Genomic DNA, 56,328 nt, shown 5'->3' with positions numbered 1-56,328 from the left:
TTTACGTCCAATACTGGTGGCCGGAAATCCCGACCTGGGTGTCCGCCGGGGTGTTCTTTGTTGTGATCAATGCCATCAATATGACCAACGTGAAAATTTATGGCGAGGTCGAATTCTGGTTTTCAATCATCAAAGTCGCGGCGATTGTCGGCATGATCGGTTTTGGTGCCTGGCTGCTCGCCAGCGGGCACGGAGGTCCCGAGGCGAGCGTCGCAAATCTGTGGCAGCATGGAGGGTTCTTCCCTAACGGAATCAAGGGACTGGTGATGGCAATGGCCGTAATCATGTTCTCATTCGGTGGTCTGGAACTGATCGGCATTACTGCCGCCGAGGCCGACAATCCGCAGAAAAGCATTCCGAAAGCCACAAACCAGGTTATCTATCGCATCCTGCTGTTCTATGTTGGCGCGCTGGCGGTGTTGCTGTCGCTCTACCCGTGGCAGAAAGTGGTGGAAGGGGGTAGCCCGTTCGTCCTGATTTTCCACGCACTTGACAGTAATCTGGTCGCGACGTTGCTCAACGCCGTCGTGCTTTCTGCTGCGCTTTCTGTTTATAACAGCTGTGTGTTCAGCAACAGCCGCATGTTGTTTGGTCTGGCGAAACAGGGTAATGCTCCCGCCTCATTGTTAAAAGTTAATCGGCGCGGTATTCCTCTTAACGCCCTCAGCGTCTCGGCGCTGGTTACTGCGTTGTGTGTGCTGCTTAACTACCTCATGCCGGGCAAAGCCTTCGAGCTGCTGATGTCGCTGGTGGTCTCTGCGCTCGTCATTAACTGGGCGATGATCAGTATCACTCATCTAAAATTCCGCCGCGCCATGCGTATCACCAAACAGAAAACCCATTTCCCCAGCCTGGGCTACCCACTGACCAATATCCTGTGTCTGCTGTTCCTGGCCGGAATTCTGGTGATTATGTTTATGACGCCTGGCATCGAGATTTCAGTCTGGCTGATCCCCGTTTGGCTGCTGGTGCTGGCCGTCAGCTATCGGTTAAGAAAAAAGAGCAACACAGAAGCACAGCATCAGAAGATAGCGGCCAACTGAATGTCCTTGGCATGGCAATGCATGAAATAAAAAAGAGGCCCTGCGGCCTCTTTCGAAAATCTGTCTGAATGTGTTCCGATCTTAGAACGGAATATCGTCGTCAAAATCCATCGGCGGTTCGTTGTTCGCCGGTGCGCTCTGCTGCTGTGGACGCTGCTGCGCGCCGCCGCTGAACTGGTTGCCGCCCTGCGGCTGCTGTGGTTGACCCCAACCGTTGTTGTTGCCGCCACTCTGGCCGCCCATCGGTGCTCCGCCGGTGCTGGCGCCCTGCTGACGACCACCCAGCATCTGCATGGTGCCGCCCACGTTTACCACGATCTCGGTGGTGTAACGATCCTGGCCGCCCTGGTCCTGCCATTTACGGGTGCGCAGCTGGCCTTCGATGTAGACCTGTGAACCTTTACGCAGGTATTCACCGGCCACTTCCGCCAGTTTGCCAAACAGCACTACGCGGTGCCATTCGGTGATCTCTTTGTTTTCACCGGTTTGTTTGTCACGCCAGCTTTCTGACGTAGCCAGCGTAATGTTGGCAACTGCGCCACCATTTGGCATATAACGTACTTCCGGATCCTGACCCAGATTCCCGACAAGAATCACTTTGTTAACGCCACGACTGGCCATGTTGCTGTCTCCCGATGAGTTAATGCGTCAATACTAAACGATCAATTCTAGCACGTCTGGATCGCGGTTCCCACTTTCGAGCTGGCTTCCAGAATACACAATCAAAACGCAAAACACTGGATATTTATTCAGTTTATTTTTTATGCCATAATACGCGTTTCTTCTGGCCGCCGTCGGCAAGGCGCGGCGAGTGCTGCTAATCCGGGAAAGGTGAATGGATAAGATCGAAGTTCGTGGTGCCCGCACCCATAATTTGAAAAACATCAACCTGATCATCCCTCGCGACAAACTCATTGTGGTTACCGGCCTGTCAGGCTCCGGTAAATCCTCTCTGGCGTTTGATACGCTGTACGCGGAAGGTCAGCGTCGCTATGTGGAGTCGCTCTCTGCCTATGCGCGCCAGTTTCTTTCCTTAATGGAGAAGCCGGACGTTGACCATATCGAAGGTCTCTCGCCCGCCATCTCTATTGAGCAAAAATCCACGTCCCATAACCCGCGCTCGACGGTCGGCACCATTACCGAAATCCACGACTATCTGCGTTTGCTGTTTGCCCGTGTTGGCGAGCCGCGCTGCCCGGATCATGACGTCACCCTGGCGGCGCAAACCGTTAGCCAGATGGTCGATCAGGTGCTGGCACAGGAAGAAGGCCGTCGCCTGATGTTGCTGGCTCCGGTGGTGAAGGATCGTAAAGGCGAGCACACCAAAACGCTGGAGAACCTTGCCTCGCAGGGGTATATCCGCGCCCGTATCGATGGTGAAGTCTGTGATCTCTCCGATCCGCCAAAGCTGGAACTCCAGAAGAAGCATACTATCGAGGTGGTGATTGACCGCTTCCGCGTCCGTGACGACCTCGCGACACGTTTAGCCGAATCGTTCGAAACCGCGTTGGAATTAAGCGGTGGCACGGCGATTGTCGCGGATATGGATGACAACAGCGCCGAAGAGATGCTGTTCTCCGCCAACTTTGCCTGCCCGGTGTGCGGCTACAGCATGCGCGAACTCGAACCGCGCCTGTTCTCGTTCAATAATCCGGCGGGTGCCTGTCCAACCTGTGACGGCCTCGGTGTGCAGCAATATTTCGATCCCGATCGTGTAGTACAAAACCCGGAGCTGTCGCTGGCGGGTGGTGCGATTCGCGGCTGGGATCGCCGTAATTTCTACTATTTCCAGATGCTGCGTTCGCTGTCTGAGCATCTGGATTTCGATGTCGAAGCACCGTTTAACAGCCTGAGCGACAAAGCACAGCAGGTGATTCTGTACGGTTCTGGCAAAGAAAGCATCGAATTCAAATACATCAACGACCGTGGCGATACCTCAGTGCGCCGCCATCCGTTTGAAGGCGTGCTGCACAATATGGAGCGCCGCTATAAAGAGACGGAATCCAATGCGGTGCGCGAGGAGCTGGCGAAATTTATCAGCAACCGCGCCTGCGCCAGCTGTGAGGGCACCCGTCTGCGCCGTGAAGCGCGCCACGTCTTTGTGGAAAACACCAACCTGCCGACCATCTCTGACATGAGCATCGGCCACGCAATGGATTTCTTCCGCGATCTCAAACTGAGCGGCCAGCGCGCCAAAATTGCAGAAAAAGTCCTGAAAGAGATTGGCGATCGTCTGAGCTTCCTCGTCAACGTCGGGCTGAATTATCTTTCTATGTCGCGCTCTGCTGAGACGTTGTCCGGCGGTGAAGCACAGCGTATCCGTCTGGCGAGCCAGATCGGTGCGGGTCTGGTGGGGGTGATGTACGTACTGGATGAACCGTCGATTGGTCTGCATCAGCGCGACAACGAACGTCTGCTGAGTACGCTGATTCACCTGCGTGATCTCGGCAATACGGTGATTGTGGTGGAGCACGATGAAGATGCGATTCGTGCCGCCGACCATATCATCGATATCGGCCCCGGCGCCGGAGTACATGGCGGCCAGGTGGTGGCGGAAGGTGACGTCAACGCCATCATGGCACATGAAGATTCTCTTACCGGCCAGTACCTGAGCGGCAAACGTGAAATTGCCGTGCCGAAAGAACGCGTTAAAGGCGATCCCGCCAAGGTGCTGAAGTTGACCGGGGCGCGCGGCAACAACCTGAAAGACGTGACCCTGACGGTGCCGGTCGGTCTGTTTACCTGCATCACTGGCGTGTCAGGTTCCGGTAAATCGACACTGATTAACGATACCCTGTTCCCGATTGCTCAGCGCCAGTTAAACGGTGCCACCAGCGGTGAACCGGCACCCTATCGCGAGATCGCCGGTCTGGAACATTTCGACAAAGTGATCGATATCGATCAAAGCCCGATCGGTCGTACACCGCGCTCCAACCCGGCGACCTATACCGGCATCTTCACCCCGGTGCGCGAACTGTTTGCCGGTGTGCCGGAGTCGCGTTCGCGTGGCTATAATCCGGGCCGCTTCAGCTTTAACGTGCGTGGTGGACGTTGTGAAGCCTGCCAGGGCGATGGGGTGATCAAAGTTGAAATGCACTTCCTGCCGGATATTTACGTCCCCTGCGATCAATGCAAAGGCAAACGTTATAACCGTGAAACTCTGGAGATTAAATACAAAGGCAAAAGCATCCATGAAGTGCTGGAGATGACCATCGAAGAAGCGCGTGACTTCTTTGATGCGGTGCCAGCGCTGGCGCGTAAGCTGCAAACCCTGATGGACGTGGGCTTGTCCTATATCCGCCTCGGCCAGTCTGCCACCACGCTATCCGGCGGTGAAGCGCAGCGCGTGAAGCTGGCGCGTGAGCTGTCGAAACGCGGTACCGGCCAGACGTTGTACATCCTTGATGAGCCGACCACGGGCCTGCACTTTGCTGATATCCAGCAACTGCTGGAAGTGCTGCATCAGTTGCGCGATCAGGGCAACACCATCGTGGTGATTGAGCACAACCTCGACGTGATCAAAACGGCTGACTGGATCGTCGATCTCGGCCCCGAAGGCGGCAGCGGCGGCGGCGAAATCCTGGTGGCAGGTACGCCAGAAACCGTGGCGGAATGCGAAAAATCACATACGGCACGCTTCCTTAAGCCAATGTTAAAAAAGTAATTTCTCTCTCAGGCCCGCGATTGCGGGCCTGATTCTTTCTGCCAGATTCCGCAGAGAAATGCAGAAACAGGCAAGAATCAGACATCTTCAGGCATATACGCTTTCCCATCAGGTGACTATCCTTACACAGTTCCTTTTTGGCGTACTCAAGCGCCTTTATCCCTTCCGTTTACGGAGGGGATCCCCGCAAAAACTCACGACACATCTTAACTGGAGACACCATGAATATTACGCATGCCTATGCCGCACAGGACGCGAAATCTAAACTCGCTCCGTTCGACTATAAGCCTCGCGAGCTGCGCGCTCATGATGTGCAGATTGAAGTGTTGTACTGCGGCGTCTGCCACTCTGACCTTCATACTGCGCGTAACGAATGGAAAAACACCATTTTCCCGGTCGTACCAGGCCATGAAATCGTTGGCCGCGTGACGGCGGTAGGCGCACACACTCATAAATACAAAGTGGGTGATCTGGTCGGCGTGGGCTGTATGGTCGACTCCTGCCGTAGCTGTCCGAGCTGCCAGGAAGGTCTGGAGCAGTACTGTGAAAACGGTTTTGTTGGCACCTACAACGGTGAAGATCGCGAAACCAAAGCCATCACCTATGGCGGCTACTCCACCAGCATGGTTGTGGATGAAAGCTTTGTGCTGCGCGTACCGGAAAACCTCGACCTGGCAGGTGTTGCACCGCTGCTGTGTGCCGGTATCACCACCTACTCACCGCTGCGTCACTGGAACGTGGGTCCGGGCCAGAAAGTCGGTATCGTCGGCCTTGGTGGTCTCGGTCATATGGGTGTGAAGCTGGCGCATGCTATGGGCGCACATGTGGTGCTGTTCACCACGTCACCGTCAAAAATTGAAGACGGCAAACGCCTTGGCGCTGACGAAGTGGTGATCTCGAAGGACGCGGATCAGATGGCCCAGCACCTCAACAGCTTTGACTTCATCCTGAACACCGTGGCGGCGCAGCACGATCTCAACCCGTTTATTGCCCTGCTGAAGCGCGATGGCAACATGACGCTGGTGGGCGCACCGGAGCACGATCACCCGGCACCGCAGGTGTTTAACCTGATCTTCAAACGTCGCAGCATCGCTGGCTCGCTGATTGGCGGTATCGCTGAAACCCAGGAAATGCTGGATTTCTGCGGCAAGCACGGTATCACTTCCGATATCGAACTGATCGCCATGAACCAAATCAACGAAGCCTATGAGCGTATGCTGAAAAGCGACGTGAAATACCGTTTTGTAATTGATATCAACACCCTACGTGAGGAAGCTGTCGCTTAATCCTCATCATGGCTGACGCCCGCCGCGCGTGTGGCGTCAGCCTGTTGCCAGGAAGCATCCACCAGGTAGTAAATCTGCGAATCTTTCAGCGAACCGTCCAGCCACAGGGTGCTCCAGTGGGACTTGTTCAGATGCTCGCTGGGAAACACATCACTATGTTCTTCACGCAGTAAATCGGCCAGTGCCGGGGTGGCTTTCAACGAAACCGCCGGACGCCCTTTTACCTCATGCACCATCGCAAATAAAATCCCCTCGCTTTTGATCTGCGTGGCTTTCCAGTCACTGTGCACACTCTGCTCTGCGCCCGGCTTGCTCATGCAATATGTCAGTAAATCCGAAGTGTTCATATTTACTCCCCTTGTAAGGTGGCGACAATGCGCCGCGCGCCGCCGTGAACCCGATGTTCACCGAGCCAGATCCCCTGCCACGTCCCCAGCATCAGCCGCCCACGGCTAATCGGTAACAACAAGGATACGCCGAGTAGCGATGACTTAATGTGCGCGGGCATATCATCTGCACCTTCATAATCGTGTTGATAAGGGGCATTTTCTGGCACATGACGCAGAAAATGTTGCTCCATGTCGCTGCGTACCGTGGGATCGCAATTTTCATTGAGGGTCAGTGAGGCGGAGGTGTGCTGTAGCAACAAATGCAGCTGACCAATACGCACATCCGACAGGGCGCGTAGCTGTCCGACGATCTCGTCGGTGACCAGGTGAAAACCGCGTGGTTTGGCGCTAAGCGTTAAGGTTTGTTGGTGCCACATGCCTGAATCCTGAATTAAACACACCGTTTAAGTGTGCAGCATGACGGCGAAAGGTAAAGGAAAAAACGGCCTGAAATTGGACGAAAAAAAACCGCCAGCATCAAGCTGGCGGCTTCATCATGGATTACATCACCGCAGCAAAGGCTTCCGCTACCTGATGTACATTGCGGCTATTAAGTCCTGCCACACACATACGACCGCTGGCAATCAGGTAGACACCGAACTCGTCACGCAGGCGATCGACCTGCTGCGCGCTCAGACCGGTGTAGCTGAACATGCCACGCTGTTTCAGCAGATAATCGAAGTTCTGGCCCGGCAGCTTCTCACGCAGTACCGCAACCAGTGCCTGACGCATTTCGATAATACGCAGACGCATCGCTTCTACTTCCGCCAACCAGTTGTTCAGCAGCGCTTCATCGTTCAGAACACAGGAAACCACCTGAGCACCGAAGTTCGGCGGGCTGGAGTAGTTACGGCGCACCGTTGCTTTCAACTGACCCAGCACACGGCCTGCTTCTTCTGCGCTATCGCAAACGATGGAGAGTCCACCGACGCGCTCACCATACAGTGAGAAGATTTTGGAGAACGAGTTGCTGACCAGCGCTGGCAGACCCGCAGCCGCCACGGCACGAATCGCATAGGCGTCTTCGTTCATACCGGCGCCAAAGCCCTGATAAGCGATATCGAGGAACGGGATCAGTTCCTGTGCTTTCAGCACCTCAACGGTCTGGTCCCACTGTGCGTCAGTCAAATCCGCACCGGTTGGGTTATGGCAGCACGGATGCAGCAGCACGATGCTTTGCTTCGGCAGGGTTTTCAGCGCAGCGATAAAGGCATCAAATTTCACACCGTTGGTTTCTGCGTCGTACCACGGGTAAGTGCTGACTTCAAAACCGGCACCGTTGAAGATCGCAATGTGGTTTTCCCAGGTAGGATCGCTGACCCAGACGTTGGAGTTCGGGAAGTAACGTTTGAGGAAATCCGCACCGACTTTCAGCGCACCTGACCCACCCAGCGTCTGGATGGAGGCAATGCGGCCCGCCTTCAACATCGGGTGCTCGCGACCGAACAGCAATGGTGCGATGGCGTTACGGTAAGGACCAAAACCTTCCATCGGCAGATAAAGCGAAGCCTGATGCGGTGCCGCTTGCAGGCGCTCTTCCGCTGCGGCAACCGCCTGCAGCTGAGGAATGATGCCCTGCTCGTTGTAATAGAGGCCGATGCTCAGATTCACTTTATTCGCGCGCTGGTCCTGTTTGAAGGTTTCCATCAGCGACAGAATCGGATCGCCGGCATAGGCATCAACGTTTTGAAACACGGTGCAGATCTCCATGATTGGTCAAAAAAGTCAGGTAACGATGCATCGTCAAACCCTGTAACGGCCTGGGCGGTGATTCATGGCGATGATCAGATTCAGGATCACCGCGCCCGCTATCGAGGCAAGCAGCATGGGTACGGATACGACAAACAACGAAGCCAACACCACGCAGGTATCGACCGCCATTTGCAGTTTTCCAGCGCGCAGGCCGATGCGGTCCTGCAACCAGAGCGCCAGAATATTGACGCCGCCCAGACTGGCTTTGTGACGAAACAACACTATAAACCCAATCCCCATTACCACGTTACCGAACAATGTCGCATAAAACGGATTTAATGAGGAAAAATGGATGAACAACGGGTGCAGGTGGGTAAACAGTGACACCAGGCCCACGGCGCAGAATGTTTTCAGGGTAAATTCCCAGCCCATACGACGCACCGCCAGCCAGTAAAATGGCAGGTTAATCAGGAAAAAGGCGCTGCCGAAGGAAAGTGGCGTCAGATAGCTAATTAAGAAGGCAATACCGGCGGAACTGCCGGTCAACGCTCCCGCTTGCTTCAGCATGATCACGCCGAAAGAAACCATCAGCGTGCCAAGCACTATCGCCAGGGCATCTTCGATACGGGAGTGGGGAATCTTGGTGGGTTCAACAACGTTATCCATGGATTTATCTCATTGCAATTGATGCGGTTCAAATGCAAAAAACGCACCACATCGGCGACGTCGTGTCGCCGCCGATGGGTGCCAATGATTATCCAATTGATAACTAAGGCGCTTTATTGCAGGTTTTTGTGCATAGCTCAGAGGCTAAATCAGCAATCCATGCACAAATCTGTTATCTGGTGCGCGTTTTTTGCATTTGATTGGCAATAATTGCACCAGACTAGCACATTACGCACTTTTTTGGCGCGTTTTGTGCTCAGGAATTATCATCAAACCGTTCTCTTTTAAACGGCTCAAAACCACCGAGGTTTTGACATGGGCGACACTTTGATGCCCCCCCACCAGTTGGCTGATTAAGGCACTGAGTGAAGCCAGATCAGCTACCGCAACTTTCAGCAAATAATCCGCATCACCCGTGGTTTTAAACGCATCCACGATGGCCGTTTCCTGTTCCACCATACGGTGAAAACTCTCTTCATAATCAGGTGTGTGGTTAATCAGCCGCACCTCAATCAATCCCACCATGCCGAGGCCGATGGCATCGGGCGACAAGCGGGCGTGATAACCGAGAATCAGGTTTGCCTGTTCAAGATTGATGCGTCGGCGTGAACATTGAGACGCCGAAAGGCCCACTAAATCACTGAGTTCCTGGTTGGTGAGGCGGCCGTTAGATTGTAGTAATGTCAATATTTTAAGGTCGTAATCGTCTACCTGAGTCATGCTGCTTCCAGAGCGTAAATGGGGGCGCTTTGCTACAGATAACCTGATTAAAGGCGGGGTTGTCCAACACTATTTTCCAATGACGTGAAATGCATGCACAGATCGTGCATGCAGAGGGGAGGAGAGGATTATTCGTCGTCGTATTGCGGGCCGGCGTAGTTATCAAAACGCGACCAGTGACCATTGAAGGTCAAACGTACTGTGCCGATCGGTCCGTTACGCTGTTTACCGATGATGATCTCAGCAATGCCTTTCAGATCGCTGTTTTCGTGATAAACCTCATCACGATATATAAACATGATCAGGTCCGCATCCTGTTCGATCGAGCCGGATTCACGCAGATCCGAGTTCACCGGGCGTTTATCGGCACGTTGTTCCAGCGAGCGGTTCAACTGCGACAACGCCACCACCGGCACATTCAGTTCTTTCGCCAACGCCTTGAGCGAGCGTGATATTTCGGCGATTTCCAGCGTACGGTTATCCGACAGCGAGGGGACACGCATCAATTGCAGATAGTCGATCATGATCATGCTCAGGCCATCGTTTTCACGATAGATACGGCGCGCGCGCGAACGCACCTCCGTCGGCGTCAGACCGGAAGAATCATCGATATACATGTTCTTCTTCTCAAGCAGGATGCCCATAGTAGCGGAGATACGCGCCCAGTCCTCATCCTCCAGCTGACCGGTACGGATACGCGTCTGATCCACTCGTGATAATGACGCCAGCATACGCATCATGATCTGTTCGCTGGGCATTTCCAGACTGAAAATCAGGACCGGCTTTTCTTGCAGCATGGCGGCGTTTTCGCACAAGTTCATGGCGAAGGTGGTTTTACCCATCGACGGACGTGCCGCAACGATAATCAGATCAGAACCCTGCAAACCGGCGGTTTTTTTGTTCAGATCCTGATAACCGGTGTCTACCCCGGTGACGCCATCGTGCGGCGTAGAAACCAGCGATTCAATACGCGATACCGTGGCTTCGAGGATTTGCTCGATATTCCTCGGGCCTTCATCTTTGTTGGCGCGCTGCTCGGCGATCTTGAAGACGTTGGACTCCGCGAAATCGAGCAGATCTTCACTGCTGCGCCCCTGCGGATCGTAACCGGCATCGGCGATTTGATTCGCCACTGAGATCATTTCGCGTACCACCGCACGCTCGCGCACGATGTCAGCATAGGCACCAATGTTGGCCGCGCTCGGGGTGTTTTTTGCCAGTTCGGCGAGATAGGCAAAGCCCCCCGCCATTTCCAGCTCGCCACGCGTTTCCAACGATTCCGACAGCGTAATCAGGTCAATAGGCTGTCCGGCTTCCAGCAGGCTCTGCATTTCGGAGAAGATTAGCCGGTGCGAGCGGTTGAAGAAATCCTCAGCGACCACGCGTTCGGAGACGTTGTCCCAACGCTCGTTATCCAGCATCAACCCACCGAGTACCGACTGCTCCGCCTCAATGGAATGCGGCGGCATTTTCACGCCCTCCAGTTGACGGTCGCGGGTTTCGTTCGATTTGTTGGTGGGTTTATTTCCTGCCATAGTGAATGCATTACCGATCTTTAGAGTGACGGGCAAGTATAACGTCACAGGATGAACAATCACAGGAGTCAGAATGGCAAAGCGTATTCAGTTCAACGAACATGGCGGCCCTGAAGTACTGCAATGGGTGGATTTTGAGCTCAATGACCCCGTTGAACATGAAGTCCAGGTGGAAAATCGGGCAATCGGTATTAACTATATCGATACCTATGTACGTAGCGGATTGTATCCGGTGGCAGCGAAACCTTCTGGTCTGGGTACGGAAGCGGCAGGCGTAGTGAAAAAAGTTGGTTCTGCCGTTACACGCTTTAAAGTGGGCGATCGCGTGGTGTATTGCCAGTCGGCGCTCGGTGCGTACAGCGAGTTGCACAATGTGCATGAAGATCGTCTGGTGATTCTGCCTGAACGCATCAGCTTCGAGCAGGGAGCCGCCTCGTTCCTGAAGGGCCTGACCGTACAATATCTGTTGCGTCAGACTTATAAGGTCAAAGCGGATGAGACATTCCTGTTCCATGCCGCAGCGGGCGGTGTCGGTCTGATTGCCTGCCAGTGGGCGAAAGCGCTGGGCGCGCACCTGATTGGTACCGTAGGCTCCGCTGAAAAAGCGCAAATCGCCAAAGAGGCGGGCGCATGGGCCACCATTAACTATCGCGACGAGAATATTGCGCAACGGGTGAGTGAACTGACCAACGGCAAAAAAGTGGCTGTGGTGTATGACTCAGTAGGTAAAGATACCTGGGAATCGTCACTGGATAGTCTGCGTCGCCACGGTCTGATGGTGAGTTTTGGTAATGCATCCGGTCCGGTCACCGGTGTCGATTTGGGCATTCTGAACAAGAAGGGGTCGCTGTTTGTCACCCGTCCTTCATTGTTTGGTTATATCACCAACCGCGAAGAACTCGACCACGCCAGTGCTGAGCTGTTTTCACTGATTGCCAGCCATGCGATTAAAATCAATGTGCCGGAACAGCAGAAATTCGCGTTACGCGATGCGGCTCAGGCGCATAAGGTGCTGGAAAGCCGCGCAACGCAAGGTTCAAGCCTGCTGATTCCCTGACACCATAAAGCAAACGGGGCTTCCCGTAGGAAGCCCCTTTTTCTTTTTTATAGTTCGCGCTGGTGTAGGGACAGCGGCGATGAATTTGTTTCGACTCAACGGCAAACATCCTGACAGAAAACATAAGTAAAAAATATGTTTAATTGCAGATTTGGACTAAGCATTGCCAACTCTGTGATCGCCTCCGCATTTAACGCCAGCCGTTTCTCTCTAACTTACTGATTTTTCTTTTCAGTCGATTCAGCTTCACTTCACCCTGCGGCGTGGTAAAAGCGCGATACACCCAGACAGCCACCACCGCCAACACCAGCCACGGCAACAATTTAATAACAAGTGCAAACAACCCGCCGAGGAACATCAGCACCGTTGCAACAATCAGCGCGGCAATCACGCCCAGCAGCGACACACCGGTCAGCAACAGCATGAGAAAAAAGCCGATAACAAATAATATTTCCACGAAGGTTCTCCTGTGTAGGTTACAGGAAGTGCATTACAAGATACGTGCCAACACTGAATTCTTGCTAATTAATTGAAATCAATAGAAATGATAAGCGAGATAGGTTTGGAGAATAGTGAAATTCACCAAATAGTGGTGTGAATAAAACCATTGAACCCTTCCCGTAGCGACGCGATTTATCGCGCAATTTCGTGCGCGTTGCAGGAAAAATCCACGCGATTAATCGCGCCGCTACGGAGAAAAAAATCAGGCTTCCTGGGGAATTTTATCCGCCACCAGCACCAGCGCCGCTTCCAGCACGCGAACATCAGCGCCCGGTTTGTGGGCATTCTCGCTAAGATAACGTCGCCACTGGCGTGCGCCCGGAATGCCCTGGAACAGGCCCAACATATGGCGCGTGACGTGACCAAGGTAAGTCCCTTTCGCCAGTTCCGCCTCGATATACGGATACATGCTACGTACCACGGCCACGGGATCTACGGCTGGCGTATCACGACCAAACAACTCACGGTCAACCTGCGTCAGAATGCCCGGATTCTGATAGGCTTCACGCCCCATCATCACGCCATCCATATGTTGCAGGTGGATTTTCGCCTCTTCCAGCGTTTTGATCCCCCCATTGATCGCCATAGTCAGATGGGGGAAATCACGTTTCAGTTGATAGACGCGCGGATAATCAAGCGGGGGGATCTCGCGGTTCTCTTTTGGGCTAAGACCCGACAACCAGGCTTTACGGGCGTGGATGATAAACGTGTCACAGCCACCCTGCTGTGCGACAGTGCCAACGAAATCGCACAAGAAGGCGTAGCTATCCTGATCGTCAATACCGATACGGGTTTTCACCGTCACCGGAATGCTTACCACGTCACGCATCGCTTTAATGCAATCCGCCACCAGCGCCGCTTCTCCCATCAGACAGGCACCAAAACGGCCATTCTGCACGCGATCGGACGGGCAGCCGACATTAAGGTTGATCTCATCATAACCACGCGCTTCCGCCAGTTGCGCGCACTGCGCCAGGGCTGCTGGATCGCTGCCACCCAGTTGCAGCGCAACCGGATGTTCATCCTCGCTAAAAGCCAGATAATCACCCTTGCCATGAATGATCGCGCCGGTTGTCACCATTTCGGTGTAAAGCAGCGTGTCACCACTCAGCTGACGGTGAAAATAACGACAGTGACGATCGGTCCAGTCGAGCATCGGGGCAATAGAAAAACGTTGCGAAGAGAAGGTATCGGTCATGAAACGCAGTAAATCCGGGGTTAAGTGATGAGATTCTGCGCAATGATATCACAGGATTGACGGGCGACACAGCCGCCCGTCAGGATGAAGCAGAGACATCAGAAATTAAAGCCGAGCTGCAACATCGCACCCCAGGTATTGTCGTCGCCAACCGAACCGGCCAAATCAAGGTGCACGGTATTGTTAAACGGTGACACACCAAAACCGGCGGTGAACACGTTGGCGTCATTTGACTTCATATCCGCACGATAACCAGCCCGCAATTGCAGCCAGTCCAGTACACGATATTCCCCACCGACTCCAACGTATTGACTGCTGTCTTCCGATTTAAAACGCTTGGTTTGTGTCAAATCGACATCGCCAGTCAGTGTGAAGGCACCATAGTTCCAGGCCAGACCGGTGGTGACCAGTGGACGGATTTGGTACGTATCACGGTAGCCATTCACTTCTTTGGTATCGATATCGCGTGAAATCAGGTTCTGGCCGGTCAGGCCGAACGTCCAGTTATCGGCAAAGTCCGTTGCGATACCTGCATCAACGTTAAAACCGGTATCTGAGCTGCGGTAGCGGCTGTTGTTGATATCACTTTTGTCGTAGTTGTACACGCTGGCGGTGTAGTTATACAGCCAGGTTTTTTGCAGTTTCGGCGTAATCCCTACAGAGACAGGATGTCCGGCAACGCTGAACTGATGCGCCATAGCAATACCGTAATCTGTCACTAATGCCGCCAGACCGTTGGCGCTGGAGGTCAACTTATCCTCATCACCCGGCACTGGAATGACAGTGCCATCCGCAACCCCTTGCAGATAATCAATATCGCTTTGTGACACGTTCGCACGGATGTGTGCAGTACCGTAGGCTTTGGTGACAAACGCGAAGGGCAGCGTTTCATTGGGCACCGTAACAGCCAGCGCAACGCCTGCTGAGCCGTCTGCTTTGTTGCCACGCAGATCGCGCAACTGGTTTGCCATATCACCCGCCGCGGCTTTAAGTTCTGGATAGCCGTTGAGGTAGTCCTGGAAGGTTAAGTTATCAATCACATTCTGATAACGGTCGACGGTGTCCGTGATGTCATCAACACGATTAATCAGTTTGTCTTTATCAGTAACCTGTATCCCGGCTGACGGGAAAATAATACTCACGTCATCATCAGGTTTTGCTTTGGTCATCAAAGCCGGGTTTGCCAGTACCGCAGAACTCCAGGTGGAAGAAGCGACCCCTGTCCCCCCCATTGCATCGTTACGAGCGTCGTACCAGGTACCTGCGGCCAGGGCCGAAGAGGAAAGAAATACTGCATTCAAAACAACAATATAACCAACACTTTTGCGTCTGAATAATGTCTTCACCATTTGCCTGCCATCACCTTTAAAAGTCGTGACCACGTCATCGACGAAACAATTTACCAGCCCCTTATTGTGAACCTGGGCTAACGATTTATTGCTGTGAAATGAAAGGAAATAGCACTGCTATTCGCAGAATTGACTGCTGAAGCGTCAATCTGTCGTGTATTTATGCAAAAAAATAAACGGCATTTAAATTAAGACCAGATATTACTTAAGACCTTTTGAACCTTAGTCGCTAAGTCGGTGAGTTGCAAAGCAAAAAATGATAAGCCTCTGTAATGAGGTCAGAGCAAGCAGAATCAATGGTGACAGGGTGAGAAGAGTCTGCGAAAAATTGCGCGGCTAACCTGATGAAAAAATGAAATTTTATTGAGAGAGTTAAGAAGAAAAAGCAATCACAGCAGCGTAAAAATTTGTGTGATAAAATAACATCACTCGCAACCAGGAGAACGCTTATGTCAAATCTGTCGCCCGACCAACTGCTTACTCAGGCAGAGACACTCTGTCTGCAACGCGGTGTACGTCTGACCTCACAACGCGCCGAGGTGCTGCGCCTGATGGCAGAACAGAATGGATCGATCAGCGCCTATGATTTGCTGGATCAGTTGCGTGTCAGTGAGCCCCAGGCAAAACCCCCCACTATTTACCGTGCACTGGACTTCCTGCTGGAGCAGGGTTTTATCCATCGTGTGGAGTCCAATAACAGCTACGTGGTTTGCCATCATTTCGATGAACCGGCACATACCTCAGTCATGCTGGTGTGCGATCGTTGTGCCGCAGTCAGTGAAAAGCACGCGCATGGCGTGGAAAAGATCATTGCAGGCCTGGCCGAACAGGCCGGTTTTTCCTTGCGACACAGCGTCATAGAAGCACACGGTCTGTGTGAAAATTGTGTTGAAGTAGAAGCCTGTACGCATCACGAAAGCTGTGAGCACGATCATCAGGTGGAAAGTAAGAAGCGGGGTAAAAAAGGATAGATGGCACATCCCTGTGCCAGCCCGATCATCACGATCGGAGGGCAGGAGCATCGTCCTTAAACGGGTCCGTTACCAGCGATAATCCTTGTTGTGACTTTCCCAGTCTTTAACTTCTCGCTCGGCCTGATCTTTTGCATAGCCGTAGCGTTCCTGAATTTTCCCGACAAGCTGATCGCGTTTCCCTTCAATGACCGTCATATCGTCATCCGTCAGCTTGCCCCATTTTTCTTTCACTTTCCCTTTGAATTGTTTCCAGTTTCCGCTCACTTCGTCTTTGTTCATAACCTTTCTCCATGTTATGTCGAGTGATAGTGGTGGAATACCCAACGCCAGCGGGTAAAACCAACATAAAGCGCCACTCATTCGCGCCGACAAGGATAATTATAGTAGACATTGCGGAATGGTTAGCACACTTACGGATTATTCTGTATTCAAAGCATCATAGTTAACTGTTTGCGAACCAGCTGTCATGACGCCAGTGACGACGCCAGACGAACCAGAGCGTTATTCCACGCACGGCCAGAAACACCGTCACCGCCAGCCACAATCCATGATTACCTAACCAGGGAAGCGTCAGTAATGACAGGCCATAACCGAGCGCCGCCAGCGCCATGCTGTTACGCATTTCCCGGCCGCGCGTTGCCCCGATAAACATGCCATCCAACAGGTAGCACCACACGCCCACTAACGGCATCACTACCTGCCATAGCAGATAGCGATCGGCCGCATCGCGTAATGCTTCCAGTGAAGTCAGCAGGGCCACGATATGGGTGCCAAATAACGCATAAATCGCCGCAAACAGCAGCGCGACCAACCCCGCCTGACGGCAGGCAGCATGCCAGATCAGCAATAGCCGGCTGCGATCTTTGGCACCGACGGCTTCACCAGAACACGCTTCAACCGCATAAGCAAAGCCATCCTGTGCATACGCGGTGAAAGTCAGAAACATCAACAGCACCGCATTGACCGCTACCACATCCGGGCCAATACGTGCACCGAGTATCGTCAGGGAAGCAAAGCAGATTTGTAGCAGGAAGGAGCGCAACATAATGTCGCGATTGAGGCGAAACAGACGAGCAGCATCACCGCGCCAACTCTCCCGCAGCATCGCCAAATCAATTCCGCGCAGCTTCAATACACGCGCCACCATCCATAATCCGACGGCAAGGGTCGTATATTCAGCCAGTGCCGTTGCTGCTGCGGCACCTGCTACGCCCCAATGCAGCCCCAACACAAACGCCAGATCCAACAGGATATTGACCAAATTCCCCACCACCAGTAGCACCACTGGCGCACGCGCATATTGCACCCCCAACAACCAACCGAGGATGACCAGGTTTGCCAGCGTGGCGGGAGCGCTCAGCCAGCGAATCTGAATGAACAATTGCGCCTGCTGTTGGACCTCCTGGCTGCCACCCATCAGCACCGCTGCCAGATTACTGACTGGCGTGCGCAGCAAAATAAACAGCACACCGGCCACCAGGGCAATGAGTAAAGGCTGGGTAAGCGCCCGAGCCAGTGCCTTTTTGTTGCCAGCACCAAATGCCTGAGCAGTCAGCCCGGTGGTGCTCATACGTAAAAACAGCAGCAACATAAAGATGAAACTGGTCGCCGTGGTGCCAACCGCCACACCGCCGAGATAAATGGGACTATCGAGATGACCAATGACGGCGGTATCAACCACGCCAAGTAGCGGAACAGTGATATTGGAGAGAATCATAGGCAGCGCCAGCCGCCAGAGTGCTTTGTCAGAGGAGGAAAACAGCTGCATCAGCCCGTCCCGGTTTGCTGCACTACCGTCTTGTCAGAGAATAAAACCACGGCAGCACAGAAGGCTGCCGTAGCAGGGGGAATCAAGGTATCAGAGCCACTCGCCGTTACGCACAATGCCTACCGCCAGCCCTTCGACCGTCAGGGATTGTTCGCGGGTATCAACAACAATCGGCTGGAAGTCGCTGTTTTCCGGCAGCAGTTGCACAATTGCGCCCTGCTTTTTCCAGCGCTTCACCGTGACTTCATCATCGATACGTGCGACGACAACCTGGCCGTTACGCACTTCCTGTGTTTTGTGTACCGCCAGCAGATCACCATCCATAATGCCGATATCTTTCATCGACATGCCGCTGACACGTAGCAGGAAATCAGCGCTGGGTTTGAACAGGTTAGCATCGACCTGGTAGTGCGCTTCAATGTGCTCCTGCGCCAGCAAAGGTTCACCCGCAGCGACACGGCCAACCAATGGCAGCCCCTCACTGGCTTCTTCTTCCATCAATAAACGAATGCCGCGCGAAGCGCCGGAAACGATCTCAATAACGCCTTTACGCGCTAATGCTTTCAGGTGTTCTTCTGCCGCATTAGGTGAGCGGAAGCCCAGCTGCGAAGCAATTTCCGCACGCGTTGGCGGCATGCCCGTCTGGTTAATATGGTCGCGAATCAGATCATAGACCTGTTGCTGCCTGCTGGTTAACGCTTTCATCCCGCCCCCTGGTTGTTTATACAGTCGCTGTGAGTATATACAGGTATTGGTGAAATGGAAACCAAAACTGAGGGAAAAATCAGCGAGTTGATGAATCCGGAATCCTTATCGCAAATGTGACCAAAGCAGCGCGATCCAGACAAACAGCGCCAGTAAAATAGCCAGCAACACGGCGGCCGATCCCATGTCTTTCGCGCGTCCAGCCAGCGGATGGCGTTCCTGACCAATGCGGTCGACAACGGCTTCAATGGCGCTATTCAGGATCTCAACAATGACCACCAGCACTACGGAACCAATCATGAGTACGCGGGAAATAGCATCAACATCCAGCCAGCACGCCACTATAATTGCCACTAATGCGGCAATAGCTTCCTGGCGAAACGCTGCTTCATGTGTCCAGGCAGCGCGCAATCCCTGCCAGGAATAACCGGCTGCTTTCACTATCCTGAGAAAACCGGTGACGTTATTTGCCATGTCGTTGAACCCTTTACTCGTTTTGACGTCAATGTCTGGGCAGCCGGAGTGGTGCAGCCACAGATTTTCGCGGCGCATTCTGGTATGCTTGCCGCGCTTTGCTAACAAGAGGCTTGAAGTTGTCTATGTCAGGTTGGCGTAAACTTTATTATAAATTATTGAATTTACCACTCTCCATTTTGGTAAAGAGTAAGGCCATTCCCGCCGATCCCGTGTCCGAGCATGGACTGGATCCGACGCGGCCTATCCTGTATGTACTGCCTTATGATTCCAAGGCCGATCTCCTCACACTGCGTTCGCAGTGTCTGAAACACGATCTGCCGGATCCGCTCGCACCGCTGGAAATTGACGGCTCATTGCTGCCGCGACATGTGTTTATCCACGATGGACCGCGTGTTTTCCCGTATTTCGTGCCGAATCTGGAGTCCGTAAAGCTGTTCCATGACTACCTTGATCTGCACCGCAGCAACCCGGAGCTGGATGTACAGATGCTGCCAGTATCGGTGATGTTTGGACGTGCACCAGGACGTGAAGTTCAGGGAGAATCCACCCCTCACCTGCGTATTCTGAACGGTGTGCAGAAATTCTTCGCCATTCTCTGGCATGGTCGCGATAGCTTTGTGCGCTTTTCGCCGACCGTTTCACTGCGCCAGATGGCGACCGAACACGGTACGGATAAGTCGATAGCCCAGAAGCTGGCACGCGTGGCGCGGATCCACTTCGCCCGCCAGCGTCTGGCTGCGATTGGCCCGCGCTTGCCCGCCCGCCAGGATCTGTTTAATAAGCTGCTGCAATCGAAAGCGATTGAAAAAGCGGTGGAAGACGAGGCGCGCAGCAAAAAGATTTCCCACGAGAAAGCACAGCAAAACGCCGTCGAATTGATGGAAGAGATTGCTGCCGACTTCTCGTATGAAGCTATCCGCGTCACCGATCGCGTGATGGGCTGGATGTGGAGTCGTCTCTATCAGGGGATCAACGTGAATGGTGGCGAGCGAGTGCGCCAGTTGGCACAGGATGGACATGAGATTGTTTATGTCCCCTGCCATCGTAGCCACATGGATTACTTGCTGCTTTCCTACGTTCTCTACCATCAGGGACTGGTGCCGCCGCACATCGCCGCAGGTATCAATCTGAATTTCTGGCCCGCCGGGCCGATTTTCCGTCGCCTTGGCGCGTTCTTTATTCGCCGCACCTTCAAGGGCAACAAGCTTTACTCTACGGTCTTCCGTGAATATCTGGGCGAGTTGTTTAATCGCGGTTATTCGGTTGAGTACTTTGTGGAAGGCGGGCGCTCACGTACTGGCCGCTTGCTGGAACCAAAAACCGGCACGCTGTCGATGACATTGCAGGCATTGCTACGCGGCGGTAGCCGTCCCATCACCTTCGTGCCGATTTATATTGGCTACGAACATGTGATGGAAGTCGGCACCTATGCCAAAGAACTGCGTGGTGCAGCGAAAGAAAAAGAAGGCTTTATGCAGATGGTGCGCGGCCTGCGTAAGCTGCGCAATCTTGGCCAGGGTTATGTGAACTTCGGTGAACCCCTGCCGTTGGTGAACTATCTGAACAAACATGTGCCGGAATGGCGCGAGGCGATTGATCCGATCGAGCCGCAGCGTCAGGCGTGGATGAACCCCGCAGTGAATGACATCGCCAACCGCCTGATGGTGCGGATTAACGATGCGGGTGCCGCCAATGCCATGAACCTGTGCGTCACCGCGTTACTGGCTTCTCGTCAGCGTTCGCTGACCCGCGAACAGCTCATTGAGCAACTGGAGTGTTACACCCAATTGCTGCGCAATGTGCCCTACTCACCGGAAGCCACGGTGCCGAATCTCAGCGCTGAAGCCCTGCTGGATCACGCGATGGGCATGAATAAGTTCGAGACTGAGCAAGATAATATCGGTGACATCATCATCCTGCCGCGTGAGCAGGCAGTGTTGATGACCTACTATCGCAACAACATTCAACACATGCTGGTGATGCCGTCGCTGATTGCCGCGATTGTGCAGCAGCATCGTGAAATCAGTGAAGCTGAATTGTTGCGTCAGGTCGCGCTGGTCTATCCGATGCTGAAGAGTGAACTGTTCCTGCGCTGGAGCAACAATGAGTTGCCTGAGCTGATTCAGTCGCTGTGCAACGAGATGGCGCGTCAGGGTCTGATCACGCAACAAAACGGTCAGGTACAAATGACCACCGCGCGCTATCGCACGCTACAACTACTGGCGGCGGGTATCCGTGAAACGCTCCAGCGTTTTGCCATCACCTTCTCGATTCTCAGTGCGAAACCCACCATCAACCGTGGCACGCTGGAAAAAGAGAGCCGTACGCTGGCACAGCGTTTGTCGGTGCTGCACGGCATCAATGCCCCTGAGTTCTTTGATAAAGCGGTGTTCACCGCGCTGGTGCTGACCCTGCGCGATGAAGGCTATATCAGCGACAGTGGCGATGCCGAGCCAGGGCAGACACAAGCCATGTGGCAAATGCTGGCCGAATTGGTGACCAGCGATGTGCGTCTGACCATCGAGAGTGCAGTCGCTCACGATTAAGGTGCTAATTAAAAAGCCGTCATCCACTGGATGACGGCTTTTTTACTTCAACAATCGCACGAAAAATCGCGCTGCTACAGCAAATCGATAAACGGCTGAGTATTCAACAGAATACCGATAAACAGCACCAGACCAACGTAGTTGTTATTCAGGAATGCCTGGAAGCAGGGTTCGCGCTCGCGTTGAGCTATCAACTTCTGCTGATGGACAAACAAGCCTGCCGCTAACAGCAGCGACCAGTAAAACGCGCCATTCAGATTCAGCAGCATCCCCACCAGCACCATCAGACCCAGCGTTGCCAGCTGCAACAAGCCGATGATCAACTTGTCATAGCGACCAAACAGAATGGCCGTCGATTTCACGCCTATCTTTAAATCATCGTCCCGATCCACCATAGCGTATTGTGTATCGTACGCGACCGTCCAGCACAGGTTGGCGATAAATACCAGCCAGCAGACTAAAGGTAAGGACTCACTAACTGCCGCCCAGCCCATGGGAATGGCCCAGCCAAAAGCAGCGCCCAGCACCACCTGTGGCAGATGGGTATAACGCTTCATGAAGGGATAAACCCAGGCCAGCGCCAGCCCCACCACTGACAACATAATCGTCATGCGATTCATGGTAAGCACCAGCAAAAACGCCAGCAGAGCTAAGCCCACAAACAGCAGCTTCGCTTCTTTTTCCGTCACCAGCCCACTCGCCAACGGGCGTGCCGCGGTACGTTTCACATGTCCATCGACTTTACGGTCAGCGTAGTCATTAATGACGCAACCCGCAGCACGCATCACAACGACACCCAACACAAACACCAGCAGCACCGGGAGTGGGGGAATCGCCATGCCGGATAACCACAGCGCCCATAGCGTTGGCCACAGCAGCAGCAGCGTGCCAATCGGTTTATCAATGCGCATCAGGCGGCTGTAGGCCTGTAATTTATTTATTCCCAGGGTCTTTTGCACAATCCTTATCCTTAATCCAGCGCGCGGTAAAGCGGCGACGCCGGTAAAAACAGTTCAGTTAACAACAGCGGTTTGCCGGAGAGGCGTAAACGGGAACGCCGTCCCCACAGCGCACCGACTTGACCCGGATCGATAAAATCTCGCGTCAGGGTAGAGTCGGCAAACAGATAGCGCCCGAGTGGGCGTGTACCAAGCTGCTGTAGCATCTGCTCAGGGCCATTAAGCGTGCTTTCCGGCACCAGGGTGCGGCCAGCCAGCCAGGGGACACCATCGCCGCATAACAAAATTTCTCGCAGCCAGAAGCGCTGATCGGCGGGTAGCAAATCCCCTTCCTCTTGCAATTCACCGGCATCAATAAAGGCTTCACGTACCAGTTGCACCGTGACTTGCTGGCAATGCTGCTCAAAGCGTCGTGTCATCGAGTCTTCTTCCATTAGCCAGTCGAGCAAGGGTGCGGTTAGCAGCGGGGAAGAAGCAGGCAGCCAGTGTAGCGCGCGCAATTGCGCCAGCGCATCCTGAGACATAAAAACTCTCCACAGAAAAAAGTGCGCCCAGTGTAACGCACCACCGCCGCAGCGCGAATAACGAAGCGTTACCGGAAATGCGTTGTAAGTTAATTCAATGCAAAACCGCTATGCTTGCTTCAGTTCACCAGGCTACTAAGGAGATGTCATGACACCAGAACAACATCAGGATCTGTTAAACGCACTGGAGCACCCCCTCAACGACCAGTCACTCAGTTGGGTCGCCACACAAAACAGCCTTACCACTGCCCAATTCGCTCAGGGCAGCCGTTTCCAACAAACACAGCAGGCGATGCTGCGCTGGCTGAATGACAAGTCCAACATTCCCTGGGTTACCCACTATCGCGAGAACCTGTATAACTTCTGGCAGGATGAGAAACATCCGCGCGGTATCTGGCGGCGTACTAACGCCGTCTCGTATCAGAGCACCGAACCCGAGTGGGAAACCGTGCTGGATTTGGATCAACTCAACCAGCAGGAAAACAGCCACTGGAGTTTTCATGGCGCCCAGCCACTCTACCCCGACTACGCGCGTGCGCTGATTTACCTCTCCAGCGGCGGCGATGCCTGTGAGATACGCGAGTTTGATCTGGTCAGTAAGACCTTTATCAACGACGGCTTTTTTCTCCCTGTCAGCAAAAGCCGGGTGAGTTGGGTGGATGAAAACACCCTTCTACTCAGCCTGGATGCGGGGGGCGAAACCCTGACCTCTTCCGGCTATCCACGCTGTGTCCGGCGCTGGCAGCGCGGCACGTCACCTGAATCCGCCCCGATGATTTACGCAGGTGAGGTCAACGATCTCTCGGTGTCTGCCTGGCGTATTCATACTCCGGGTTATGAGAAAGAGTTAGTGTATCGCGGGATCGATTTTTACCGTCATCAGACCTGGTTATTGAGAGATCAGGGCCAGCTGGAACACATTGCCATCCCGGACGATGCCACTGCCGGTTTTTTCAAAGAGTGGCTGATGGTTACCCTGACCAGCCGCTGGCAGATAGCGGATGAGGTCTACCCGGCAGGCGCGTTACTGGCGATTAACCTGGACGATTTTCAACAGGGAAAACGCCACTTCACTACCCTGTTTACGCCAGATGCGCACACCACATTGAATAGCTACTCTGCCACGCGTGATTATCTGTTGATCGATAAGATCCGCGACGTGGTGGAAACCGTCAGCGTACTAACGTGGGCAGAAGGAGAGTGGCAGACGGTTGAGGAGATCAGCCTCAATGATGCCACCAATGTGTTTGCGCATGCGCTGGATAATGAGAGCAACCGCTACGCACTGATCAGCCACGGTTTTTTACAGCCGCGACGTCTGAGCTACGGTGACTTTGATCGACAAACGCGCGTAGAGGTGAAGCAGGATCCGGCCAGCTTCGACGCCACAGACTTTGCAGTGACGCAACATTTTGCGCTATCGCTGGATGGCACCCCTATTCCCTATTTCCAGGTTAGCGCCAAAAATCTGACGTTGAACGGCGATCATCCGACGTTACTTAATGGCTACGGCGGCTTTGAAATCTCGCTGACGCCCTCCTATCTGGGCGCGCCAGGGGCGACATGGTTGCAAAAAGGCGGCGTTTACGTTGTGGCAAATATTCGCGGCGGAGGTGAGTATGGCCCGCAGTGGCACCAGGCCGCGTTAAAAGAGCATCGTCACCGGGCTTATGAGGATTTTGCTGCTGTCGCCGCTGACCTTGTCGCGCGCAATGTCACCTGCCCGGCACGTCTTGCCGCACGCGGCGGCAGCAATGGCGGATTGCTGATTGGCAATATGTTGACGGACTACCCCGCATACTTCGGCGCGTTGGTCTGCGAAGTTCCGCTGCTGGATATGGCGAACTATCATCGCTGGCTGGCAGGTGCATCCTGGATTGCGGAATATGGCGATCCGGACAAACCGGAAGAGTGGCAATGGCTGAAAAACTATTCCCCCTTTGACAAGGTTCAGGCCGATAAAACCTATCCTCCCACCCTATTTACCACTGGAACCCGGGATGATCGCGTGAGTCCGGCGCATGCTCGTAAAATGGTGGCGCGGATGCAGCAACAAGGACATCAGCAGGTCTGGTTATATGAAGAAACCGAGGCCGGACACGGTAACGCGCCAGAGAAAGGACAGATTGCATTCAAGATAGCGTTAGTGGAGGAGTTTTTGTGGCAAATGTTAATGGGTAACTAATGGATGCGTAGCGGCGCGATTTATCGCGCAATTTCGTGCGCGCTGAAGGAAAAGCCCGCGCGATAAATCGCGCCGCTACGGACGTGAAATTACTCGCGTTTCAACCGGTTACTGTTCGCCAGCCACAGCGTCACCACCAGAATCAAAATGGCGGCGGAGTAGCACAGCGTATCGAACGGGTTTTTATGGTCGACGATAATCAACCGAATGATCGCAGTGATGCCGATATAGACGAAATAGCGCAATGGGAAGTGATAACCAGACTGGAAATACTTCACAATCAACGCGATAAATTCGAAATAGAGAAAGTAGATCACAATCCCTTCGATCAGCAGAAATGACGACGCCTGTTCGCCGGTGCTAAACAGCACGTTGGCCAGATGAATGGTTTCCTTACCCAGGAATACCACCAGAATGATCGCCAGGATCACCAATCCCAGGTTCAACACCCATTGCAGAGCCGTGGCAATCAGTTGCCCCGCCGCTGATTTTTCAGTCATTTTTGCGCCTTAATAAAACAAGTTATCTCTGGCGCTATCATGCGGCAGTGTGATCAAAATCACAATATGGTCAGACATCCACATCCACGCACAGCGCATCATAGCGCCAGTACTCACAATCGCAGTCGATGACACGTTTGTGTTGATCACGGTTGGTGCGGGTAATCAGCAATCCTGGCGTGCCGCTGGCGACATTTAATGCTGGCGCGGCATGGGCGGGTAATGGCCCCGGCAGGATAGTAAAACGTGCACCGCCGTAACGAATGCCATAGCGGTGGTTATACAGATCAGTCAGGGAACGGGTGAGGTCCTCATCAAGCAGGCCCGGAAAATAGTGTGGGTTAAGATAGTGCTCCACATACAGCACCGCGCGCCCATCAATGCGGCGCAGACGGCGAATCAGGTAAACCTCATCGCCTTCAGCCAGTTGCAGTTGATGCGCCACCGAGGAGTGCACCGGCGCTTTACGCGCTTCAATCACCTCAGTGCTGGCAATCCGTCCCTGTTGGGCAGCCATCGCGTGGAAATGGCTGTGGTGCAACGGGTTGTACACCAATCTCGGCGGGGCGAGAAACCAACCGCGGCGCAATTCACGGTAAATAACACCCTGTGCCTCCAGCGATCCCAGCGCTTCACGCAAGGTAATACGCGTGGTGGAATATTGTTCGCTCAGGCTGCGTTCCGCAGGCAAACGCCCGCTGGTGAACTCGCCTGCGTCAATCCGACTATGCAGCGCGGCTGCGATGACATCTGCCGTTTTCGACAACATCTTTAAAGCCTCATTTTGGGGCGAAGCTGCACTATGACAGTTCGATGACATTCTAATGACAACGTAAACCTGGTCTCAATGCCTTCCGAACATCTGTGTGGATCGGCGCTCTACACCACATTTTACCGTCCTAGTCATAAAACCTTCATCTGCAACAGCTAAATTGGCTCGGTTCTTGCTGGACTAGACCAAGATGTCCCTCAACTTACACCGGGAGCAACTAAGATGAAAGCGTTAATCGCCTCTGTAGTAGCCAGTGCCGTACTGCTTGCGTTGCCAGCCGCGCAAGCCGCCGACAACGACCTCGTCGCGTTGGAAAAAGCCGCGCGCAGTGAAGGTCAAATCAATAGCGTCGGTATGCCAGATAGCTGGGCCAACTGGAAAGATACCTGGAATGACATCAGTAGCAAATATGGCCTGAAGCACAGCGATACCGATATGTCATCGGCGCAGGAGCTGGCTAAATTTGCCGCCGAAAAAGAAAATGCCAGCGCCGATATCGGTGACGTGGGTGCCGCTTTTGGCCCGGTCGCGGTAGCGAAAGGTCTGGCACAGCCCTACAAGCCGACGCACTGGGATCAGGTGCCGGACTGGGCGAAAGATAAAGAAGGCAACTGGATGCTGGCCTATACCGGCACCATTGCGTTCCTCGTCGACAAGCAGCAGGTGAAAGATGTCCCGCATAGCTGGGCCGATCTGAAAAAAGGTAAGTATGTGGTCACTATCGGTGACGTCGGTGTGGCTGCTCAGGCTGCCAACGGTGTTCTGGCGGCTAACTACGCGCTGGGCGGTGACGAGAAAAACCTGAAACCGGCACTGAACTTCTTTGCTGACCTCGCCAAACAAAGCCGTCTCGGCGTGACCGATCCGGTAATTGCCAACATTGAGAAAGGCGAAATCCAGGTTGCTGTGGTGTGGGACTTCAACGGTCTGAACTACCGCGATCAGATCGACAAAAACCGCTATGAAGTGGTGATCCCATCCGACGGTTCCGTGACGTCTGGCTACACCACCATCATCAACAAATACGCCAAACACCCAAACGCCGCCAAACTGGCGCGCGAATATATCTTCTCTGATGCCGGTCAGACTAACCTGGCAAAAGGTTACGCACGCCCGATTCGTGCCAAATACCTCACGCTGCCAGCTGACGTGCAGGCCAAACTGCTGCCGGAATCTGAGTACAAAAATGCCCGACCGATCAAAGACCAGGCTGCCTGGGATAAATCGTCAAAAGCACTGCCGCGTCTGTGGCAAGAGAACGTGATCATCAATATGCAGCAGTAAGGAGAAGGGGATGAAAACAATCCTGGTGGTACTGGATGGGCTGAGCAATCAGGTGGCACAGCACGCAATGGGTTACCTGTTTGCCGAATGCGCGCAGGGCAATGGCCAATATTACACCCTGACCTGCGAGTTGCCGTCGCTGTCGCGGCCGCTGTACGAATGTATTCTCACCGGCATCCCACCGGTGCGTAGCGGCATCATTCATAATGGCGTCAGTCGGTTGAGCAAAGAGCGCAGCATCTTCCATTATGCCCGCGCCGCCGGTTTAACCACCGCGGCTGCGGCGTACCACTGGGTGAGTGAGCTGTATAATCAGACCCCGTTTAACGCAGCGCGCGACCGGCATACGGTCGCGCCTGACCTGCCCATTCAATATGGGCACTTTTACTGGGACGACGGCTATCCGGATTCCCACCTGTTTGAAGATGCCGAAAGCCTGCGTCTGCGCCACGACCCGGACTTTATGCTGATCCACCCGATGAATATTGACGATGCCGGGCACAAACATAGCCTGTCGTCACCACAGTATCGCAACCGTGCGCGCATGGCCGATGGTTATCTGTCGCACTGGATGCCAGGCTGGTTGGCTGCCGGTTACCAGGTGATAGTCACCGCCGACCACGGCATGAACGACGATCGCTCTCACGGCGGGATTCTGCCGGAGGAAACCAACGTGCCGCTGTTCGTGTTTGGTGAAGGCTTCTCAAAACAGCCGGATCTGCAACCACGACAGACCGAGTTGTGCGGCATCGTCTGCACCCTGTTGGGCGTCGAGCATGATAAACCGGTATGCCGTGATCTGCTGGCGGAGCCGCGTCATGAAGGGTAAGGGCCTGGCGCTACTGCTGTTGCTGCCGTTCGCCCTGTTCTGGGTGGCATTCCAGCTCGCCCCTTTGCTGTGGATCGCCATCAACAGCTTCTGGAGCGACATGAACGAAAGCTGGGGACTGGATAACTACAGCGATATCCTGACCTCGCCGTTCTATTTACAGGCTTTTCGCCTGTCGCTGGATATCTCGATCTGGTCGAGCATTTATGGCCTGTTAATCGCGCTGGTCGCCGGATACTCACTGCATCAGATGGGCAGTGGACGCTTTCAGCGCTTTTTGATGTCGTTTACCAATATGACCAGCAATTTCGCCGGCGTGCCGCTGGCGTTTGCCTTTGTCATTTTACTCGGACTGAACGGCTGCCTGACGTTGCTGCTGCGCCATTACAATTTGCTGGAAAGCTTCAAACTGTTCTCGCGCGACGGCATGGTGATTGTCTACACCTGGTTCCAGATCCCGCTCGGCATTTTGCTGCTCTACCCGGCTTTTGATGGCTTGCGTCAGGACTGGCAGGAATCCGCCGCGTTGCTCGGTGCCAGCCGCTGGCGCTACTGGTGGCATATCGGGCTACCGATTCTGTTCCCGGCCCTGCTCGGCACCTTCGTGATTCTGCTCGCCAACGCCCTTGGTGCTTACGCCACCATTTATGCGCTCACCACTGGCAACTTTAACGTGGTGCCGGTACGTATCGCCGCCCTGGTATCGGGTGATATTTCACTGGATCCTAATACCGGCGGCGCGCTGGCGATGCTGTTGGTGCTGTTGATGGCGGTGATTACCGTGGTGCAGCAGTATCTGGTGCGCCGCAGTTATCTCAACGCCAAACCGTCCTGAGGAGCGGCCCATGTCTCGCGTCGAAAAACTTTACCATCGCCTGATTGTCTGGCTGCTGCTGGTGATTCTGGCGGCTCCGCTGCTGGCAACGCTGTTGTATGCGCTCTCCTCCGACTGGAGCAACACCATTCTGCCGCAGGGCTACACGCTGAAATGGTTCTTTGAACTGTGGAGTGACAGTCGTTTCCTGACGGCGCTCGGCCATTCGCTGTTGATTTGCTTTGGTGCGCTGTTGTTCTCGTTAGTGCTGGTGCTGCCTGCGATGTTTGTGATCGCTTACTACTTTCCGAAGCTGGACTCGGTTATGAACGTGCTGATTCTGATGCCGTTCGCCGTACCGCCGGTAGTGTCATCGGTCGGCTTGTTGCAGCTTTACTCCTCATCACCGCTGATGCTCACCGGCACGCCGTGGATTCTGATTGGCTGTTATTTCACCATCGCACTGCCGTTTATCTATCGTGCCATCTCCAACAATATGCAGGCCATCAACCTGAAAGAGTTGATTGATGCCGCGCATCTGCTGGGCGCCAGCACCTGGCAGGCAGCGCTGTTTGTTGTGCTGCCGAACCTGCGCAAAGGTGTATTTATAGCCGTGCTGCTCTCCTTCTCTTTCCTGATAGGTGAGTTTGTATTCGCTAACCTGTTGGTCGGCACCCGCTATGAAACCTTGCAGGTTTACCTCTACAACATGCGCAACGGCAGCGGCCATTTCACCAGCGCGCTGGTGATCTCCTATTTTGTTGTCGTCCTGCTGGTCACCTGGCTGGCGAATGCCCTCAATCCTGAACGAGGCTGACCATGAGTTACCTGAACGTTACAAAGCTGAATAAAAGCTACGGCCCAACCACCATTTTCGAAAATATCGATTTCAGCGCCGACGAGGGTGAGTTCGTCACCCTGCTCGGCCCAAGCGGCTGTGGTAAATCAACGCTGCTGCGCTGCATCGCCGGGCTGACCTCGGTCGACAGCGGGCAAATTCTGTTGCAGGGCCAGGATATCGTGCCCTTGCCGCCGCAGAAACGTACCATCGGCATGGTGTTTCAGAGCTATGCCCTGTTCCCGAATATGACGGTAGAAAAGAACGTCGCCTTCGGCCTGAAGATGCAAAAACTGGCGGCAAGTGAAATCCAAAGCCGGGTGATGGAAGCGCTGGCGCTGGTGGAACTGACCGACTTCGCCCGCCGCTATCCCCACCAACTGTCAGGCGGCCAGTGCCAGCGCGTGGCGCTGGCACGTTCGCTGGTCACGCGTCCACGTCTGCTGCTGCTGGATGAACCGCTGTCGGCACTTGATGCCCGTATTCGCCGCCATCTGCGCGAGCAGATCCGCAATATCCAGCAGGAACTGAAGCTTACCACCATCTTCGTGACGCACGACCAGGAAGAAGCGCTGACACTGTCAGATCGCATCGTGTTGATGAATCGTGGAAAAATCGTGCAAAACGGCAATGCTGAAGCGCTATATACTCAACCGGCCGATCTGTTTGCCGCCGGGTTTATCGGTAACTACAACCTGTTGAGTGCCGAGCAGGCAACGCAGTTAACCGGCCAGACGTTCACCGGTCAGGTGGCGATTCGCCCGGAATCGATTCTGATGGGTGCGCCAGAGTCAGGTATTGCGGCCACCATTATCAGCCACAGCCTGCTGGGTAACGTGATCCGTTATCGTGTGCTGGCGCACAATGTGGAACTTTCGGTCGATGTTCTGAACCGTAGCGTGGCAGATTTACACCCCGCCGGGATGCAGATTGGGCTACAGTTAGAGATGTCGACGTTGCGCCAGGTCGCTTAAATTACAGGAAAAATTAGCAACGCAACGTGACGATATCTTGTACAGGTTGCGCTCTCCGTCAGGCTGGCAACCTGCTTTAAAGCCTGACGGTAAAGGAGCCAGCTTACGTGTTAACCCTGTTAAACCTGTTATCTGCCGTGGCCCTGTTGGTGTGGGGCACACACATTGTTCGTACCGGCATTATGCGTGTGTATGGTGCCGATCTGCGTCGGGTACTTAGTCGCAGCGTCGAGAAAAAGCCGATGGCGTTTCTCGCCGGGATTGGCGTCACCGCGTTGGTGCAAAGCAGCAACGCCACCACCATGCTGGTCACCTCATTCGTCGCGCAGAATCTTGTCAGCCTGACACCCGCCCTGGTTGTAGTGCTGGGCGCTGACGTCGGTACGGCCGTCATGGCACGTATCCTGACCTTCGATCTTTCGTGGTTGTCGCCGCTGTTTATCCTGTTTGGCGTGATTTTTTTCCTCGGTCGAAAACAAACCCGTCTCGGTCAACTGGGACGAGCCAGCATCGGCCTCGGTCTGATCCTGCTGGCGCTGCAACTGATTGTCGCCGCCGCGCGCCCGATTACTCAGGCTGCGGGCGTACAGGTCATCTTTTCCACGCTGACCGGTGATGTGATGCTGGATGCCCTGATTGGCGCGGTGTTCGCCATCATCAGTTATTCCAGTCTGGCGGCGGTGTTGATTACCGCCACCCTGACCGCCACCGGGGTGATCTCCTTCAAAGTCGCGCTTTGTCTGGTGATTGGTGCCAACCTTGGCAGCGGCCTGCTGGCGATGATCAACGCCAGCGGCTCCAATGCCGCCGGCAAACGTGTCGCACTTGGCAGCCTGCTGTTTAAACTTATCGGTAGTATCGTGATTTTGCCGTTCGTTAATACCGTGGCAGACGTATTGGATAAGCTGCCAGTTAACGACGAAGAGTTGGTCATTTTCTTCCATGTGTTCTACAACCTGATCCGCTGCATCGTGATGGTCCCCTTCGCCGATCCGATGGCGCGCCTGTGCCGCCGGATGATTAGCGATGACACAGAAACTGACACCGTGCTGAAACCGAAACACCTCGACAGCAGCGCGCTGGATACCCCCGCGCTGGCGCTGGTCAATGCGGCGCGTGAGACGTTACGCATTGGCGATGTGGTTGAGCAGATGGTCGAAACCTTCAGCAAGGTGGTGCACGGCGAGCTACGCGAGGAACGCGCGGTGCGACGGCTGGATGATGATGTTGATGTGTTGTACACCGCCATCAAACTGTATCTGGCACGTATGCAAAAGGAGGATCTGGCGGAAGAGGATTCGCGCCGCTGGGCGGAGATCATCGAAATGGCGCTTAACCTGGAACAGGCGGGCGACATTATCGAACGCATGAGCGCTGATGTGGCCGATAAAGCGCTGGCCGCACGCCGTGCCTTCTCACCGGAGGGGCTGGAGGAGCTGGAGACATTGCAGGAGCAGTTGCTGAATAACCTGCGCCTGAGCCTGTCGGTGTTTTTATCCCACGATGTCGCCAGCGCCAAACGTCTGCGCCGTTCCAAACATCGTTTCCGTATTCTGATTCGACGTTTTTCCCATGCCCATGTTGAGCGTCTGCATCGCCAGAACGTGCAAAGTATCGAAACCAGCTCGCTGCATCTGGGATTACTGGGAGATATGAAGCGTCTGAATTCGCTGTTCTGCGCCGTAGCCTACACGGTGCTGGAACAGCCGGATGACGACAGGGATGATGAATAATAGCCAAGGCACCTTCCGTAGCGGCGCGATTTATCGCGCGGATTTTTCCCGCATCGCGCACGGAACTGCGCGATAAATCGCGACGCTACGGTTCGGTGATATTAATTAAGACAACAAGCTGAAGGCAATCATCCCGACAATCGCCCCGGTGGTGCCGAGGATAGTTTCCATCAGCGTCCAGGTTTTCAGGGTTTCACCTTCCGTCGCGCCGGTAAAGCGGCCAAACAGCCAGAAACCGGCGTCATTGACGTGGCTGATTATGATGGAGCCACCGCCGATACAAATCGACAGCGCCGCCAGTTGCGCGCCGCTGTAGTGCAGCGGTTCAATCACCGGCATCACCAGGCCAACCGTCGTCAGGCAGGCGACCGTGGCTGAACCCTGAATCACCCGCACCGCACCGGAGAGGATAAAACAAGCCAGCGCAATCGGCAGACCCGCGCCAATCAACGCGTGGCCCAGTACCGGACCGACGCCGGAATCCACCAGCACCTGTTTAAACACCCCACCCGCACCGATCACCAGCAGGATAATCCCCGCCGGTTGCAGCGCGCTGCCGCAGACCTGCATCACCTTCTCTTTATCCATACCCTGACGATACGCCAGGCCATAAATCGCCACCAGACAGGCCAGCAGAATCGCGGTGAAGGGGTGACCAATAAACTCCAGCCACTCATACAGACGTGAATCCGGCGTAGTGAAGCGCGCACCGATGGTTTTCAGCCCCACCAACAGCAGCGGGAACAGGATCAGCGCCAGACTGAAGCGAAACGACGGCAGTTTGCCCTCTTCCACATCCGGTTGATTATCTTCCGGCGGGGCGCTGAAGGTGACGCGTTTAGCAATCAGGTTGCCAAACAGCGGTCCGGCGATAATCATGCCAGGGATCGCTGCGCACAGGCCCAACAAAATCATCCAGCCAAAATCAGCATGCATTTGTGACGCCAGCAACATCGGAGCCGGTCCCGGCAGCAGAAACGCTGCGGAAGCAGCGACCCCGGCAAACAACGGGATCACCAGTTTCACCAGGTTATCGCCGGTGCGGCGCGCCACGGCAAATGCGATGCTGATCAGCAACACCACCGCCACCTCAAAAAACAGCGGCAGCGCGCAGATTAACCCGGCAATGCCCATCGCGTAATGCGCGCGACTTTCCCCGAAGGTTTTCAGCATGCGGATAGCAATCTGATCGACCGCGCCGGTTTCATGCAGGATTTTGCCGAACATCGCGCCCAGCGCCACCACAATCGCCAGGAAACCGAGCGTACCGCCCATGCCTTTCTGCATGGTGTCAGCAATTTTGTCGAGCGGCATACCGGAGAACAACCCGGCACCAATGGAGACTAACATCAGGGCGACAAAGGCGTGCATACGCGCTTTCATCACCAAAAACAGCAGCAGCAGGACAGAGCCTGCTGCGGTTAACACCAGCGTTGCGGTACTCATGACTAACCCTTGTTGATTGCTCCCTTGATGGTCGCAACCGTGGCCGCAACTACCTCATCCAGTGAATGATTAATATCAACCACCAGTACATCGGGTTCGTTCGCGCCGGGTTCTTCCAGCGTGGCAAACTGCGTCACCAACATCTGTGGTTTGAAGAAGTGGCCTTTGCGGGCTTTCAGGCGGGATTCGATGGTTTCGAAATCGCCTTTCAAATAGACAAATTTCAGGTTGTGGTTGCCTTGACGCAGGATGTCGCGGTAGGACTTTTTCAGTGCCGAGCAGACAATGATGGAGACTTCCTGGGTACGTTGCATGGCAAAAGCGGCATCGTTCAGCGCCTGCAACCACGGGCGACGATCGTTGTCATCCAGCGGATGGCCTTCGGCCATTTTCATAATATTGCTGCGCGGATGCAGGAAATCACCGTCAAGAAAGGCGGTGTTGAGTTGGTGTGAAACCTGATTGGCGACGGCAGACTTTCCGCTGCCGGACACACCCATCAGGATAAAAACATGGTGCGACGGGGATGGCGTTGTCATTGTTTTGCGCTCCGGCAGTTAATCTGCCAATGTTACCGATAACAAATTCGATCATCATTGTCGGTACCCGGTCACAGGCTGGCAACCCTTTTACCGGGAAAAGCACGAAAGTGTGAACTGACTCAAAAAATCGCCAGAATCAGATGCTGCCGCCTTCGGCAATTTCAAACCCGACATCCAGTGGCACAGTGACGGAACGATCGCCGCCAATTCGCGCCAGCAGCATCGCCGCCGACTCCCGTCCCATGCGTTCGCGCGGGGTCAGCACCGTCGCGAGACGCGGGTTAACCACTTGGGTGATATCGTGACCGTGGAAACCGGCAATCGCCATTTGCTCCGGGACGCTCAATCCCTGACGTTGGCATTCGAACATCGCCCCGACTGCAAGGTCATCGTTGGTACAGAACAAGCTGTCGGTTTGCGGATAGCGTCGTTGCGCCTCACGCAGCAACAAGGCTCCGGCGCTGAAGGACGAGGCATCTTCCATCATCACGCTGTGCGGTGTTAACCCGGCTTCACGCATCGCCTGCTCGTAGCCCTGCTGTTTCTGGAGGGTACGTTCATCAAGGCGCGCACCGAGGTAGACGGTGTGGCGATGGCCTTTTTTCAGGATAGCATGGGTCATCTGACGCGCCGCTTCGACGTTGTTAAAACCCACGGCCATATCGAGACAAGGTGAAACCGAGTCCATCATTTCGATTACCGGGATACCTGCCACTTCGAGCATACGCAGCGTACCCGGCGTATGGGTGCGTTCCGTCAGGATCACCCCATCGATGTTCCAGCCCAGCAGCGAACGCAGCTGCAATTCCTCTTTCTGTGCGTTATAGCCGAAGTGCCCCACCAACGTCTGATACCCCGCCTCATCGGTGACGGTTTCAATCCCGCGCAGCACGTCAGCAAATACCTGGTTAGTCAGTGACGGCAGCAGCACACCGATGGCGCGGCTGGTGGCGTTAGAGAGCATGTCCGGAGCGCGGTTGGGGATGTAACCCAACTCGTCCAGCGCAATGGCGATTTTGTCACGCAGCGCAGCGGAGACCTGCTCTGGATTACGCAGGTAGCGGCTGACGGTCATTTTGGTGATGCCGATGCGATCGGCAACGTCCTGTAGTACCGGTCTTTTTTTCTTCATCGTAAGCGCCTGAGGTCAGAGATACGCTGAGTCTATCATTAAATTGTCATGCGATTGTAAACGGGGCGCGGGAAGCGGGATCGTGCCGAATGTCGGAGAAAAAGGCAAAAAAAAAGCCAGCACCCGAGCTGGCTAAGAAACACTGGAAGCAATGTGAGCAATGTCGTGCTTTCCCGGTTTGTCAGGAGGACGTCCCGGGACCGCATCGCAATAATAATCATTATCATTCGCGTCTGTAAAGTCCTTTTGAGAATTATTTTCAATTGACCAGCGATAAAAAATCCTTGATGTTAAAGGGGATTTTTTCATTTTGCATAAGGAGCCGCACCATGAGTCTGATCACTGTCCGTCACACCACGCCTGATGACGCCGCCGTACTGTTTCAGCTTTACAGCCACGCTGAAACCCAGGCGGATACCCTGCATCTACCCTTGCAATCGCCTGCGCTGTGGCAGGAGCGACTGCAAAACATTCGTCCGGGTGAGCAACGTCTGGTGGCGTGCATTGATGGACAAGTGGTGGGACAACTCACCGTCAGCGTGCTGGAGGCGATGCGCCGTCGTCATACCGCGACTATCGGGATGGGGGTTGATCCGGCGTTTCACCGCCGTGGCGTCGGTTCCGCGTTGATGGCGGCGATGGTGGACCTGTGCGACAACTGGTTGCAGGTGACGCGCATTGAGCTGACGGTGTTTGCCGACAATAAAGCCGCGATTGGGTTGTATCAGAAGTTTGGGTTTGAGATTGAGGGCACCGCGCGCCGTTATGCGATGCGGAACGGCGCGCTGGTGGATACCCATTATATGGCGCGGTTGAAAGGGGAAAGCTAAATCCGTGCGATGATTCGTGCCGCTACAGACCAAATATGGCTGTAGCGGCTTGATTTATCACGCAAAAATCGTTAATAACCCGCGCTTAAATCATCCACCGAACGCGGATCGGATGCACCATAACGCGTGCCATCCGGCCCAATCATAATGCTCTGGGTACTGCCCATCGCCGGGAGCACCTTCACATGCTGACCTTTGCTCTCCAGCAAACGCAAGGTATCCGGGCTAAAGCCCTTCTCCACACGCAGCTGATCCGGCAACCACTGATGATGGAAACGCGGCGCATTGGTCGCCTCGGCCACATTCATACCAAAATCGATGCTGTTGACCACCATCTGCAACACCGTGGTGATAATGCGGCTGCCGCCAGGGCTACCGGTCACCAACCAGGTTTTGCCATCCTTCACTACAATGGTCGGTGACATCGACGACAGAGGACGCTTGGCAGGTTGCACCGCATTGGCTTCACCACCAACCAGACCATAGACGTTCGGTGTCCCCGGTTTAGCGGAGAAGTCATCCATCTCGTTGTTCATCAGGATACCGCTCTGCCCGGCCACAATGCCGCTACCGAAGTAGGTATTCAGCGTGTAGGTCACCGCCACTGCATTGCCGTCCTTATCCACCACGGAGAAATGGGTAGTTTGATTGCTCTCGTACGGCTCCAGCTTGCCCGGTTTGATTTCGCTCGACGGGCGCGCCTTGTTGACATCAATCTGCTGCGCCAGCGATTTCGCGTAAGCTTTGCTGGTCAACGCCTGCTGCGGCACCTTCACAAAATCCGGGTCACCGAGATATTCCGAGCGGTCGGCATAGGCGTATTTTTCTGCCTCGGCCATCACCTGCATCGCATCGGCGCTACCAAAGCCCATCTTCGCCAAATCGAAGTTTTCCAGGATATTAAGGATTTCGATGATATGAATGCCGCCTGATGACGGCGGTGGCATTGAGAAGACCTGATAGCCGCGATAGCTGCCGCTGACCGGTTTGCGCTCAACGGCGCGATAGGCTGCCAAATCAGTTTTGCCAATCAGACCACCATGTTGTGCCATCTCACCGGCGATTTCGTCGGCAATTTTGCCTTTGTAGAAGGCATCCGGCCCCTGTTGCGCAATCAGTTGCAGACTATGCGCGAGGTTTTTCTGCACCAGACGATCGCCCTTCTGATAAGGCTGGCCGTCGGCTTTGTAGAAAATGGCCCGGCTGTTGTCGTGATTGATCAGGTTTTCTTTGCCATAGGTGGCGAGGTCATCCGCCAGCGCATCGTTAACAATGATGCCGTTCCGCGCCAGTTTGATTGCCGGGGCCAGCAAAGTGCTTAACGGCAGCGTGCCATATTTATGAGCGGCCAGCGCAAAACCCGCCACCGTGCCTGGCGTACCCGATGCCAGATGGGAAGTAAGTGATAACTTACTGTCGGCGTTGCCTTGTTTATCAAGAAACATATCGCGCGAGGCACGCGCCGGAGCCATTTCGCGGAAATCGATGGCGGTGGTCTGCCCGGAGGCGGTACGCAGCAACATAAATCCGCCACCACCGAGGTTTCCGGCCTGTGGATGGGTCACCGCCAGCGCGAAGCCGACCGCGACCGCGGCATCCACCGCATTGCCGCCCTGTTTGAGAATCTCCACGCCCACGTCAGTGGCGGTCGCATCCACCGAGGCCACCATGCCATGTTTCGCCTTCACCGGATGGAAGGTATCGCTATCCACGCCATAAGAGACGGGAGGTGCGCTGTTTGGTGCCGCCTGTCCCCCCTGCACCACGGTAAAACTCATCAACAACGCCCAGCCGAGCTGGCGTACACTGCCTTGTATCCGCATGCCACTACCATCCTTTTCAGTTGTTTATAATTGTTTACATTGACGCAAGTGTTTACAAACACTGAAAAAGATTAGCAGCTAACTCAAATTAGGTGCACTCCTGGATTGGCCCTTTTTAATATCGCATAAACTTATGGTTGCTGCGGTTACGCCAGACACACAGCACCGCGGCATTAATGGAGGAGTGATCATGAAAAAATGGCTGATTGTTTTCGCTGCCCTGCTGCCGTTAAGCAGCATGGCGAATATGCTGAATAACACCAACGAACCCTTTAAACCGGGCTACAACCCAAGCCAGCAACGGATGCAGACGCAGATGCAAATCCAGCAGCAGCAGGAGAAACTGAAGCTGCAACAGGATCAGCAACAGCAGAAACAGGATTTACAGCGCAAAATGCAGGAACATCGCGATAGCGCCCAGCAGCGCATCATCAAAACGCAGCCGGGCCAGCAGAAGACCAATTAACGGAAGTCGGGACCAATAATGTCGATGCGGTCGGTACAGATCGCATCGACGCCCCACCCCAGCAGCTCGCGCGCCCGCTCGGGCTGATTCACGGTATAAACCAGGATATGCAGACCAGCCGCTTTCAACTGCGCGGTGCGCTCGGCATTCAGCAATTTGTGGTTGAGGTGAATGGAGACGCAATCCAGACTTGAAGTCAGCGCTTGCCAGTCATCATGCCAGCTATCCAGCAGCAAGCCGCGTGGCAGTTCTGGCACCGCCTGCATGGCGGCTTCCAGCGCCTGATACGAGAAAGAAGAGAGCAGCGGCGCAGTTTGCCCCTGCCACAATTCACGCGCGGCTAACGCCACATCGCGCCCCGTCTCCACCTCTTTGCCAGTGGTCGGTTTGATCTCAATATTCGCCATCATCTGATGCTGACGGCAGCGCGCGGCCACGTCACTCAGCAGCGCCAGCGGCTCACCGGCAAATTTGTTGCTGAACCAGCTACCGGCATCCAGTTGCGCCAGCTTATCCCACGGCAAATCGCCCGCCACGCCCCAGCCGTTGCTGGTGCGATCGAGGGTGTCATCGTGCAGCAGGAAAATCTGGCGATCGTCTGAGAGTTTGGCGTCAAACTCAATCATTTGGTGGTGATAATGCGCCCCCACATCAATGGCGGCGAGGGTGTTTTCCGGGGCCAGTTTACCGCCCCCACGATGGGCGACGATGTGCGGATACGGCCAGTTGTGCTTACTCATTCCAGACGCTTTCCATGAGTTGAATCGAAGAAATGTAACGCCTCCGACGGCAAATGCAGCCATAGGCTGCTGCCCGCCAGCGGGCGTTCGCTGTGCGGCAAACGTACCACCAATCGCGCCTCACCGATACGACCATGCGCCAGATTATCAGCACCGAGCATTTCCAGTGTCTCAACCACCAACGGAATCCCGCCCGCCTCTCGACTGCTTAGCTGGATATGCTCCGGGCGAATGCCCAGCGTCAGTGGCCGATTGGCCCACTTCGCCTTGCTTTCCGCCAGCGGCAGCGCGTGCAGGGCATCGAGGGTAAAACGGGTGCCGTCGCTGTTGATCTGCCCCGGCAGCAGGTTCATCGCCGGTGCGCCGATAAAAGCGGCGACAAACTGGCTGGCCGGGCGTTCGTACACCTCAACCGGCGTGCCCACTTGCTCGACAATGCCTTTGTTCATCACCATCACGCGCTGTGCCAGCGTCATCGCCTCAACCTGGTCATGCGTCACGTACAGGCTGGTGGTTTGCAGACGACGGTGTAGCTGTTGCAGCTCCAGCCGCATCTGCACGCGCAGGCGGGCATCAAGGTTTGACAACGGTTCATCAAACAGGAACACCGCCGGTTCACGCACGATGGCGCGCCCCATCGCCACACGCTGGCGTTGACCGCCAGATAACTCACGCGGGCGACGGGTCAGCAGATGATCCAGTTCGAGGCTACGCGCCGCTTCCAGTACGCGCTGGCGAATCTGTTCTTTGCCCATACCACGGATTTTCAGGCCATAGGCCATGTTCTCTTCTACCGTCATATGTGGGTAGAGCGCGTAGTTCTGGAACACCATCGCGATACCACGATCTTTCGGCTCCAAATCAGTAACACGTTGGTCGTCAATATAGATATCGCCAGAGCTGACGCGCTCCAGCCCGGCCACCATACGTAGCAGCGTGGATTTACCGCAGCCGGAAGGCCCGACCATCACCATAAACTCGCCATCGTTGATGGTGATATTCAGCGGCTGAATGATCTGATTTTTGCCGTCATACGATTTGGTGACGGTCTGAAGGGTTACGCCTGCCATTTTATTTCTCACTCTCCACCAGGCCACGCACAAAGGCACGCTGCATGACTAAAACCACCACCACCGGTGGGATCAGGGTTAATAACATTGCCGCCATCACTTCATTCCACTGCGTCGGACCGCCGCTGGTATTGATCATACTTCTCACCCCGGCCACGGCTGTGCCAAGGCTGGCATCATTGATGATCAGCAGCGGCCACAGATACTGGTTCCAGCCGTAGATGAAGGTAATGACAAACAGCGCGGCCAGATTGGTTTTCGACAGCGGCAACACGATGTCCCAGAAGAAGCGCAGTGGACTGGCACCGTCGATGCGTGCCGCTTCAATCAACTCATCCGGTAGCGACATAAAGAACTGGCGAAACAGGAAGGTGGCGGTGGCCGAGGCCATCAGCGGCAACGTCAGACCGCTGTAGCTGTCGAGCATATGCAGCGTCGCAATCACCTCCACCGTCGGGAAGATACGCACTTCCACCGGCAGCATCAGGGTGATGAAAATCAGCCAGAAAAACAGCGAGCGCAGCGGAAAGCGAAACCACACCAGCGCAAATGCCGACAGCATCGAGACGGCGATTTTGCCCACGGTGATACTCAGCGCCATCACCAGGCTGTTGAACAGCATCAGGCCAAACGCCGGGCCACTGCCATTAACGCCCTGAGTCCAGATGCGCGCGATGTTGTCCCACAGATGGTGACCTGGGATCAGCGTCATTGGCACCTGATAGACCGCGTTGTTGTCCAGCGTTGCCGCGACAAAGGCGACATACAGCGGAAACAGGATCGTCAGCACACCCAGCACCAGCAGCGTGTGGCTGAAGATATCCAGCCCGCGTCGGTTCTCAATCATTGGTATTGCACCTTACGCTCGACAAAGCGGAATTGCAGGATAGTGAGGCCAATCACCAGCAACATCAGCACCACCGATTGCGCTGCCGACGAGGAGAGATCCAGCCCGGTAAACCCTTCGCGATAAATTTTGTAGATAAGCGTGGTGGTCGCCTGTACCGGCCCACCGCCAGTGGCGGCATCGATCACCGGGAAGGTGTCGAAGAAGGCATAGACCAGGTTGACCACCAGCAGGAAGAAACTCACCGGGGTGATCAACGGCAGCGACAGGTTAAAGAAGCGCCGCACCGGCCCGGCACCGTCAATCGCCGCGGCTTCCACCAGCGATTTGGGGATCGATTGCAGCGCCGCAAAGAAAAACAGGAAGTTGTAGCTCATCTGCTGCCAGATCGATGCCAGCACGATCAGGAACATCGCCTGGCCGCTGTTTTGCGCGTAGTTCCAGTTGTAACCGATCTGGTTAAGGAGATGGCTGAACAGGCCGAGTCCGGGGTTAAACAGGAACATCCACAGCACTGCCGCGACCACCGGGGCCACCGCATACGGCAGCAGTAGCAAGGTTTGGTAGAGTTTTTTCAGCCGCACCACATAATCCACCAGCGCCGCCAGCAGCAGAGAAAACAGCATGCCGCACACCGTGACCAGCGCGCTGAATTCAATGGTGGTCCAGAAAGAGGCCAGGTAGTACTCATCACTGAACAGCCGTCTGAAGTTATCCAGTCCAACAAAAGTGCTGGAGATACCAAAGGGATCAAGGCTTTGCAGTGAGTACCACAGCGCTTCACCAGCTGGCCAGAGAAAGAAGATGGCGGTGATCACCAGCTGTGGCAGTACCAGAAGATAGGGCAACAAACGGGAGCGGAAAACCGGGCGTGATGATGAGGACATAACGGACTCGTTCAGGCAAAAAGATCGGGGCAGACACGCGGCCTGCCCCGTTACGGCGGGTTATTTCACCTGCTGCTCAAAACGGCGCAGCAGTTCGTTTCCGCGTTTAACTGAGTTATCCAGCGCTGCCTGCGGCGATTGTTTGCCGGTCCACACGCTTTCCAGCTCCTCGTCCACGATGGTGCGAATCTGCGGCATATTGCCCAGACGCATCCCTTTGGTGAACGGCAGCGGATCTTTGTTCAGCATCTGGCGCGTCGCGATATCGGCACCCGGGTTCTTGTCGTAGAAGCCCTGCTGTTTGGTCAGCTCATAAGCTGCGGTGGTGATTGGCAGATAACCGGTTTTCTGGTGCCACTCGGCGGCGATTGCCGGTTGCGCCAGGAACTGCATAAACTCCGCCACACCTTTGTAAGTGTTGGCATCTTTGCCCTTCATCACCCACAGGCTGGCACCACCGATGATGGCATTCTGCGGTGCATTCGGCACGGTTGCGTCATACGGCATCATGCCGACACCAAAGTTGAATTTGGCGTAGTGTTTGATATCCGCCAGTGAACCGGAAGACGCGGTGGTGATGCCGCAATCGCCGTTGTAGAACTTCGCGGTGGATTCATCTTTGCGGCCAAAGTAGGTGAAATCACCCTTCTTGTTCATGTCTTCCAGCATCTGGATGTGACGAACCTGCACCGGCTTGTTGAACTCCAGCTCAGCGTCTGTGCCGTCAAAACCGTTGTTTTTGGTCGCCACCGGCAAGCCGTGCCAGGCGCTGAAGTTTTCAATCTGAATCCAGCCCTGCCAGCCGCTGGCGTAACCGCAGGTCAGGCCCGCTTTACGCAGCGCATCGGCGTCTTTTGCCAGTTCCTGCCAGGTTTTTGGTGGCTGATCCGGGTTCAGACCGGCTTTTTTGAAGGCGTCTTTGTTGTAGTACAGCACCGGGGTGGAGCTGTTGAACGGCTGAGAGATTAAATGGCCGCTGGAATCGCTGTAGTATCCCGCGACAGTCGGGACGAACTGTTTTTCATCAAATGCGATTCCGGCATCCTGGAACACCTGATGCACCGGCACAATGGCTTTGGACGCCATCATGGTGGCAGTACCCACTTCATACACCTGCAAAATGGCCGGTGCTTTACCGGTACGCACAGCGGCAATCCCCGCCGCCAGGCTTTGTTCATAGTTGCCTTTGTAGACCGGGACGATTTTGTAGTCTGGGTGGGCCTGGTTAAAACGTTGTGCCAGAGAATCAACTTCTTTGCCTAACTCGCCTTCCATAGAGTGCCAGAAAGGAATTTCGGTGGCAGCCAGTGCATGACCACTGAGCATCAGACCGAGCAGGGCACTCATCAGGCGGGGACGAAGCGTAAAAGCGGACATAATGTTTTCCTGTGCATGTAGGTACGCGCGAAATCACGCATTTTTTGTTCGCGAAGTAACATGACACGGGAAAATGACGGAAAAATAACAGGTTAATGACGGGAATGTGACAGGAGCTATGGTTTAGATTGGTGCGTTCTTGCCAGCCGCACATTGCGTAGCGGCGCGATTTATCGCGCGCCGTTCGGTTAGTGCGGTGGCAAAAAGCGCGCGATAAATCGCGCCGCTACGGGTCAGGCACCTAAATAGGCGCTTCTTACGGCCTCGTTGGACAACAGCGCTTCGCCACTATCCTCCAGCACTACATGGCCGTTCTCCAGCACGTAGCCACGGTCGGCCAGTTTCAACGCCTGGTTGGCGTTCTGCTCGACAAGGAAGATGGTCATCCCTTCTTTACGCAGCTGCTCGATGGTGTCGAAAATCTGCTGAATGATAATCGGCGCCAGGCCGAGCGATGGCTCGTCCAGCAACAGCAGACGCGGCTGGCTCATCAGCGCACGGCCAATCGCCAGCATCTGCTGCTCACCACCGGACATGGTACCGGCACGTTGCACCTTACGCTCCGCCAGACGCGGGAACAGATCATAGACGCGCTCAATACGCTCCTGATACTGGCTACGGCTGGCAAAGAAGCCCCCCATCGCCAGATTCTCTTCCACCGTCATGCGCGAAAACACCCGACGCCCTTCCGGGACAATGGCGATCGCCTCACGCATGATGCGTGCGGTTTGCCAATCGGTAATGGTTTTGCCATCAAACGTAATGGTGCCTGCGGTTGCACGCGGCTCGCCACACAGCGTACCGAGCAGCGTAGTTTTGCCTGCACCGTTGGCACCAATCAGGGTGACAATTTCGCCCTGATTGATATACAAGCTGACGTTATGCAGCGCCTGGATTTTACCGTAATGGGCGCTGACGTTTTCAATGGTTAACATTGGGTTGGCCATATTACGCCTCTCCTAAATAGGCACGGATCACATCCGGGTTATTACGAATCTCTTCCGGCGTGCCGTTGGCCAGCGGCGTTCCCTGATTGACCACGTAAATACGGTCAGAAATGCCCATCACCAGCTTCATATCATGTTCGATCAACAACACCGACACCTTATGCGTACCGCGCAGTTCGGCAATCAGTTCGTCCAGTTCGTGCGTTTCTTTCGGGTTCAGACCGGCCGCCGGTTCATCCAGCATCAGGATTTCCGGGCGCGTGACCATACAGCGCGCGATCTCCAGACGACGTTGCTGACCATAAGCAAGGTTACCCGCCTGACGGTTCGCCAGCTCCAGCAGGCCGATACGTTCCAGCCAGGTGGCAGCGCGGTCCAGCGCTTCGCTTTCGCCTTTGCGGAACGCCGGGGTTTTGAATAACCCCGAAAATACGCCGCTTTTCAGATGCTGATGTTGCGCCACCAGCAAGTTTTCAATCACCGTCATCTCACGAAACAGGCGCACATGCTGGAAGGTACGCACAATGCCCATCCGTGCAATTTTCTGCCCCGGTAAGCCGGCCAGATTTTGATCGCGCAGTTTGATGCTGCCGCCCGTGGGTTTGTAGAAACCGGTCAGGCAGTTAAACACCGTGGTTTTACCCGCGCCGTTTGGACCAATCAACGAAACGATTTCCTGCTCCCGCAGTTCCAGCGCCACGTTGTTGACTGCCAGCAGGCCACCAAAACGCATCATCAGGCCTTCTACGGCTAATAAAGGCTGACTCATGCCTGCTCTCCTGCTTTACCCTGTTTCAGTTTCAGCTGCGGACGCTTCATCGGCAACAGCCCCTGCGGTCGCCAAATCATCATCAGCACCATTAAGCCACCCAGTACCAACATGCTGTATTCGTTGAGGTCACGCATCAGCTCACGCGATACCACCAGCAACACGGCGGCGAGGATGACCGCAAACTGCGAGCCCATGCCCCCCAGCACCACAATCGCCAACACAAACGCCGACTCGACAAAGGTGAAGGATTCCGGGCTGACAAAGCCCTGGCGCGCAGCAAACAGCGTACCGGCAAAACCGGCAAAGGCCGCGCTGATGGTAAACGCCGTCAGCTTGATACGCGTCGGGCTAAGACCAAGAGAACGGCAGGCGATTTCATCTTCGCGCAGCGCTTCCCAGGCACGGCCCAGCGGCATACGCAGCAGGCGGTTGATGATAATCAGCGTCAGCACCACCAGCAGCAGCGCCACCAGGTAGAGGAAAATCACGCGGTCATTGGGATCGTATTTCATGCCGAACACCTCGTGGAAGGTGCCCCAGCCGCCCTCGCTGACCTTGCGACCAAACTCCAGGCCGAAGAGGGTCGGTTTCGGGATCTGCGCGATACCGTTTGGACCGCCGGTAATCGAGGTGTTGTTCAGCAGCAGGATACGGACGATTTCGCCAAAGCCGAGAGTGACAATCGCCAGATAGTCACCACGCAGACGCAGCACCGGGAAACCGAGCAGTAAGCCAAACGCCCCGGCCACCAGACCCGCCAGCGGCAGGCTCTGCCAGAAGCCAAAACCGTAGTAGTGGTTCAGCAAGGCGAAGGTATAGGCACCGATGGCATAGAAGCCGCCGTAGCCCAGCACCAGCAGGCCCGACAAGCCCACCACCACGTTAAGGCCGAGGCCCAACATCACGTAGATCAGCGTCAGGGTGGCGATATCCACGCTACCGCGCGAAACCAGGAACGGCCAGATCACCGCAGCCACGATCATCAACACCATCACCAGCTTCTGCTTCGGCGTTGAACCATCAAAGCCCGGCAGCACCAGGCCATTGCCGCTGCGTTTGAATTTGCCGTGGAATAACGGACGCAGCAACTGGAACAGGAATACCACGCCGCAACCGACAAAAATCCAGTTCCAGCGCACCGTTCCGGCGTTGGATACCACCAGTTTGGTGCCATCAAGATCAAGGCGCATACCCATAAAGACGGTGGCAAGCACCAGCAACATCACCGTAGAGATAACGGCGTTAACCAGTCCGAGGCGCTTCATACTTTTTCCACCTCCGGACGGCCAAGAATGCCGGTTGGCATCACCAGCAGCACGACAATCAGCAACGCAAAGGAGACCACGTCTTTATATTCGGTAGAGAGATAGGCCGAGGTCAATGCTTCGGCAATGCCCAGCACCAGACCACCGATCATCGCCCCCGGAATGCTGCCGATCCCGCCCAGTACTGCAGCAGTGAAGGCTTTCATCCCGGCCATAAAGCCGATAAACGGGTTGATAGAACCGTAGAACTGCCCCAGCAGTACGCCAGCCACTGCCGCCATCGCCGCACCAATCACAAAGGTCAGTGAAATCACGCGATCGGTATTGATACCCAGCAGGCTGGCCATTTTCAGGTCTTCTGCACAGGCACGGCACGCGCGCCCCATACGTGAATAACGGATAAATACCGTCAGTGCCAACATGGCGATAAAGGTCACAACCCAAATCATCAACTGCATGGTGGAGAGCGTGGCGGCAAAGCCGTTGCTTTCACCCAAGGTCCATTGCCCGGTGATCAAGCTTGGCAGCGCGAGATCGCGTGAACCTTGCGTCAGGCTGACGTAGTTTTGCAGGAAGATCGACATCCCGATGGCGGAGATCAGCGCGATCAGGCGCTTGGAGGAACGCACCGGCTTATACGCCACACGTTCGATACTCCAGCCGTAGGCGCTGGAGATAATGATCGCCATGACAAAACCGGCGGCAATCATCAGCCAGGTAGTGTCGATGCCCATCATCATTAGAGCGGCGATGACGATAAAGGAGACATAGCTACCGATCATGTACACCTCGCCGTGGGCGAAATTGATCATGCCGATAATGCCGTAAACCATCGTGTACCCAATGGCGATCAGCGCGTAGGTGCTGCCCAGGGTCACTCCGTTGAACATCTGCTGGAGGAAATAGAGGAACTGCTCGGACATAACAAGTACCTTAGAAACACGTCCGTGATGGTAAATCGTTACCGCGACTGGCGGTAAATTAACCGGTTTGATTAAGGGCGGCCTGAAGGCCGCCCTTGCGATCGTGCTGGATGCAACGATTACTTGATCGCGGTTGATGAGCCGTCTTTATGCCATTTGAAGATGCCGAATTCGAAGCCTTTCAGGTCACCTTTCTGGTCCCAGCTCAGGTTGCCCATCACGGTCGGAACCGGTGCGCCTTCTTTCAGGTTCTTGGCGATCGCATCAGGCTCGTCGCTCTTGCTGCGCTCGATACCGGCCACCAGCGACTGAATCGCGGCATAGGTGGTCCAGACGAACGGACCGGTCGGATCTTTGCGGTTCGGTGCGGTGTTGGCTTTGATGGCGTCAACAATCGCTTTGTTGTCCGGCAGCTGGTCATAACGCTTCGGCAGGGTCACGTACAGACCTTCAGATGCATCACCGGCAATGTTAGACAGTGAGGCGTTGCCCACCCCTTCCGGTCCCATAAAGCCCGCGTTCAGGCCCGCGGCTTTTGCCTGGCGCAGAATCTGACCCAGCTCCGGGTAGTAACCACCGTAGTAAACGAAGTCGACGTTGTCTTTCTTCAGACGCGCAATCAGGGTGGAGAAATCTTTATCGCCAGCAGTGATACCTTCGAACAGCACCACGTTGCCGCCTTTGGCTTTCAGGGTTTTCTGCACCGACTCCGCCAGACCCTGGCCGTATTGCTGCTTGTCATGCACCACAGCGATACGTTTTGGTTTGATGGTATCGAGGATGTAGTTTGCCGCCGTCGGGCCCTGATCGGAGTCGAGGCCGGTGGTGCGCATCACGTCAGCATAACCACGCGCGGTCAGTTCCGGTGCGGTCGCTGCCGGGGTGATCATCAGCACGCCTTCGTCGTTATAGATATCAGACGCCGGCTGGGTAGAAGAGGAGCAGAGGTGACCGATAACGTATTTGATGCCATCGTTCACAACTTTGTTGGCAACCGCTACCGCTTGTTTCGGGTCGCAGGCATCGTCATATTCCACGCCAACCAGTTTATCGCCGTTGACACCGCCTTTGGCATTGATGTCTTTAATGGCCTGTGCCGCACCGGTAAATTGCATGTCGCCGTATTGGGCTACCGGACCGGTTGCTGCGCCGACGATGGCAATTTTGATGTCTTTTGCCAGCGCCGCATGGCTCATCGCCAGCGCTACGCAGCCCGCCAATAATGCGCGTCCTTTACTCATTTTCATGCGAACTTCCCCATCTGTTATGTCGTGTCTGTTGTGAGTTGGATTATTTTCTGCCAGTGAAAGAGGAAAACTGATTCTGGAATAATGAGTTAGCGCACTTTTCTGGCATTTATTGGTAATAAGGCTTTATTTTTCAGGTTATTAAACAGGAAGTTTCTTCTGTAAATCAACTGACATATTCAGTTATAGCTGGGTTGAACAGCAGAATCGTCTGGTTGTTATGGCCGTATTTTCGCCGACTTGCCAGCTAATTATGCTGGCTATTTAACCAACCATCGCCCTGTTCAACTATCATCCTGGCAAACAGGCTGTTGTTTGACCTATTTTCATCAAAAAAAAGTGACAGCGCTCTGACTGTCTAAATTCGCTACACTATGCCCTTTGCACTAGTACAGGTACGGGGAATGAAGCTCACTATTCAGCGCTTAACATCGTTGACGACGCAGGATCGAATCGACCTGACCAAAGTCTGGCCGGAAATCGATATTTCACAGCTGGAAGCCCAGCTGAGCGAGACGCAGCGGATGTATGCCGCGCGCTTTAATGATCGTCTGCTGGCGGCACTGCAACTGACCATTCAGGGCGCGCAGGGAAAAATTACCCATCTTCAGGTGCGGGAAGTGACGCGTCGTCGCGGCGTGGGGAAATATTTGCTGGAGGAGACGCTGGCGCAGAACAGCGCGCTGGCAGAGTGGTGGGTGGCCGATGACGGCGCTGATGAACAGGACGTTCGTGCTGCGTTTATGCAGGCTTGCGGCTTTCGCGCGCAGGGTGATGGCTGGACACGATAAAAACGTAGCGGCGCGATTTCTCGCGCCGCTACAGGTTATGTGCTTTTATCAGGCTTCAATCGCCATACGTAATTTCTTCATGGCGTTCTTTTCCAGCTGGCGTACACGCTCTGCGGAAACGCCGTATTGGTCGGCCAGTTCCTGCAAGGTGGTTTTGTTCTCTTCATCCAGCCAGCGCGCACGGATGATGTGCTGACTACGCTCGTCCAGGCCCTGCATCGCGTCGGTCAGTTTATCGGCGGCGTGTGCATCCCAGTTGTCCTCTTCAATGCCATCAGCAAAGTCAGACGTTTTATCCTGGAGATACAGCACCGGAGCCATGGTTTTGCTTTCGCCGTTTTCGTCGTCAGACGACATGTCGAAAGTCATATCCTGTGCCGCCATGCGCGATTCCATTTCACGCACATCTTTGCTGCTCACGCCCAGCTCGCGCGCTACCATCTCGACTTCGTCCTGGTTAAACCAGCCCAGACGCTGCTTGGTTTTACGCAGGTTAAAGAACAGCTTACGCTGTGCTTTCGTGGTAGCGACCTTCACAATACGCCAGTTACGCAGCACGTATTCGTGAATCTCAGCTTTAATCCAGTGCACGGCAAACGACACCAGACGCACACCCACTTCAGGATTGAAGCGACGCACCGCCTTCATCAGGCCGATGTTCCCTTCCTGAATCAGGTCTGCCTGTGGCAAGCCGTAACCGGAATAGTTACGAGCGATATGAACAACAAAGCGCAGATGAGACAGGATCAGCGTCTTAGCCGCATCCAGATCGCCCTGGTAATGCAGCCGTTCAGCCAGCGCTTTTTCCTCTTCTGCCGACAGCATCGGCCAGACGTTGGCGGCCCGAATATACGATTCCAGGTTACCAAGAGGAGCAATAGCTAAAGTTTGCATTTCTTTGGTCATTCAAACCCTCACAAATTCAGTGGAATATTGCTGCACGTTCCCATGAACAGACGATACATTAAGTCAACGTCGCGGGAAATCCGAAAGCAATCTGTGCTACCCGAACTTAGAGATCAAAGTTATCCACAAGTTCCATCGTAACAGTGAATATTTTACACACAGATGACAGGAAGGGAAGCGGAGAAAAAATCCTCTGCGCCCGATTGTCGGCAGCAGAGGACTATTATACCAAAAAAATGTGTCAGGCGTTTACTGGGGCGTAAATCGGCGTAAATGTTGTACCGTTGCCAGCCAGGCAGCAATCCAGCCGATGATGGCAGCAATTAACAACAGCAGCAGCGCTTCATCCCAGGAAAATCCTTCCAGATCAAAGCTGGTGCCGAATACCTGCGCCACCTGCGCGACCACCGATTGCAGACGCAGCACCAGCACTTCAGACAAAATCAGCGATAACACCGCGCCACTTAAACCCAGCATCGCCCCGCCATACAGGAACGGACGCAGGATAAAGCCGTCAGTCGCACCCAGCAATTTCTGAACGTTAATGGTATCGCGGCGCGCAAAAATGCTGAGACGCACGCTGTTGCCAATCACCAGGAATACCGCGATTACCATTAACAGACCAATGATCTCCGCAATTTGTCCTACCAGCCCGGACAACGCCGCCAGACGGGCAAACCAACTGTCATCCATGCGCACTTCATCGACGCCCTGCACTTTGGACACCCGATCACGCAGGCTCGCCAGTGTATCGGCGCTCTGGAAATTCAGATTCGGCGTGATAATCGCCACGGCTGGCAACGGATTCTGCTCCAGCATATCCATCGCGCCGCCAAAACCGGACCAGTTGCGGAATTCGTTGAGCGCCTCTTCCCGCGTCAGATAGTCGACGTTCTTCACGCCGTCCAACTGCTTCAGCTGCGCGGTGACGTTTTCCGCCGCGGTGTCATCCAGCGTTTTGGAGAGATATACCGTCAGCTGCGGAGCCGGATACCACTGGGTAGCCGCCTGGCTGACGTTTTTCCACACCATATAGCAGACGCTCGGCAGCGTCAGCGAGATGGCAATCACCATTACCGTCAGCAACGTCGCCAACGGCTGACGCCACATATCAGACAGCGTGCCGCGCAGCGCATAGCGCCACTGCTCCTGCCAGCCGCCCTTCAGCGCTTTGCTTTTTGAAGGCTGTTTCGCTTTCGGCGCCGGTGTGCGCTTATTGCGTTTATTGACCATCATGGCCTCCGTGCAGGCGTCCCTGATTAAGCGTCATCATGCGATAGTTACGACGGGCAATCAGGCCCATATCATGGGTAGCCATCAGCACCGTTACACCAACGCGGTTGAACTCTTCAAACAGGCGCAGAATATCTTCCGACAACGCTTCATCAAGGTTACCGGTCGGTTCATCCGCCAGCAGTACGGCGGGTTTATTCACCACCGCGCGCGCAATACCGACGCGCTGCTGTTCACCACCAGAGAGCTGAATCGGGAAACTTTTCGCTTTGTCGAGCAGGCCCACTTTATCCAGTGCCGCAGAGACGCGACGACGAATATCCTCACCGCTGGCTCCCGAGATGATCAGCGGGATCGCCACGTTGTCATACACCGAACGATCCATCAGCAGATGGTGATCCTGGAAGATCATGCCAATCTGACGACGCAAAAAAGGCACTTCGCTATTCCGCAGCCGGGAGATGTCGTGCCCACTGAACCAGATTTTCCCGGCGCTCGGGCGCTCAATACCACAAATCAGCTTCAGTAAGGTACTTTTCCCCGCGCCAGAGTGGCCGGTCAGAAACGCCATTTCACCGGGGCGCAGATGAAAATCCACCCCCTGGAGCGCCTGACGTCCGCCCAGATATGCCTTACTGACCTCTTCAAAGCGAATCATCCCAATTAGTCCTCTCGGGCAAACAGTGCCTCAATAAAGTCTGCGGCCTTAAACGGCCGTAAATCCTCGATGCCTTCCCCGACACCGATATAACGAATCGGAATGCCAAACTGATCGGCAACCGAGAAGATCACACCACCTTTCGCAGTGCCATCCAGTTTTGTCAGGGTGATGCCAGTCAGGCCCACCGCTTCATGGAACAGTTTCGCCTGGCTGATGGCGTTCTGTCCGGTGCTGGCGTCAATGGTCAGCATCACTTCATGCGGCGCATCTTCATCCAGTTTCTTCATCACGCGGGTGATTTTCTTTAACTCTTCCATCAGGTGCGATTTGTTTTGCAGACGTCCGGCGGTATCGGCGATCAACACATCGACATTACGCGCTTTCGCCGCCTGAATGGCGTCAAAGATCACGGATGCGGAATCCGCACCGGTGTGCTGGGCAATAACCGGGATGTTGTTGCGCTGACCCCAGACCTGCAACTGCTCAACCGCAGCCGCACGGAAGGTATCGCCCGCCGCCAGCATCACGGATTTGCCTTCGGCCTGATACTGGCGCGCCAGCTTGCCGATAGTGGTGGTTTTACCAACGCCGTTGACCCCAACCATCAGGATGACAAACGGCGTTTTGCCTGATACATCCAGCGGAGCATCGACTTTATCGAGAATTCCGGCCATTTCCGCTTTCAGCAAACCATACAACGCTTCGGCATCCCGTAGTTGTTTACGGTCTGCCTGCTGCGTCAGATTGGTGATGATGCGGCGCGTGGTTTCAACACCAACGTCAGCAATCAACAGCTGCTCTTCCAGTTCCTCAAACAAATCGTCATCGATTTTCTTGCCACGGAACAGGCTGATGAACCCGGAACCAAGATTAGCGCGCGTTTTTACCAGGCTACGTTTCAGACGGGCAAAGAAGCCCTCTTTGGTTGGACGTTCCTGCTCCTGCGCCACCAACGGCGCAGCGGCCAGCGGCAGATCGCTGACGGTATCCTGCGCGACTTCCGGCTCGACTTCGGGTTCCGCTTCTGGCGCTTCTTCCGCCAGCGCCAGCGCTTCGAGTTCTTCATCGCTCAGCGCGGTGTCTTCTTCGTCCTGCTCGACCTCGGCAACCAGCTCAACTTCAGGTGGCTGCTGGGTTTCTGGCAGGACTTCTTCGGCGACGACAACGTCCGGCGCTTCAGCCTGCTGCTCTGCCACCTGCTCGGTGACGGCAACGGTTTCTTCCGCCTGCGCTTCGGCGCGATCTAACGCGCTCTCTTCAACGGCTGGCTCCTGCGCCACCTCAGCGGGTTGTTGCTGCTCTTCGGCAGGCTGTTGCGTCTCTTCTTCTTTGCCAAAGCCCAGCCAGGAAAAAAAGCCGCGTTTTTTCTCTTTTGCCATTGTGTAACCACACTCCTCGATGGCTTATTCCCGGTAGCACGCTGTTCCCAGGGGATAAAAAATTCAATTTGAAGGCTTTAGCCGCGTAAAAATCAGTGAATTACACGCGCCATACCAACTCACTAGTCTAACACTTTCCAGCCAGCGCACCACAGCACCCTTTTTTACGTTTCTTCTGCCTTCCACGCCCGTTAAACTACGCAACAAATTATGACGAGTTGTGAGCAAAATGAGTAAATCCCCCCGCAGCAGCGGCGCTGCTGGTCAGATCCGCATCATTGGCGGTCAATGGCGCGGCCGTAAATTGCCGGTGCCCGACAGCGCGGGCCTGCGCCCGACCACCGACCGGGTACGCGAAACCTTGTTTAACTGGCTAGCCCCGGACATTCAGCAGGCACGCTGCCTGGATTGCTTTGCTGGCAGCGGTGCGCTCGGTTTGGAAGCGCTGTCGCGCTTTGCCGGCTCTGCCACCCTGTTGGAGCTGGAGCGCCCGGTGGCACAACAATTGACGCAAAATCTGCAAACGCTGCGCGCCAGCAATGGAAAAGTGGTACAGACCAATACGCTACAATGGCTGAGTCAGCCGGGTGAGCCCTTTGATGTGGTGTTTGTTGATCCGCCATTCCGTAAGGGATTGTTGCAGGAGACGCTGATGCTGCTGGAGCAAAACGGCTGGCTGGCAGCCGAAGCGCTGATTTATGTCGAAAGTGAGGTGGAGCATGGCGCCCCTCCGGTTCCTGCCTGCTGGGATCTGTATCGTGAGAAAATTGCCGGCCAGGTCGCTTATCGTTTATATCAACGCCAACAAGGAGATGTGTGATGTGGCTTAATCTGGGACGTTTATTAATGATCTGCGTCTGGGCCTTTTTGCTGTTAAATCTGGTCCAGCCATTTCCAACGCCGCTGCGCTATTTCGTGCATGTGGCGCTGTTCTTTATGATCATCATGCACGGTTTGCAGCTGGTCTTGCTGCGCGCCACGCAGCCGAAGGAAGCGCCCAAACTGGGACGCGCCACACAATTAAAGATTTTCTTCTTTGGCGTGTTTGAACTGCTGGCGTGGCAGAAAAAACATTATCCGAAAGGATAATGTTTTTTACGTAACGGCGCGATAAATCGCGCCGTTACAGGGGAGTGAAACTCACAAAGCGGGTGCCCTGCATTTTCAGCTCGCCCTTCACCCCTTTATCCATCTGATGATAATCCCCGGCATTGACGACCAGCTTGAAATCGCCCGCGCCATTCAGCGGGTGAAACCAGGCTTCATAACGCATATCTTCCCCGGCAATCACTTCACGCTGGCGCGAACGGCGATTGGGTGACGGATACTCACGTTTGGTTTTGATTTCTACACTCAGGGTTTGGATCGGGGAAGCATCGTTCACCGCCGTTTCACGGCGTTGCTTGATAAACTGACGGGTCGCCAAAACAGCAATAATCGCCAGAACGATAAAAAAGAGTAGCGGTGGTTTGCTCATGTTTTCTCTCGTGCTTTGCGTTAATGTCGGAAAGGTAAAGAGGCCCAAGCATACAACCAGAGTTGCCCGATTGTCACATTCACCGCCGGTAACTTACACTGGGATCGCGTTTTTGGGAAAATTCATCAGACTGGCGGACATCACGTCCAGAAAAGGGAGAAAACATGCTTTGGTCTTTCCTTGCCGTACTTTTTTCCGGTTGGCTCTATGTCGATGCAACTTACCGCGGCCCGCAGTGGCAACGTTGGTTATTTAAACCCGTCACCCTGTTGCTGCTGGTGGCCTGGGCCTGGCAAGCGCCCACCTTTAACCCCACCGATTACCTGATTCTTGCCGGCCTGGTCGCCACGCTGGTTGGCGATGCGCTGACGCTGTTGCCTCGCCAGCAGATGCTGTATGCGCTGGGGGCTTTCTTCCTCTCGCATCTGCTCTACACCATCAGCTTTGCCGCGCATATGACGATCAGCTTCTTCTGGCCGGTACCACTAACGCTGCTGATTATCGGTGTACTCTTGATTGCCATCATCTGGAGCAAGCTGGAAGAGTTGCGCTGGCCGGTGTGCACCTTTATTGGCATGACGCTGG

At 54.8% G+C, this 56,328-nt stretch carries 56 protein-coding genes (2 of these 56 only partly in view); 19 read left to right on the top strand and 37 right to left on the bottom strand.

The window, feature by feature from the left end; genetic code table 11:
* On the top strand, positions 1-1,043 hold the 3' portion of the coding sequence (locus tag AC6I8N_RS01810; protein ID WP_497829917.1) for an amino acid permease. It extends 343 nt beyond the left edge of the window; the window shows 1,043 of its 1,386 coding nt (coding positions 344-1,386); its start codon lies off the left edge, out of view; it ends in the stop codon at positions 1,041-1,043.
* Positions 1,044-1,124: 81 nt separating this feature from the next.
* On the opposite strand, the gene ssb1 is transcribed toward AC6I8N_RS01810, so the two are convergent.
* Positions 1,125-1,664 (bottom strand): single-stranded DNA-binding protein, encoded by a 540-nt coding sequence (ssb1, locus tag AC6I8N_RS01805; protein ID WP_208724615.1) that lies wholly within the window; start codon positions 1,662-1,664, stop codon positions 1,125-1,127.
* Between the two features lie 214 nt (positions 1,665-1,878).
* Between ssb1 and uvrA the strand changes: the two genes are divergently transcribed.
* Both uvrA and AC6I8N_RS01795 read left to right on the top strand, forming a co-directional pair.
* Positions 1,879-4,707: an excinuclease ABC subunit UvrA gene (uvrA, locus tag AC6I8N_RS01800; protein ID WP_021184093.1), complete on the top strand. Its 2,829-nt coding sequence runs from the start codon at positions 1,879-1,881 to the stop codon at positions 4,705-4,707.
* Between the two features lie 221 nt (positions 4,708-4,928).
* Positions 4,929-5,993 carry an NAD(P)-dependent alcohol dehydrogenase gene (locus tag AC6I8N_RS01795; protein WP_208724614.1) on the top strand — a complete coding sequence of 355 codons (1,065 nt, stop codon included), beginning with the start codon at positions 4,929-4,931 and terminating at the stop codon, positions 5,991-5,993.
* Here the strand turns inward: AC6I8N_RS01795 and AC6I8N_RS01790 are convergent.
* From AC6I8N_RS01790 to dnaB, 6 genes are all read right to left on the bottom strand, one after another.
* Complete coding sequence (locus AC6I8N_RS01790; RefSeq protein WP_021184091.1) at positions 5,990-6,340, bottom strand: MmcQ/YjbR family DNA-binding protein; 351 nt, start codon at positions 6,338-6,340, stop codon at positions 5,990-5,992. The genes AC6I8N_RS01795 and AC6I8N_RS01790 overlap by 4 nt on opposite strands.
* Positions 6,341-6,342: 2 nt before the next feature.
* Positions 6,343-6,759 (bottom strand): secondary thiamine-phosphate synthase enzyme YjbQ, encoded by a 417-nt coding sequence (locus tag AC6I8N_RS01785; RefSeq protein ID WP_013507498.1) that lies wholly within the window; start codon positions 6,757-6,759, stop codon positions 6,343-6,345.
* Positions 6,760-6,883: 124 nt separating this feature from the next.
* Positions 6,884-8,077, bottom strand: coding sequence for an amino acid aminotransferase (locus AC6I8N_RS01780; RefSeq protein ID WP_208724613.1), 1,194 nt, complete (start codon positions 8,075-8,077; stop codon positions 6,884-6,886).
* A 48-nt stretch (positions 8,078-8,125) separates the two neighbouring features.
* Positions 8,126-8,740: a YitT family protein gene (locus tag AC6I8N_RS01775; protein ID WP_013507496.1), complete on the bottom strand. Its 615-nt coding sequence runs from the start codon at positions 8,738-8,740 to the stop codon at positions 8,126-8,128.
* 228 nt (positions 8,741-8,968) lie between these two features.
* Complete coding sequence (locus AC6I8N_RS01770; RefSeq protein ID WP_208724612.1) at positions 8,969-9,460, bottom strand: Lrp/AsnC family transcriptional regulator; 492 nt, start codon at positions 9,458-9,460, stop codon at positions 8,969-8,971.
* Positions 9,461-9,588: 128 nt separating this feature from the next.
* Positions 9,589-10,995, bottom strand: coding sequence for a replicative DNA helicase (gene dnaB, locus AC6I8N_RS01765; protein WP_021184088.1), 1,407 nt, complete (start codon positions 10,993-10,995; stop codon positions 9,589-9,591).
* 73 nt (positions 10,996-11,068) lie between these two features.
* Between dnaB and AC6I8N_RS01760 the strand changes: the two genes are divergently transcribed.
* A complete protein-coding gene (locus AC6I8N_RS01760) occupies positions 11,069-12,052 on the top strand; it encodes a quinone oxidoreductase (RefSeq protein ID WP_497829916.1) in 984 nt (327 codons plus the stop codon).
* A 190-nt stretch (positions 12,053-12,242) separates the two neighbouring features.
* On the opposite strand, the gene pspG is transcribed toward AC6I8N_RS01760, so the two are convergent.
* From pspG to AC6I8N_RS01745, 3 genes are all read right to left on the bottom strand, one after another.
* On the bottom strand, positions 12,243-12,509 hold the full coding sequence (pspG, locus tag AC6I8N_RS01755) for an envelope stress response protein PspG (RefSeq protein WP_021184086.1): 267 nt from the start codon (positions 12,507-12,509) through the stop codon (positions 12,243-12,245).
* A 246-nt stretch (positions 12,510-12,755) separates the two neighbouring features.
* Positions 12,756-13,751 carry a tRNA dihydrouridine(20/20a) synthase DusA gene (gene dusA, locus AC6I8N_RS01750; protein ID WP_497829915.1) on the bottom strand — a complete coding sequence of 332 codons (996 nt, stop codon included), beginning with the start codon at positions 13,749-13,751 and terminating at the stop codon, positions 12,756-12,758.
* A 98-nt stretch (positions 13,752-13,849) separates the two neighbouring features.
* On the bottom strand, positions 13,850-15,100 hold the full coding sequence (locus AC6I8N_RS01745; RefSeq protein ID WP_208724609.1) for a conjugal transfer protein TraF: 1,251 nt from the start codon (positions 15,098-15,100) through the stop codon (positions 13,850-13,852).
* 449 nt (positions 15,101-15,549) lie between these two features.
* On the opposite strand from AC6I8N_RS01745, the gene zur reads away from it, so the two are divergent.
* Positions 15,550-16,071, top strand: coding sequence for a zinc uptake transcriptional repressor Zur (zur, locus tag AC6I8N_RS01740; RefSeq protein WP_021184082.1), 522 nt, complete (start codon positions 15,550-15,552; stop codon positions 16,069-16,071).
* 69 nt (positions 16,072-16,140) lie between these two features.
* On the opposite strand, the gene AC6I8N_RS01735 is transcribed toward zur, so the two are convergent.
* From AC6I8N_RS01735 to AC6I8N_RS01720, 4 genes are all read right to left on the bottom strand, one after another.
* On the bottom strand, positions 16,141-16,353 hold the full coding sequence (locus AC6I8N_RS01735; protein ID WP_021184081.1) for a CsbD family protein: 213 nt from the start codon (positions 16,351-16,353) through the stop codon (positions 16,141-16,143).
* A gap of 163 nt (positions 16,354-16,516) precedes the next feature.
* Positions 16,517-17,842: an MATE family efflux transporter DinF gene (gene dinF, locus AC6I8N_RS01730; RefSeq protein ID WP_208724608.1), complete on the bottom strand. Its 1,326-nt coding sequence runs from the start codon at positions 17,840-17,842 to the stop codon at positions 16,517-16,519.
* A 90-nt stretch (positions 17,843-17,932) separates the two neighbouring features.
* Positions 17,933-18,547 carry a transcriptional repressor LexA gene (gene lexA, locus AC6I8N_RS01725; protein ID WP_021184079.1) on the bottom strand — a complete coding sequence of 205 codons (615 nt, stop codon included), beginning with the start codon at positions 18,545-18,547 and terminating at the stop codon, positions 17,933-17,935.
* 105 nt (positions 18,548-18,652) lie between these two features.
* On the bottom strand, positions 18,653-19,021 hold the full coding sequence (locus tag AC6I8N_RS01720; protein ID WP_208724607.1) for a diacylglycerol kinase: 369 nt from the start codon (positions 19,019-19,021) through the stop codon (positions 18,653-18,655).
* Between the two features lie 125 nt (positions 19,022-19,146).
* Here AC6I8N_RS01720 and plsB point away from each other — a divergent pair, with 125 nt between their 5' ends.
* Entirely contained in the window at positions 19,147-21,570 is a 2,424-nt protein-coding gene (plsB, locus tag AC6I8N_RS01715; RefSeq protein ID WP_208724606.1) for a glycerol-3-phosphate 1-O-acyltransferase PlsB, read from the top strand.
* Positions 21,571-21,644: 74 nt separating this feature from the next.
* Here the strand turns inward: plsB and ubiA are convergent, their stop codons facing one another.
* Both ubiA and ubiC read right to left on the bottom strand, forming a co-directional pair.
* Positions 21,645-22,529, bottom strand: coding sequence for a 4-hydroxybenzoate octaprenyltransferase (gene ubiA, locus AC6I8N_RS01710; protein WP_208724605.1), 885 nt, complete (start codon positions 22,527-22,529; stop codon positions 21,645-21,647).
* A gap of 11 nt (positions 22,530-22,540) precedes the next feature.
* Positions 22,541-23,053: a chorismate lyase gene (gene ubiC, locus AC6I8N_RS01705; protein WP_021184075.1), complete on the bottom strand. Its 513-nt coding sequence runs from the start codon at positions 23,051-23,053 to the stop codon at positions 22,541-22,543.
* Positions 23,054-23,201: 148 nt separating this feature from the next.
* Between ubiC and AC6I8N_RS01700 the strand changes: the two genes are divergently transcribed.
* Positions 23,202-25,238, top strand: coding sequence for a prolyl oligopeptidase family serine peptidase (locus tag AC6I8N_RS01700; protein ID WP_497829914.1), 2,037 nt, complete (start codon positions 23,202-23,204; stop codon positions 25,236-25,238).
* Between the two features lie 89 nt (positions 25,239-25,327).
* Here AC6I8N_RS01700 and psiE read toward each other — a convergent pair whose 3' ends face one another.
* On the bottom strand, positions 25,328-25,738 hold the full coding sequence (gene psiE / locus AC6I8N_RS01695; protein WP_013507480.1) for a phosphate-starvation-inducible protein PsiE: 411 nt from the start codon (positions 25,736-25,738) through the stop codon (positions 25,328-25,330).
* A 70-nt stretch (positions 25,739-25,808) separates the two neighbouring features.
* Positions 25,809-26,507 (bottom strand): UTRA domain-containing protein, encoded by a 699-nt coding sequence (locus tag AC6I8N_RS01690; protein WP_021184073.1) that lies wholly within the window; start codon positions 26,505-26,507, stop codon positions 25,809-25,811.
* 225 nt (positions 26,508-26,732) lie between these two features.
* Here AC6I8N_RS01690 and AC6I8N_RS01685 point away from each other — a divergent pair, with 225 nt between their 5' ends.
* From AC6I8N_RS01685 to AC6I8N_RS01660, 6 genes are all read left to right on the top strand, one after another.
* Positions 26,733-27,794 (top strand): ABC transporter substrate-binding protein, encoded by a 1,062-nt coding sequence (locus AC6I8N_RS01685; protein WP_497829913.1) that lies wholly within the window; start codon positions 26,733-26,735, stop codon positions 27,792-27,794.
* Positions 27,795-27,804: 10 nt separating this feature from the next.
* Positions 27,805-28,623 carry an alkaline phosphatase family protein gene (locus AC6I8N_RS01680; protein ID WP_208724602.1) on the top strand — a complete coding sequence of 273 codons (819 nt, stop codon included), beginning with the start codon at positions 27,805-27,807 and terminating at the stop codon, positions 28,621-28,623.
* Positions 28,613-29,458 (top strand): ABC transporter permease, encoded by an 846-nt coding sequence (locus tag AC6I8N_RS01675; RefSeq protein ID WP_021184070.1) that lies wholly within the window; start codon positions 28,613-28,615, stop codon positions 29,456-29,458. Before AC6I8N_RS01680 ends, AC6I8N_RS01675 begins: the two co-directional genes overlap by 11 nt.
* A gap of 10 nt (positions 29,459-29,468) precedes the next feature.
* A complete protein-coding gene (locus AC6I8N_RS01670; protein ID WP_021184069.1) occupies positions 29,469-30,254 on the top strand; it encodes an ABC transporter permease in 786 nt (261 codons plus the stop codon).
* Between the two features lie 2 nt (positions 30,255-30,256).
* Entirely contained in the window at positions 30,257-31,249 is a 993-nt protein-coding gene (locus AC6I8N_RS01665) for an ABC transporter ATP-binding protein (protein WP_021184068.1), read from the top strand.
* A gap of 107 nt (positions 31,250-31,356) precedes the next feature.
* Positions 31,357-32,982: a Na/Pi cotransporter family protein gene (locus tag AC6I8N_RS01660; protein WP_497829912.1), complete on the top strand. Its 1,626-nt coding sequence runs from the start codon at positions 31,357-31,359 to the stop codon at positions 32,980-32,982.
* 105 nt (positions 32,983-33,087) lie between these two features.
* On the opposite strand, the gene gntU is transcribed toward AC6I8N_RS01660, so the two are convergent.
* The 3 genes from gntU to gntR form a co-directional block, all read right to left on the bottom strand.
* Positions 33,088-34,428, bottom strand: a complete 1,341-nt coding sequence (gene gntU / locus AC6I8N_RS01655; RefSeq protein WP_497829911.1) for a gluconate transporter — start codon at positions 34,426-34,428, stop codon at positions 33,088-33,090.
* A gap of 2 nt (positions 34,429-34,430) precedes the next feature.
* Positions 34,431-34,967, bottom strand: coding sequence for a gluconokinase (gntK, locus tag AC6I8N_RS01650; RefSeq protein ID WP_021184064.1), 537 nt, complete (start codon positions 34,965-34,967; stop codon positions 34,431-34,433).
* A 139-nt stretch (positions 34,968-35,106) separates the two neighbouring features.
* On the bottom strand, positions 35,107-36,102 hold the full coding sequence (gntR, locus tag AC6I8N_RS01645) for a gluconate operon transcriptional repressor GntR (RefSeq protein WP_497829910.1): 996 nt from the start codon (positions 36,100-36,102) through the stop codon (positions 35,107-35,109).
* A 329-nt stretch (positions 36,103-36,431) separates the two neighbouring features.
* Between gntR and AC6I8N_RS01640 the strand changes: the two genes are divergently transcribed.
* A complete protein-coding gene (locus tag AC6I8N_RS01640) occupies positions 36,432-36,932 on the top strand; it encodes a GNAT family N-acetyltransferase (RefSeq protein WP_497829909.1) in 501 nt (166 codons plus the stop codon).
* Between the two features lie 71 nt (positions 36,933-37,003).
* On the opposite strand, the gene ggt is transcribed toward AC6I8N_RS01640, so the two are convergent.
* Positions 37,004-38,755, bottom strand: a complete 1,752-nt coding sequence (gene ggt, locus AC6I8N_RS01635; protein WP_497829908.1) for a gamma-glutamyltransferase — start codon at positions 38,753-38,755, stop codon at positions 37,004-37,006.
* 190 nt (positions 38,756-38,945) lie between these two features.
* Between ggt and AC6I8N_RS01630 the strand changes: the two genes are divergently transcribed.
* Positions 38,946-39,221: a DUF2756 domain-containing protein gene (locus tag AC6I8N_RS01630; RefSeq protein WP_021184060.1), complete on the top strand. Its 276-nt coding sequence runs from the start codon at positions 38,946-38,948 to the stop codon at positions 39,219-39,221.
* Here the strand turns inward: AC6I8N_RS01630 and ugpQ are convergent.
* The 10 genes from ugpQ to AC6I8N_RS01580 form a co-directional block, all read right to left on the bottom strand.
* The gene (gene ugpQ, locus AC6I8N_RS01625) at positions 39,218-39,961 is read right to left on the bottom strand and encodes a glycerophosphodiester phosphodiesterase (RefSeq protein ID WP_208724596.1); all 744 of its coding nucleotides are present in this window, start codon (positions 39,959-39,961) and stop codon (positions 39,218-39,220) included. The genes AC6I8N_RS01630 and ugpQ overlap by 4 nt on opposite strands.
* Positions 39,958-41,031, bottom strand: a complete 1,074-nt coding sequence (locus AC6I8N_RS01620) for a sn-glycerol-3-phosphate import ATP-binding protein UgpC (protein ID WP_497829907.1) — start codon at positions 41,029-41,031, stop codon at positions 39,958-39,960. The genes ugpQ and AC6I8N_RS01620 overlap by 4 nt, the downstream gene beginning before the upstream one ends.
* A 1-nt stretch (position 41,032) precedes the next feature.
* Entirely contained in the window at positions 41,033-41,878 is an 846-nt protein-coding gene (gene ugpE / locus AC6I8N_RS01615) for a sn-glycerol-3-phosphate ABC transporter permease UgpE (RefSeq protein WP_208724594.1), read from the bottom strand.
* A complete protein-coding gene (gene ugpA / locus AC6I8N_RS01610; RefSeq protein WP_021184056.1) occupies positions 41,875-42,765 on the bottom strand; it encodes a sn-glycerol-3-phosphate ABC transporter permease UgpA in 891 nt (296 codons plus the stop codon). The genes ugpE and ugpA overlap by 4 nt, the downstream gene beginning before the upstream one ends.
* Before the next feature lie 60 nt (positions 42,766-42,825).
* The gene (gene ugpB, locus AC6I8N_RS01605) at positions 42,826-44,142 is read right to left on the bottom strand and encodes a sn-glycerol-3-phosphate ABC transporter substrate-binding protein UgpB (RefSeq protein ID WP_021184055.1); all 1,317 of its coding nucleotides are present in this window, start codon (positions 44,140-44,142) and stop codon (positions 42,826-42,828) included.
* 233 nt (positions 44,143-44,375) lie between these two features.
* Positions 44,376-45,089, bottom strand: coding sequence for a high-affinity branched-chain amino acid ABC transporter ATP-binding protein LivF (livF, locus tag AC6I8N_RS01600; RefSeq protein ID WP_208724591.1), 714 nt, complete (start codon positions 45,087-45,089; stop codon positions 44,376-44,378).
* A gap of 1 nt (position 45,090) precedes the next feature.
* Positions 45,091-45,858 (bottom strand): high-affinity branched-chain amino acid ABC transporter ATP-binding protein LivG, encoded by a 768-nt coding sequence (gene livG / locus AC6I8N_RS01595; RefSeq protein WP_013507459.1) that lies wholly within the window; start codon positions 45,856-45,858, stop codon positions 45,091-45,093.
* Entirely contained in the window at positions 45,855-47,126 is a 1,272-nt protein-coding gene (locus AC6I8N_RS01590; RefSeq protein WP_497829906.1) for a high-affinity branched-chain amino acid ABC transporter permease LivM, read from the bottom strand. Before AC6I8N_RS01590 ends, livG begins: the two co-directional genes overlap by 4 nt.
* Positions 47,123-48,049 carry a high-affinity branched-chain amino acid ABC transporter permease LivH gene (gene livH, locus AC6I8N_RS01585; protein WP_013507457.1) on the bottom strand — a complete coding sequence of 309 codons (927 nt, stop codon included), beginning with the start codon at positions 48,047-48,049 and terminating at the stop codon, positions 47,123-47,125. Before livH ends, AC6I8N_RS01590 begins: the two co-directional genes overlap by 4 nt.
* A 119-nt stretch (positions 48,050-48,168) precedes the next feature.
* Entirely contained in the window at positions 48,169-49,296 is a 1,128-nt protein-coding gene (locus AC6I8N_RS01580) for a branched-chain amino acid ABC transporter substrate-binding protein (protein WP_021184052.1), read from the bottom strand.
* A 404-nt stretch (positions 49,297-49,700) separates the two neighbouring features.
* Here AC6I8N_RS01580 and panM point away from each other — a divergent pair, with 404 nt between their 5' ends.
* A complete protein-coding gene (gene panM / locus AC6I8N_RS01575) occupies positions 49,701-50,087 on the top strand; it encodes an aspartate 1-decarboxylase autocleavage activator PanM (protein WP_497829905.1) in 387 nt (128 codons plus the stop codon).
* Positions 50,088-50,135: 48 nt separating this feature from the next.
* On the opposite strand, the gene rpoH is transcribed toward panM, so the two are convergent.
* The 4 genes from rpoH to ftsY form a co-directional block, all read right to left on the bottom strand.
* The gene (rpoH, locus tag AC6I8N_RS01570) at positions 50,136-50,993 is read right to left on the bottom strand and encodes an RNA polymerase sigma factor RpoH (RefSeq protein ID WP_021184050.1); all 858 of its coding nucleotides are present in this window, start codon (positions 50,991-50,993) and stop codon (positions 50,136-50,138) included.
* Positions 50,994-51,242: 249 nt separating this feature from the next.
* Positions 51,243-52,226 carry a permease-like cell division protein FtsX gene (gene ftsX / locus AC6I8N_RS01565; RefSeq protein ID WP_021184049.1) on the bottom strand — a complete coding sequence of 328 codons (984 nt, stop codon included), beginning with the start codon at positions 52,224-52,226 and terminating at the stop codon, positions 51,243-51,245.
* The gene (ftsE, locus tag AC6I8N_RS01560; RefSeq protein WP_013507452.1) at positions 52,216-52,884 is read right to left on the bottom strand and encodes a cell division ATP-binding protein FtsE; all 669 of its coding nucleotides are present in this window, start codon (positions 52,882-52,884) and stop codon (positions 52,216-52,218) included. Before ftsE ends, ftsX begins: the two co-directional genes overlap by 11 nt.
* A gap of 5 nt (positions 52,885-52,889) precedes the next feature.
* The gene (gene ftsY / locus AC6I8N_RS01555; RefSeq protein WP_497829904.1) at positions 52,890-54,266 is read right to left on the bottom strand and encodes a signal recognition particle-docking protein FtsY; all 1,377 of its coding nucleotides are present in this window, start codon (positions 54,264-54,266) and stop codon (positions 52,890-52,892) included.
* Between the two features lie 229 nt (positions 54,267-54,495).
* Here ftsY and rsmD point away from each other — a divergent pair, with 229 nt between their 5' ends.
* Together rsmD and AC6I8N_RS01545 are read left to right on the top strand one after the other, a co-directional pair.
* Complete coding sequence (gene rsmD / locus AC6I8N_RS01550) at positions 54,496-55,086, top strand: 16S rRNA (guanine(966)-N(2))-methyltransferase (RefSeq protein ID WP_497829903.1); 591 nt, start codon at positions 54,496-54,498, stop codon at positions 55,084-55,086.
* Positions 55,086-55,355, top strand: coding sequence for a DUF1145 family protein (locus tag AC6I8N_RS01545; protein ID WP_021184046.1), 270 nt, complete (start codon positions 55,086-55,088; stop codon positions 55,353-55,355). Before rsmD ends, AC6I8N_RS01545 begins: the two co-directional genes overlap by 1 nt.
* A 34-nt stretch (positions 55,356-55,389) precedes the next feature.
* On the opposite strand, the gene AC6I8N_RS01540 is transcribed toward AC6I8N_RS01545, so the two are convergent.
* The gene (locus AC6I8N_RS01540; RefSeq protein ID WP_021186278.1) at positions 55,390-55,743 is read right to left on the bottom strand and encodes a DUF2500 domain-containing protein; all 354 of its coding nucleotides are present in this window, start codon (positions 55,741-55,743) and stop codon (positions 55,390-55,392) included.
* A 164-nt stretch (positions 55,744-55,907) separates the two neighbouring features.
* Between AC6I8N_RS01540 and AC6I8N_RS01535 the strand changes: the two genes are divergently transcribed.
* Positions 55,908-56,328, top strand: the 5' portion of a protein-coding gene (locus AC6I8N_RS01535; RefSeq protein WP_208724587.1) for a lysoplasmalogenase. It continues 209 nt past the right edge of the window; the window shows 421 of its 630 coding nt (coding positions 1-421); it begins with the start codon at positions 55,908-55,910; its stop codon lies off the right edge, out of view.

It is taken from the genome of Pantoea sp. X-Soil-TKNS-1279 (assembly GCF_059730565.1).
This window is presented reverse-complemented; position numbering and strand designations above follow the sequence as displayed.

Excerpts from the sequence above, each read along its gene's own strand:
- ssb1 (WP_208724615.1), bottom strand. The coding sequence starts at position 1,664 with ATGGCCAGTCGTGGCGTTAACAAAGTGATTCTTGTCGGGAATCTGGGT.
- uvrA (WP_021184093.1), top strand. The coding sequence starts at position 1,879 with ATGGATAAGATCGAAGTTCGTGGTGCCCGCACCCATAATTTGAAAAAC.
- AC6I8N_RS01795 (WP_208724614.1), top strand. The coding sequence starts at position 4,929 with ATGAATATTACGCATGCCTATGCCGCACAGGACGCGAAATCTAAACTC.
- AC6I8N_RS01790 (WP_021184091.1), bottom strand. The coding sequence starts at position 6,340 with ATGAACACTTCGGATTTACTGACATATTGCATGAGCAAGCCGGGCGCA.
- AC6I8N_RS01785 (WP_013507498.1), bottom strand. The coding sequence starts at position 6,759 with ATGTGGCACCAACAAACCTTAACGCTTAGCGCCAAACCACGCGGTTTT.
- AC6I8N_RS01775 (WP_013507496.1), bottom strand. The coding sequence starts at position 8,740 with ATGGATAACGTTGTTGAACCCACCAAGATTCCCCACTCCCGTATCGAA.
- AC6I8N_RS01770 (WP_208724612.1), bottom strand. The coding sequence starts at position 9,460 with ATGACTCAGGTAGACGATTACGACCTTAAAATATTGACATTACTACAA.
- dnaB (WP_021184088.1), bottom strand. The coding sequence starts at position 10,995 with ATGGCAGGAAATAAACCCACCAACAAATCGAACGAAACCCGCGACCGT.
- AC6I8N_RS01760 (WP_497829916.1), top strand. The coding sequence starts at position 11,069 with ATGGCAAAGCGTATTCAGTTCAACGAACATGGCGGCCCTGAAGTACTG.
- dusA (WP_497829915.1), bottom strand. The coding sequence starts at position 13,751 with ATGACCGATACCTTCTCTTCGCAACGTTTTTCTATTGCCCCGATGCTC.
- AC6I8N_RS01745 (WP_208724609.1), bottom strand. The coding sequence starts at position 15,100 with ATGGTGAAGACATTATTCAGACGCAAAAGTGTTGGTTATATTGTTGTT.
- zur (WP_021184082.1), top strand. The coding sequence starts at position 15,550 with ATGTCAAATCTGTCGCCCGACCAACTGCTTACTCAGGCAGAGACACTC.
- AC6I8N_RS01735 (WP_021184081.1), bottom strand. The coding sequence starts at position 16,353 with ATGAACAAAGACGAAGTGAGCGGAAACTGGAAACAATTCAAAGGGAAA.
- dinF (WP_208724608.1), bottom strand. The coding sequence starts at position 17,842 with ATGCAGCTGTTTTCCTCCTCTGACAAAGCACTCTGGCGGCTGGCGCTG.
- lexA (WP_021184079.1), bottom strand. The coding sequence starts at position 18,547 with ATGAAAGCGTTAACCAGCAGGCAGCAACAGGTCTATGATCTGATTCGC.
- AC6I8N_RS01720 (WP_208724607.1), bottom strand. The coding sequence starts at position 19,021 with ATGGCAAATAACGTCACCGGTTTTCTCAGGATAGTGAAAGCAGCCGGT.
- plsB (WP_208724606.1), top strand. The coding sequence starts at position 19,147 with ATGTCAGGTTGGCGTAAACTTTATTATAAATTATTGAATTTACCACTC.
- ubiC (WP_021184075.1), bottom strand. The coding sequence starts at position 23,053 with ATGTCTCAGGATGCGCTGGCGCAATTGCGCGCGCTACACTGGCTGCCT.
- AC6I8N_RS01700 (WP_497829914.1), top strand. The coding sequence starts at position 23,202 with ATGACACCAGAACAACATCAGGATCTGTTAAACGCACTGGAGCACCCC.
- psiE (WP_013507480.1), bottom strand. The coding sequence starts at position 25,738 with ATGACTGAAAAATCAGCGGCGGGGCAACTGATTGCCACGGCTCTGCAA.
- AC6I8N_RS01690 (WP_021184073.1), bottom strand. The coding sequence starts at position 26,507 with ATGTTGTCGAAAACGGCAGATGTCATCGCAGCCGCGCTGCATAGTCGG.
- AC6I8N_RS01685 (WP_497829913.1), top strand. The coding sequence starts at position 26,733 with ATGAAAGCGTTAATCGCCTCTGTAGTAGCCAGTGCCGTACTGCTTGCG.
- AC6I8N_RS01680 (WP_208724602.1), top strand. The coding sequence starts at position 27,805 with ATGAAAACAATCCTGGTGGTACTGGATGGGCTGAGCAATCAGGTGGCA.
- AC6I8N_RS01675 (WP_021184070.1), top strand. The coding sequence starts at position 28,613 with ATGAAGGGTAAGGGCCTGGCGCTACTGCTGTTGCTGCCGTTCGCCCTG.
- AC6I8N_RS01670 (WP_021184069.1), top strand. The coding sequence starts at position 29,469 with ATGTCTCGCGTCGAAAAACTTTACCATCGCCTGATTGTCTGGCTGCTG.
- AC6I8N_RS01665 (WP_021184068.1), top strand. The coding sequence starts at position 30,257 with ATGAGTTACCTGAACGTTACAAAGCTGAATAAAAGCTACGGCCCAACC.
- gntU (WP_497829911.1), bottom strand. The coding sequence starts at position 34,428 with ATGAGTACCGCAACGCTGGTGTTAACCGCAGCAGGCTCTGTCCTGCTG.
- gntK (WP_021184064.1), bottom strand. The coding sequence starts at position 34,967 with ATGACAACGCCATCCCCGTCGCACCATGTTTTTATCCTGATGGGTGTG.
- gntR (WP_497829910.1), bottom strand. The coding sequence starts at position 36,102 with ATGAAGAAAAAAAGACCGGTACTACAGGACGTTGCCGATCGCATCGGC.
- AC6I8N_RS01640 (WP_497829909.1), top strand. The coding sequence starts at position 36,432 with ATGAGTCTGATCACTGTCCGTCACACCACGCCTGATGACGCCGCCGTA.
- ggt (WP_497829908.1), bottom strand. The coding sequence starts at position 38,755 with ATGCGGATACAAGGCAGTGTACGCCAGCTCGGCTGGGCGTTGTTGATG.
- AC6I8N_RS01630 (WP_021184060.1), top strand. The coding sequence starts at position 38,946 with ATGAAAAAATGGCTGATTGTTTTCGCTGCCCTGCTGCCGTTAAGCAGC.
- ugpQ (WP_208724596.1), bottom strand. The coding sequence starts at position 39,961 with ATGAGTAAGCACAACTGGCCGTATCCGCACATCGTCGCCCATCGTGGG.
- AC6I8N_RS01620 (WP_497829907.1), bottom strand. The coding sequence starts at position 41,031 with ATGGCAGGCGTAACCCTTCAGACCGTCACCAAATCGTATGACGGCAAA.
- ugpE (WP_208724594.1), bottom strand. The coding sequence starts at position 41,878 with ATGATTGAGAACCGACGCGGGCTGGATATCTTCAGCCACACGCTGCTG.
- ugpA (WP_021184056.1), bottom strand. The coding sequence starts at position 42,765 with ATGTCCTCATCATCACGCCCGGTTTTCCGCTCCCGTTTGTTGCCCTAT.
- ugpB (WP_021184055.1), bottom strand. The coding sequence starts at position 44,142 with ATGTCCGCTTTTACGCTTCGTCCCCGCCTGATGAGTGCCCTGCTCGGT.
- livF (WP_208724591.1), bottom strand. The coding sequence starts at position 45,089 with ATGGCCAACCCAATGTTAACCATTGAAAACGTCAGCGCCCATTACGGT.
- livG (WP_013507459.1), bottom strand. The coding sequence starts at position 45,858 with ATGAGTCAGCCTTTATTAGCCGTAGAAGGCCTGATGATGCGTTTTGGT.
- AC6I8N_RS01590 (WP_497829906.1), bottom strand. The coding sequence starts at position 47,126 with ATGAAGCGCCTCGGACTGGTTAACGCCGTTATCTCTACGGTGATGTTG.
- livH (WP_013507457.1), bottom strand. The coding sequence starts at position 48,049 with ATGTCCGAGCAGTTCCTCTATTTCCTCCAGCAGATGTTCAACGGAGTG.
- AC6I8N_RS01580 (WP_021184052.1), bottom strand. The coding sequence starts at position 49,296 with ATGAAAATGAGTAAAGGACGCGCATTATTGGCGGGCTGCGTAGCGCTG.
- panM (WP_497829905.1), top strand. The coding sequence starts at position 49,701 with ATGAAGCTCACTATTCAGCGCTTAACATCGTTGACGACGCAGGATCGA.
- rpoH (WP_021184050.1), bottom strand. The coding sequence starts at position 50,993 with ATGACCAAAGAAATGCAAACTTTAGCTATTGCTCCTCTTGGTAACCTG.
- ftsX (WP_021184049.1), bottom strand. The coding sequence starts at position 52,226 with ATGGTCAATAAACGCAATAAGCGCACACCGGCGCCGAAAGCGAAACAG.
- ftsE (WP_013507452.1), bottom strand. The coding sequence starts at position 52,884 with ATGATTCGCTTTGAAGAGGTCAGTAAGGCATATCTGGGCGGACGTCAG.
- ftsY (WP_497829904.1), bottom strand. The coding sequence starts at position 54,266 with ATGGCAAAAGAGAAAAAACGCGGCTTTTTTTCCTGGCTGGGCTTTGGC.
- rsmD (WP_497829903.1), top strand. The coding sequence starts at position 54,496 with ATGAGTAAATCCCCCCGCAGCAGCGGCGCTGCTGGTCAGATCCGCATC.
- AC6I8N_RS01545 (WP_021184046.1), top strand. The coding sequence starts at position 55,086 with ATGTGGCTTAATCTGGGACGTTTATTAATGATCTGCGTCTGGGCCTTT.
- AC6I8N_RS01540 (WP_021186278.1), bottom strand. The coding sequence starts at position 55,743 with ATGAGCAAACCACCGCTACTCTTTTTTATCGTTCTGGCGATTATTGCT.